Here is a 57,671-nt window from a genome sequence, read left to right as displayed (position 1 = left end):
CATTCCCTTCGCGCTTCACTCCCCTTGTGCACGGCGGCGCCGCCACGACGCGGCTCGATGCACGCGCATCGATCGATTCCGCATTTCCGTCAGCCAGTGACGTTCGCGCTCGCACGCCGGCGCACACCATGCACCATTTGCGCCCGCGCGACTGCACCGCAACGGGTCGCGGATGCTGCACGACGCGTCACGCGCACCACGCAAACGCGTCGCGCCGCCGCTCACAGGCACGCCCGGCGTGCATCCGCGCGACTGGCACATGCCTTGCGTTAGTTCGATGCCGGCGCCGTCACGGCGCACGCCAATCCAACACGTCAAGGGGAACTCGATGAAACGTCGCAGTCTGCTGAAGTTCGGTTCGATGGCCGGTGCACTCGCGCTGGCGGGCAAGAGCCCGTTCGCGCATGCGGCCGATGCGGGCACGGGTCCGATCAAAGTCGGCATCCTGCATTCGCTGTCGGGCACGATGGCCATCTCCGAAACGTCGCTGAAGGATACGGCGCTGATGACGATCGCCGACATCAACAAGAGCGGCGGTGTGATGGGGCGCAAGCTCGAGCCGGTGGTCGTCGACCCCGCGTCGAACTGGCCGCTGTTCGCGGAGAAGGCGCGCCAGCTGCTCACGCAGGACAAGGTCGCGTGCGTGTTCGGCTGCTGGACGTCGGTGTCGCGCAAGTCGGTGCTGCCGGTGTTCGAGGAACTGAACGGCCTGCTCTACTACCCGGTGCAATATGAAGGCGAGGAAATGTCGCGCAACGTGTTCTACACGGGCGCAGCTCCGAACCAGCAGGCGATCCCCGCCGTCGAGTACCTGATGAGCGCGGAAGGCGGCGGCGCGAAGCGCTTCTTCCTGCTCGGCACCGACTATGTGTATCCGCGCACGACCAACAAGATCCTGCGCGCGTTCCTCAAGTCGAAGGGCGTAAAGGAAGCCGACATTCAGGAGGTCTACACGCCGTTCGGCCACAGCGATTACCAGACGATCGTCGCGAACATCAAGAACTTCGCGCAGGGCGGCAAGACGACCGTCATCTCGACGATCAACGGCGACTCGAACGTGCCCTTCTACAAGGAGCTCGGCAACCAGGGGATCAAGGCGACGGACGTGCCGGTGGTCGCGTTCTCGGTCGGCGAGGAAGAACTGCGCGGGATCGACACGAAGCCGCTCGTCGGCCACCTCGCCGCGTGGAACTACTTCATGTCGGTGAAGAACCCGACGAACACGAAGTTCAAGGACCAGTTCGCCGCGTGGGTGAAGGCGAACAACCTGCCGGGCGGCGCGAAGCGCGTGACCAACGATCCGATGGAAGCGACCTATGTCGGCATCCACATGTGGAAGCAGGCGGTCGAGAAGGCGAAGAGCACCGATGTCGACAAGGTGCGCGTCGCGATGATCGGCCAGACGGTCGCCGCGCCGTCGGGCTTCACGCTCTCGATGGACGGCAATCACCACCTGCACAAACCGGTGATGATCGGCGAGATCCGCGGCGACGGGCAATTCAACGTCGTGTGGAAGACGAAGACGGCGGTGCGCGCGCAGCCGTGGAGCCCGTTCATCGCCGGCAACCAGGGCAAGCCGGACATCGTCAGCTCGATCCCGGCGTTCCTGCGCCGGCAGCGCGCGGCGCTGGCCTGACGCGACGAGGAGCGCCGCGCACCGGCGTGGCGCTCCGTTAAGCGCAGGCTTGCGGCACGCGTTCGGTCACGCACCGGCCCCCACTGCCGCATGCATTCGCTTTCCCACGCCCCACAGGATTTCCCGATGCCTACACGCTTTCGCCGCGCCGCCGTCGCGATCGTCGCCTGTGCCGCGCTGGCGGCTACGCTGCCGCGTGCCGCATTCGCGCTGACGGCGGCCGATACCGCCGCGCTCGCCGGCGACGACTTCGACGCCAAGGCGGCCGCGATCGACCATCTCGCCGCCGATGCCGACCCGCGCGCCGTCGCGTTGCTCAATGCGCTGTCGAGCGGCGACGCACTCGCGACCGGCGACGGACGCCTGCTGATCCAGACCGGCGACAGCGCGCACGATGCGCTCACGCAGGCCGCGACGCCGGCAGGTGACGCGCAGCCCGTGATGCTGAACAATCTGCTGCGCACGAAGATCGCCGGCGCGCTGTCGGGCCTCGCGCTCGCGTCGCCCGACGTCGCCGCGCGCCGCGATGCGATCGACGCGCTGCTGAAGTCGCCCGACCCGGCACTCAAGCCGATGATCGATCGCGCACGCGCGAAGGAAACCGATCCGGCATTGAAGCGCCGCCTCGACGCGCTATGGGCGATCGCCGCGCTGCACGATGCCGATCCGGCAAAGCGCCTCGAAGCCGTGCAGGTGGTGGCCGCGCGCCGCGACCTCGACATGATCGAACAGTTGCGCCCGCTCGTCGCAACGAATACCGACGGCAGCTTCGCCGAGCCCGATGCGCGCGTGCGCGAAGCCGCGCAACAGGGGCTCGACGCATTGCACGCGCTGCAGCGCCGCGGCGAGATCGCCGGCACCGTGTTCGCGGGCCTGTCGCTCGGCAGCGTGCTGCTGCTCGCGGCGCTCGGCCTCGCGATCACGTACGGGCTGATCGGCGTGATCAACATGGCGCACGGCGAATTCCTGATGATCGGTGCGTACGCAACCTATGTCGTGCAGACGCTGATCCAGCGCTACGTGCCGGCGGCGTTCGACTGGTATCCGCTGATCGCCGTGCCGGTGTCGTTCGCGGCGGCCGCATTGGTCGGCATCGTGCTCGAGCGGCTCGTGCTTCGGCACCTGTATGGCCGCCCGCTCGAAACGCTGCTTGCGACCTTCGGCGTGAGCCTGATCCTGATCCAGGCGACGCGCATGCTGTTCGGCGCGCAGAACGTGCAGGTCGTGAACCCGTCGTGGATGAGCGGCGGCGTGACCGTGATGCAGAACCTGATCCTGCCGTACAACCGGCTCGCGATCCTCGCGTTCGCGCTCGCGGTCGTGTGTGTCGCGTGGGGCGTGCTGACGAAGACGCGGCTAGGCCTGTTCGTGCGAGCGGTCACGCAGAACCGCCGGATGGCCGCCTGTGTCGGCGTGAAGACCGCGCGCGTCGACGCGTATGCGTTCGCGTTCGGCGCGGGCATCGCGGGCCTGGGCGGCTGCGCGCTGTCGCAGATCGGCAACGTGGGCCCGGACCTCGGGCAAAACTACATCATCGATTCATTCATGGCGGTCGTGCTCGGCGGCGTCGGCCAGATTGCCGGCACCGTGCTCGGCGGCTTCGGGCTCGGCCTCGTCAGCAAGGCGATCGAGCCGTTCTGGGGCGCCGTGCTCGCGAAGATCGCGGTGCTCGTGATGATCGTGCTGTTCATCCAGAAACGTCCGCAGGGCATGTTCGCCCCGAAGGGACGCAGCGCGGAGGCCTGACATGACTTCAATCACCGATTCGTTGCCGAACCCGGTCGCCGACGCGCCGAAGCCCGCGGCCGCCGCACGTGCGGCAGACGGTTTCGCGCTCGGCCTGCCGCCCCGCCCCGCGCTGCTGTCGCGCCGCGCGTGGCTCGCGCTCGTCGCGCTGTGCCTTGCGATCGGCATCGGCGTGCCGCTCGCCGCGCTGGTTGCGCCCGAAGCGAGCGCGTTCCATCTGTCCGCATATGCGATGACGCTCGCCGGCAAGCTGATGTGCTACGCCATCGCCGCGCTCGCGCTCGATCTCGTCTGGGGTTATTGCGGAATCCTGAGTCTCGGCCATGGCCTCTTCTTCGCGCTCGGCGGTTATGCGATCGGCATGTACCTGATGCGCGAGATCGGCCGCGACGGCAAGTACGGCAGCGACCTGCCCGACTTCATGGTATTTCTCGACTGGCATCAACTGCCCTGGTACTGGAGCGGCACGCAGCATCTCGCCTGGGCGCTCGCGCTGGTCGTGCTCGTGCCGGCCGTGCTCGCGTGGGTGTTCGGCTTCTTCACGTTCCGCTCGCGCGTGAAGGGCGTGTACCTGTCGATCATCACGCAGGCGCTGACGTTCGCCGCGATGCTGCTGTTCTTTCGCAACGAGACGGGCTTCGGCGGCAACAACGGCTTCACCGATTTCAAGCGCATCGCCGGATTTCCGATCACGTCGCCCGGCACGCGCACCGTGCTGTTGCTGCTGACCTTCGCGACGCTCGTGCTCGCGTTCATCGCCGCGCGCGCGATCGTCACCAGCAAGCTCGGGCGCGTGGTCACCGCGGTGCGCGACGGCGAGACGCGGCTGATGTTCCTCGGCTACAGCCCGCTCGCGTACAAGCTGTTCGTATGGACGCTGTCGGCCGTGCTGTGCGCGATCGCGGGCGCGTTGTACGTGCCGCAGGTCGGCATCATCAACCCTGGCGAGATGTCGCCCGGCAACTCGATCGAGATGGCGATCTGGGTCGCGGTGGGCGGGCGCGGCACGCTGATCGGGCCGATCGTCGGCGCGTTCGCGGTGAACGGCGCGAAGAGCCTCTTTACCGCGTACTTCGCCGAATACTGGCTGTTCTTTCTCGGCCTGATCTTCGTGCTCGTGCCGCTGCTGTTGCCGCGCGGCATCATGGGCCTCGTCGACACGCTGCTCGCAAAAGGAAAACGCGCATGAACGGCACGGCCCTCTACCAGTTCACGCCGCCGGCCGAGGACGAGCTGCTGACCGTCAGCGGCACCGCATCGATGAGCCGCGTGGTGCCACCCGGCATCGACACGTCGCACGGCACGATCCTCTACCTCGAGGACATCGAGGTGAGCTTCGACGGCTTTCGCGCGCTGAACAAGCTGTCGCTCGCGATCGACGCGGGCGAGCTGCGCTGCGTGATCGGCCCGAACGGCGCGGGCAAGACGACGATGATGGACGTAATCACCGGCAAGACGCGCCCCGATGCGGGCAAGGTGTTTCTCGGCCAGACCATCGATCTCGCGCGGATGAGCGAACCCGAGATCGCACGCGCGGGCATCGGCCGCAAGTTCCAGAAGCCGACCGTGTTCGAGCAGCACCCGGTTTGGGAAAACCTCGAACTGGCGATGCAGACCGACAAGGGCTGGCTCGCGTCGCTGCGCGCGCGGCTCGACCGCACCGCGCAGGCGAAGATCGAGGAGACGCTCGCGCTCATCGGCCTCGAGAGCGACGCTTATCGCGCGGCCGGCGAGCTGTCGCACGGGCAGAAACAGCGGCTCGAGATCGGCATGCTGCTGATGCAGCGCCCGGCGCTGCTGCTGCTCGACGAGCCGGCGGCCGGGATGACGGATCACGAAACGATGGAACTCGCGAAGCTGCTGAACACGCTGCGCGGCACCTGCTCGATGATGGTCGTCGAGCACGACATGGAGTTCGTCGCGGCGCTCGCCGGCGACACCGGCCGCGTGACGGTGATGGCCGAAGGCGCGGTGCTCGCGCAAGGCACGCTCGACCAGGTCAAGCGCGACGACGCGGTGATCGAGTCTTACCTCGGACGGTAATCCCATGCTGAAGATCGATGCACTGAACCAGTACTACGGCGGCAGCCACATCCTGCGCAACGTCACGCTGGCCGCCGACGAAGGAAAGCTCACCGTGCTGCTCGGCCGCAACGGCGTCGGCAAGAGCACGTTGCTGCGTTGCCTGATGGGTGTCGTCGCCGCGAAGAGCGGCAGCGTGTCGTGGCGCGGCACGGCGCTCGGCACGTTGCCGCCGTATGCGCGCGTCGCGGCCGGCCTCGCGTACGTGCCGCAGGGCCGCGACATCTTTCCGCGCCTCACCGTCGAGGAGAACCTGCTCGTCGGCGCGGCAAGCCGCAAGGCGCCGTCGAAAGTGCCCGACCGCATCTACGACCTGTTCCCGGTGCTGAAGGACATGCGTGCACGGCGTGGCGGCGACCTGTCGGGCGGCCAGCAGCAGCAGCTCGCGATCGGCCGCGCGCTGATGAGCGAGCCGCAGTTGCTGATCCTCGACGAGCCCACCGAGGGCATCCAGCCGTCGATCATCCAGGACATCGGCCGCACGCTGCGCCAGCTCGTCGACGAATCGAGGATGACCGTGCTGCTCGTCGAGCAGTATTACGACTTCGCGCGCTCGATCGCGGACCGTTACTGGGTGATGAGCCGCGGCGAGGTCATAGCGGGCGGCGACGCACACGACATGGAGACGAACGGCGTGCGCGAGCTGATCGCGGTGTAGCGGCGCATACGGCACGCGATGACGTCGCCGCACGGCGCCGTCGATCGACGCATGCCGGATGAACTCCGGCATCGCGGCTGCCCTCGCTGTCGCTACGTTCGGCACCCCGCACACCCCGAGCGTGCCGTGTTGCGGTAGCATCCATGATCACCGCGCCCCTCTGCTGCTTCCCGTCGATGTCTGCCCTCGATTCCCACGCTCCGCTGTCCCGCCCCGCCGTCGCCAAGTCGTGGCGCGGCCGTCTCGAACTCGGCTTCGAACGGCACGGCGCGCGCACGACGCTCGTCCACCGGCTGCACGACGGCCCGCTGCGCGTGCAGCGGCCGCTGTATCCGGAAGGCGACGCGATCTGCCACGCCGTCATCGTTCACCCGCCGGGCGGCGTCGCGGGCGGCGACCGCCTCGACATCGACATTACGCTCGGCGGCGGCACGCACGCGGTGCTGACGACGCCCGGCGCGACCAAGTGGTACAAGTCGAACGGCCTCGACGCGACGCAGCGCATCGGCATCACGGTCGGCGAGCACGCAAAGCTCGACTGGCTGCCGCAGAACAACCTGTTCTTCGACGCGGCGCACGCCTCGCTCGACTTCACGGTAAGGCTCGGCGACGGCGCGAGCGCGATTGGCTGGGATACGACGCAGCTCGGCCGTCAGGCGGCCGGCGAAACGTGGTCGGCGGGGCGCATTGCATCGGGTTCGGCATTGGTCGATGCCGACGGACGGCCGCTATGGACCGAGCGCGCGCTGCTCGACGCGCACGATCCGCTGCGCGACGCGCTGCAGGGCCTCGCCGGCTTTCCCGTGTACGGCACGCTGTGGGCGGCCGGTGCCGCGTGCGATGCCGCGCTCGCGGAGGCCCTCGCCGCGCGGATGCCGTTCGACGACACACTGCGCGCGGGCGCGACCTGCGTGACGCCGGGCGTCGTGCTGGTGCGCGCGGTATCGACGTCGATGGAAACGCTGCAGCGTCACTTCACCGACTGCTGGCTTTACCTGCGTCCGCTCGTGCACGGCGTCGACGCGCGGCCGCTGCGCCTCTGGCAGACCTGAGCGCGCGGCGCGCACGCACCGTTTCGGCGCGGCGGCGCCGCCCGCGTTGCCCATGATCCATGCATCGCGCACCACGATCGCGCATCGATGCCCGTTCCTCCGGCATGGCACGCACCTTGCTGCTTACATAACGGCTACACGACGCACAAGAAACGGCGCGGTGCTACGATGACCCGCGCCTCGGCCGAAAACCGCGCGCACCGATAAAAATTACGTTTTCCTGAACGACTGCCTTCATGAAACTGACTCCCCGAGAAAAGGACAAGCTGCTGATCTTCACGGCGGCGCTGTTGGCCGAACGCCGCCGCGCGCGCGGGCTGAAGCTCAACTATCCCGAAGCGGTCGCGTTCATCACCGCCGCGCTGATGGAAGCCGCGCGCGACGGCAAGACCGTCGCCGAGGTGATGCACTACGGCACGACGCTGCTCACGCGCGACGACGTGATGGAAGGTGTGCCGGAGATGATCCCCGACATCCAGGTCGAGGCGACCTTCCCGGACGGCACCAAGCTCGTCACCGTCCACCACCCGATTCCGTGACGAGGTAGCACGCATGATCCCCGGCGAAATCCTCACCGACGACGGCGAGCACGAACTGAACGCGGGCCGCGCGACGGCCTCGCTCGTCGTCGCGAACACCGGCGACCGCCCGGTGCAAGTCGGCTCGCATTACCACTTCTTCGAAGTCAACGACGCGCTGTCGTTCGACCGAGCGGTGGCGCGCGGCTTCCGGCTCAACATCGCGGCCGGCACGGCCGTGCGCTTCGAGCCGGGCCAGACGCGCACCGTCGAGCTCGTCGAGCTGGCCGGCGAGCGCGCCGTCTACGGTTTTCAGGGCAAGGTGATGGGGCCGCTGTAAGCGGCGCCCCGCTCTTCAGGAACAGCACATGACATTACGCTTGAGCCGCCGCGCATACGCGGAAATGTTCGGGCCGACGACGGGCGACCGCGTGCGGCTCGCCGATACCGAACTGCTGATCGAGATCGAACGCGACTTCACGACCTACGGCGAGGAAGTGAAATTCGGCGGCGGGAAGGTGATCCGCGACGGGATGGGCCAGTCGCAGCGGGTCGCCGCCGACGTGCCCGACACGATCATCACGAACGCCGTGATCCTCGATCACTGGGGCATCGTGAAGGCCGACATCGCGATCAAGCATGGCCGCATCGCCGCGATCGGCAAGGCCGGCAATCCCGACATCCAGCCGGGCGTGACGATCGCGATCGGTGCGGCGACCGAAGTGATCGCCGGCGAAGGGCTGATCGTGACGGCCGGCGGCATCGACACGCACATCCACTTCATCAGCCCGCAGCAGATCGACGAGGCGCTCGCGTCGGGCGTCACGACGATGCTCGGCGGCGGCACCGGGCCGGCCACCGGCACCAACGCGACGACCTGCACGCCGGGCCCGTGGCACATGGAGCGGATGCTGCAGGCCGCCGACGGCTGGCCGATCAATCTCGGCTTCCTCGGCAAGGGCAACGCGAGCCTGCCGCAGCCGCTCGTCGAGCAGATCGCGGCCGGCGCGATCGGCCTGAAGCTGCATGAAGACTGGGGCACGACGCCCGCCGCGATCGACAACTGCCTGTCGGTCGCCGACGACACCGACACGCAGGTGGCGATCCACACCGACACGCTGAACGAAGGCGGTTTCGTCGAATCGACGGTTGCCGCGTTCAAGGGCCGCACGATCCACACGTACCACACCGAAGGCGCGGGCGGCGGCCACGCACCCGACATCCTGAAGGTGTGCGGCGAGGCGAACGTGTTGCCGTCGTCGACCAACCCGACACGCCCGTACACGATCAACACGCTCGACGAACACCTCGACATGCTGATGGTGTGCCACCACCTCGATCCGTCGATCGCCGAGGATCTCGCGTTCGCCGAATCGCGGATCCGCCGCGAGACCATCGCGGCCGAGGACATCCTGCACGATCTCGGCGCGCTGTCGATGCTGTCGTCCGACTCGCAGGCGATGGGCCGCGTCGGCGAAGTGATCATCCGCACCTGGCAGACCGCGCACAAGATGAAGGTGCAGCGCGGCGCACTGCCGGAAGACGGCACGCGCAACGACAACTTCCGCGCGAAACGCTACGTCGCGAAGTACACGATCAACCCGGCGATCACGCATGGCATCGCACACGAAGTCGGTTCGATCGAACCGGGCAAGTGGGCCGACCTCGTGCTGTGGGAGCCCGCGTTCTTCGGGATCAAGCCGTCGATGATCCTGAAGGGCGGGATGATCGCCATCGCACAGATGGGCGATCCGAACGCCTCGATCCCGACGCCGCAGCCCGTCCACTACCGCGAGATGTTCGCCACGCGCGGCGGCGCGCTCGCCCGCACGTCGCTGACCTTCGTGTCGCAGATGGCGGCCGATGCGGGCATCGCCGAACGCTACGGCCTCGCGAAGCGCGTCGTGCCGGTGCGCAACTGCCGCAACGTGACGAAGGCCGACATGATCCACAACGCATGGCGTCCATCGATCAGCGTCGATCCCGAGACCTACGACGTGATCGCCGACGGCCAGTTGCTCACCTGCGAGCCGGCCACGGTGCTGCCGATGGCGCAGCGCTATTTCCTGTTCTGATTTCCGGTTTTTCGTTCCATGCGCACCCTCGACAAACGCATTGCCCCGAACGTGAAGCTCGCCGCGTCGCTCGTCGCGCGCGCGCCGGCGCTCACGCTCGCGTATGACGCCCGCTGCAAGAGCCGCCTCGCGGCGACGCTCGACACCGGCGAGGACGTCGCGGTCCTGCTGCCGCGCGGCACCGTGCTGCGCGACGGCGACGTGCTCGTCGCCGACGACGGCGCACTCGTGCGCGTCGCCGCGGCGCACGAGACCGTGCTGCTCGTGCGTGCCGCCGATGCGCTCACGCTGATGCGCGCCGCGTATCACCTCGGCAACCGTCACACGCCGGTCGAGATCGGCGACGGCTATCTGAAGCTCGAAGCCGATCCAGTGCTTGCGGACATGCTGCGCCGGCTCGGCACGCAAGTCGAAGAAACCAGCGCACCGTTCCAGCCGGAAGCCGGTGCATACGGCGGTGGTCACAAGCACGGGCACGACGCGACGTTCGCGGAGGATTACGCGCTCGCGCAGCAGGTATTCGGCGAACATCACGGCCACTCGCACTCGCACTCGCACGATCACGATCATCAGCATGGTCCGGGCTGCTCGCACGGCCACCACGGGCATGACCACCACTGAACTCGTCGCGCTGCTGCATCTCGCGTCGCCGGCGCTGCCGATCGGCGCGTTCAGCTATTCGCAGGGACTCGAAGCCGCGCTCGACGCGAACCTGGTCCGCGACGCCAACACCGCGCGCGACTGGATCGCGAGCGGACTGACCGACGTGCTCGCGCACGGCGAGCTGCCGTTCCTCGCGCACCAGCTCGCGCGCTGGCACGCGCACGACGCCGATGCGCTCGTGCGCGAGAACGCGTGGTTCGTCGCGAGCCGCGAATCGTCGGAACTGCGTCGCGAAACCGAACAGATGGGCTGGTCGCTCGCGCAACTTTGCGCGTCGCTCGAATGGGGCGATGCCGAGCGCCGCGCGACGCTCGCGTCGCTGTCGCCGATCGCGCTGCCGACGGCGTTCGCCTATGCGGCGGCCGCGCAAGACGCGGGCGCCGACGCGACGCTCGCCGCCTACGCATTCGGCTGGGTCGAGAACCAGACGTCCGCCGCGCTGAAAGCGGTGCCGCTCGGCCAGCTCGCCGGCCAGCGCATCATCGTCGCGCTGCGCGGCGCGATCGACGCCGCCGTGCGCCGCGCGCTCGCCACGCCGCCCGACGCCATCAACACGTTCGCGCCGCAGCTCGGCATCCTGTCGGCGCGGCACGAATCCCAGTATTCGCGGTTGTTCCGCTCCTGAACAAGATCCACGCCATGAATGCACCTGCTCTCTCCCCCACCCGCCGCACGAAGAAACTGCCGCCGCTGCGTGTCGGCATCGGCGGCCCGGTCGGCTCCGGCAAGACCACGCTGCTCGAAATGCTGTGCAAGGCGATGCGCGACAAGTACGACCTCGTCGCGATCACCAACGACATCTATACGAAGGAAGACCAGCGCCTGCTGACGGTCGCGGGCGCACTGCCCGAGGAACGCATCATGGGCGTCGAGACGGGCGGCTGCCCGCACACGGCGATCCGGGAGGATGCGTCGATCAACCTCGAGGCCGTCGACCGGATGCTGTCGCGCTTCCCCGACGCTGACATCGTGTTCATCGAATCGGGCGGCGACAATCTCGCGGCGACGTTCAGCCCCGAGCTGTCGGACCTGACGATCTACGTGATCGACGTCGCGGGCGGCGAGAAGATTCCGCGCAAGGGCGGCCCCGGCATCACGAAGTCCGACCTGCTCGTGATCAACAAGACGGACCTCGCGCCGCTCGTCGGCGCGAACCTCGACGTGATGGCGTCCGACACGAAGAAGATGCGCGGCGAGCGGCCTTACGTGATGACGAACCTGAAGGCGCTTGAAGGCGTCGCGGACGTGATCGCGTTCATCGAGAAGAAGGGATTGTTGACGGTTTGAATAACTGTCCGGGCAGGCACTGCAAGGCCATTGCGGGCGCAGAGGCGCGTGCGCTGCCGAAAGGTCCCTTGGCGACATTGTGCATTCGGTTGCCCCTGGGCTAGGATCGGTCCCTTACATTCACCTGTAAGGATTTCGAAATGCCGATTCCCGCGCATATGTGGCTCAAGGATGATGGCGGCGCAGAGATCAGAGGCTCGTCAACCGTCCAGGACCGTGAAGGCAGCATTGAAATCATCAGTTTCGGCCACGGTGTGAATCTGCCGGTCGATGGCGCCAACGGCAAGATCACCGGCAAGCGTACACATTCACCGGTTGCGTTCGAAAAGGAATTCGACGCGGCGACACCGTATCTCTACAAGGCCGTGGCGACAGGGCAGACGCTGAAATCGGCCGAAATCAAGTGGTATCGCATCAACGATGCAGGAAGGGAAGAAGCGTATTTCGTGATGCTGCTCGAAGGCGTCAAAGTCTGCGGCATCAACCCCGGCATGGCGAATACCCGACTGTCGCAGGTGTCCGCGCTCAATCATCTGGAAGCTGTCTCGATGATGTATGAGCGCATCACCTGGCATTATCTCGACGGCAATGTCAAATACACGGATTCATGGAATGACATCGGATAAGCGGAGGTGGTCAATGGCTTATACCGGTAGATTTCTGGTGAATAACGACTTTTTGTCGCCCCTTACAATCGATGGTCTGGGTACGTTCGATGCGTTTTCTGGCAACGGCATCTATCGGAATCGGGGGGGCTGTACGGCGGTACCCGACAACGGCCCGATTCCTGCCGGTAAATACTGGATCGTCGATCGTCCTACAGGCGGTGTCGGGTCTCGAGCTTGGACCTCGATCAAGGACGCATATAACGCCTTAAAGGGCAGACCGTCTTACCATTCCGAATGGTTTGCACTATATCGGAGCGACGGCTTAATCGACGATTTTACTTGGATCAACGGTCTCCAGCGCGGTCAGTTTCGGCTGCATCCGACGGGCGGCGATGGGATTTCGCTAGGCTGCATTACTCTGCCGAGCCGTACGGATTTTCTGAGAATCCGAACAGCACTTTTGACCACAGACAAAATTGCAGCTGGCAATTCAGGGCTTGATGCATACGGAACAATTGAGGTCGTCGCGTATGGCAACACTTGCCCGTAGATTTTTCAAAATGACGCTGTTTATCGGCTTGTTTCTTCTATCCGTGCGCTGTATTGGTCGAAATGGAGCGATGCCGGAAAGCGTAGCACTTAGATGGTTGAGCATCGCGCAAAACCTTGGTCTGCACGAAGCAGATGATGCCTATATCCTGGTGATGCTAACTCTTGATCTGCTTGTAGCAACGCTTGCATATATGACAATCACGAAGCTATGGAAGCATAATCGTAGCAAAAACGCCGCGTTGAGAAATAATGCCCGAGAATGACCACTCTCGTCCGTAGAATATTTAAGGTCGCACTGTTCGTCGGTCTGTTCTGCCTCTCCGTACCGTTCGTCCACACATATCCTGTACCGATGCCAGAAAGTCAGGCACTCGCCTGGCTACGCGTTGCAAATCGACTCGGTATTCGCGATCCCGATGATTTATATATTCCGCTCGTTCTGCTGACCAACATTATCGTGGCAACATTTGCGTATATGGCGATCATGAGGTTGGGGCGATACTATCGCGGCAAAAAACAAGTTAAGAAATAGAGCCGAGAATGCCCCCTCCTGTCCGCAGGCTATTAAAGGTCGCGCTGTTTTTTGGCCTGTTTGCCCCTGTCACTTCGGTATGTTCGCCCATATCCCTATGAATGGACAGAAAGCCAGATGCGCGCATGGCTGATACATCGCAGGCACTGGGCATTCGCGATCCCGAAGATTTGTATTTTGTGGTGTGGGCAACTATCGAAGTGATCGTGGCCATGCTCGCTCATATAGCGATCACGCGGCTGTGGCGGCACCACCGAAAAATGCATGTTGAAAAATAGCGACCAAGGATGACCGCACCAGAACCAACGCCGCGCCCTTACTCGTCTCGAGGTTCGTGGGACACAGCCGTCGACCTTCAACCCGTTGCAGCGCATTCGAGCGCAACGCGCTCGAATGCAAATCGCTACACGTCGTCGCCCTGAGCGTCCCGCCCGTCCTGCATCGCACGCCCGCCCCGCTCCACCGGCGGCAGCAGCGCCGCGAGCACATCCACCGAGCGCGCGGTCGCACCGCGATGGCGCGCCGCGAACGCCGCACCGGCCGCGCCCATCGCGATACGCCGCGCGTTGTCGGCGAACAGCGCGTCGAGCACGTGCGCGAGATCGAGCGGATCCGCGACCTGCGTCGCCGCGCCGGCCGCGACCGCGTCGGCGGTCGCCTGCGTGAAGTTGAACACGTGCGGGCCGATCAGCACCGGCACGCCAACCGCGCAGGCTTCGATCAGGTTCTGTCCGCCGAGCGGCAGCAAACTGCCGCCGATGAACGCGACGTCGCTCGCCGCGTAATACGCGCCGAGCTCGCCCATCGAGTCGCCGAGCAGCACCGTCACGTCGTCCGCCAGCGGTTCGGCGGCGGCCGCGCGCCCCGCCGCAAGCGCGGCCGCATCGGCCCCCCACACCGAACGGCGCACGCACTTGAAGCCGTTGCGCGCGACCAGCGCCTCGACTTCCGCGAAACGCTGCGGATGACGCGGCACGAGAATCAGCAGCGCGCCGGGCGTCTTCATCGCGGCGAACGCCTGCAGCACCAGCGCCTCTTCGTTCTCGCGCGTGCTTGCCGCGACCCACACGGGCCGCGCGCCGATCGCGTCACGCCACGCATGGCCGCGCGCGGCCAGCTCCGGCGGCGTCGTCATGTCGAACTTCAGGTTGCCGAGCACCGTCACGTTGCGCGCGCCAAGCGACGTCAGACGCTCTGCGTCGGCCGGGCTCTGCGCGAGCACGCGCGAGAATCCGCCGAACACGTCGCGCGTCGCCGCGCCGAATTTCGCGGCGCGCCGATGCGAACGCGCGGACATCCGCGCGTTGGTCAGCACGAGCGGCACGTCCGCGCGACGGCATTCGTCGATCAGCGTCGGCCACACTTCGGTTTCCATCACGAGCCCAAGCGTTGGCCGCCATGCGTGCAGGAAGCGCCGCACCGCGCCCGGCATGTCGTACGGCAGATAGCAGCGCAGCACGCGATCGCCGAAGATCTGCTCGCCGGTCGCGCGGCCGCTCGGCGTCATGTGGGTAAGCAGGATCCGCGCGTCGGGGCGCGCGCGCATCAACGCGTCGATCAGCGGCTGCGCGGCACGCGTCTCGCCCACCGATACCGCATGCACCCAGATCAGCGGCGCGCGATCGTCCGGCGAACGGCCCGCGACGTGACCAAAGCGCTCGCCGATGTGCTCGCGATAGCCGCGTTCCTTGCGCGAACGCACGAACAGCCGGATCACGGCGATCGGCGCGACCAGCCACCACAGCGCGCGATAGATCGCCCTCAGCATGAGCCGGCCCCCGGCTTGCGTGGAAACAGGCGCGCGCTCAAACCAGCGTCCTGCCGGTCAGGCGCTCGAGAATGCCGAGCGGCGCGCAGTCGCGGCGCACCATCGCGTCGACGGACAGGAAGAAGGTCTGCTCGAGCATGAACTGGCCGGACATCACAGCGTGCGAAGTCTGATCCGAGAAACATATCCACACGCTGCCCGGCGGAAACGGCATCGTTTGCTGTGGGCACGTCTTCTGGTAGTCGAGGTCGGCCTTCATCCCGTCGTGCAGGTTCAGCATCAGATGGTCGTACGCGCTGCGCGGCGACTTCGTCACGTGCAGCAGGTTCAGCAGCCATGCAGAGCCGGGGAACTGCGGCCGGATCTTCGGCAGGAAACGCTTCGCGACGTCCTCGAACGGTTCGCCCACGCGCCACACGCGCGGCTGCCCGGCCGGGTTCACGTTCGTGAACACGCGCAGGATCCGCTCGCCGTAGTTCGGCCGCGACGGGAACGCATCGACGTGCAGCCGGCTGTCGTCCTTGCGCCATGAAGTCTGGCGCGTTTCGACCTGCATCAGCCGCAGGCTCGTCGGCGCGACGCGCAGCTTGCCGCGGTATTCGGGAAAGAGGCCGTCGACGAGCGTGCCGGCCTGCTGCTGGAAACGCGCGACCAGTGCGCGCACGGCCGACTGCGTGACGCTGTCGCCGAGCACGCCGGCGAGCGCGCCGCCATTCGGCGCGAGGCTGATGTTCTTGCGTTTCGGATCGGCGAGCGCCGGATCGAGCAGCGCTTCCTCGCCGCCTTCGATCGCGAAGCGCAGGTTCGGGAAATACAGCACCTTGCCTTCCTCGACCGCGGCGAGCAGTTGCTCGCGCGGCGTCGACAGGTTGTGTCCGCTCCAGTCGGCGGACGGGACTTCGATGATCTGGGATTCGCTCATGATCGGTTCGCGTGCGTGACTGGCAGGGCAGGCGTGACGGGCGTCACAGCAGACCGAAGCCCGCGAGCGCCGCCTTCACCTGCGAGATCGACGGCGGTTGCCCCGCCGTGCCGAGATTGACGACGTTCGGCGACCAGTAGCCGCCGGTACGCCAGGCCGTCGCGAAATTGTACAGTTCGACCGTCGGACGCTTCAGCGCGGCCGCGATGTGAACCAGACCTGTATCAACCCCGACCGTCGCGGCCGCGCCGTCGATCAGACCGACGACGGCGGGCAGCGACAGTTTCGGCGGCACGATCGCCGCCGCGCCGAATTCCTTCGCGAGCCGCTCGCTGGTCGCGCGCTCCGCATCGTTGCCCCACGGCAGCACGAGCGACGCACCGCGCCGCACGAGCGCCTGGCCGAGCTCGATCCAGGCGGCGTCCGGCCACTGCTTGTCGGCGCGCGACGTCGCATGCACGAAGACGACGTACGGCACCGGCAGGTTCAGGCCGAGCGCCGCGACCGCGAGCGCCGCCGCGCGCGTATCGAGGCCGAAGTCGACCGGATCGGCCGGCGTCGGCGCCGGGTCGCCCAGCGCGGCCGCGACCAGCTGGCGCGAACGCTCGACCACGTGCGTGCGCGGCTCGATCGGCACGCGCTTGCGATAGAAGAAGCGCACCGGCCATTCGTAGCCCGCGCCGTCGGTGCGGTTGCCGAGGCCCGCGAGCGGGCCGCGCGCCCAGCTCGCGACCCAGGCCGTCTTGATGAGCCCCTGGCAGTCGATCACGAGGTCGTACTGCTCGGCCGCGAGGCGCTTGCGGAACGCGCGGATCTCGCGCCACGTCGCACCCGAGAACGGCTTCTTGCGCCAGCGGCGCAGCGAGAACGGCAGCACGTCGCGCACGCCGTCGACGAGCCGCACGAGGTCGACGAAGCTCTCCTCGACGAGCCAGTCGATCTGCGCGTCGGGATGGCGACGCCGGATATCGGCGATCACCGGCATGTTGTGCACGACGTCGCCCAGCGACGACACGCGCACGATCAGGATCTTTTGCACGCTGAGAAAACGCCGGCGGACGGCCGGCGACAGGCATAAAGACGCGATTTTATCGCGCCCGGGAGAGCACACAGGCAAAAAGCGGCCGCACGCCGTCGGCGTGCACCGCTTTTCGGGGATGGCGCGACGATCCTTCGATCATCGCCGCGCCGGCGGCGGCCCGCAGGCCGCCGGGTTCTCGAGCAAACGCCGGGCCGTCCCGAGTGTTCCCGCCTCCGTCGGGGGCCTGGCGCGAAGCGCCGGGTTCGCGGCGCTCAGAACGGCAGCTTGACGTCCGGCTTCGCGGCCGTCAGCACACGGCGGAAGTCGTCCTGGATGCGCTTGAGCCCTTCCTCGGTCTCGGATTCGAACCGCATCACGACGACCGGCGTCGTGTTCGACGAACGCGCGAGGCCGAAGCCGTCCGGGTATTCGACGCGCAGGCCGTCGATCGTCACGACCTGGTCCGCACCTTCGAATTTCGCTTCCTTCTGCAGCTTCTCGATCAGGCGGAAGTTCTCGCCTTCGTCGAGCCAGAGCTGCAGTTCGGGCGTGCTCATCGCGTCCGGCAGCGCGTTCAGCAGCGCGCTCGGATCGGCCGTCTTCGCGAGGATCTCGAGCAGGCGCGCGCCCGTGTAGAGACCGTCGTCGAAACCGTACCAGCGATCCTTGAAGAACACGTGGCCGCTCATCTCGCCCGCGAGCGGTGCGCCCGTCTCGCGCAGCTTCGCCTTCACGAGCGAATGGCCCGTCTTCCACATCAGCGGCTGGCCGCCCTTCGCCTTCACCCACTGCGCGAGATGGCGCGTGCACTTCACGTCGTAGATGATCTGCGCGCCCGGGTTGCGCGACAGCACTTCCTCCGCGAACAGCATCAGCTGGCGATCCGGGTAGATGATCTGGCCGTCCTTCGTGACGACGCCCAGGCGGTCGCCGTCGCCGTCGAATGCGAAGCCGAGCTCGGCGTCGGTGTCCTTGAGCGCCTGGATCACGTCCTGCAGGTTTTCCGGGTGCGCGGGATCGGGGTGGTGGTTCGGGAACGTGCCGTCGATGTCGGTGAAGCGCTCGACGAGTTCGCAGCCGAGCGCCTTGAACAGACGCGTCGCGAGCGGGCCCGCGACGCCGTTGCCGGCATCGACGACGAGCTTCAGCGGACGCGCGAGCTTCACGTCGCCGACGATGCGCTCGATGTACTGGTCGGCGACGTCGAATGCCTCGTACGAGCCGCTGCCCGTCTCGAAGCGCTCGTCGACGATGCGGCGGTACAGCGCCTGGATCTGCTCGCCGTAGATCGCCGCGCCGCGCAGCACCATCTTGAAGCCGTTGTAGTCGGGCGGGTTGTGGCTGCCGGTGACGACGATGCACGAATCGACGCGGCGCTCGCCGCCCTTCAGCGCAAGCGGCACGCTCGCCGCGAAATAGCCGACCGGCGTGGGCACCATGCCGACGTCGACGACGTCGACGCCCGCCGCACGCAGGCCCTCGGCGAGTGCGCCGACGAGCTCGGGACCCGACAGGCGGCCGTCGCGCGCGACGACGACCGCGTCGCCACCCTGAGCGCGCACTTCGCTGCCGAATGCCCGGCCGATCCCGCGCGCCGTGTCGGCGTCGAGCGTCTTGCCGACCACACCGCGAATGTCATATGCCTTGAAGATGGATTGGGAGATCATCGATTCTCTCTCGGTTGCGTGCATGGAAAATAATCTGGCCGCCTTCGCGCGTGCCCGGCATCATACATGCCGGCCCGGCGTTGCAAGGAACGGGACGGCTGGCGCGGCCCCGATCCCACTTATAATCGCGGGTTTTGATGACGCGGATTCCGTCCATTTTAATGCCTAGCCGTTCCGCCGCCGCCACCCTGCCGCCTGCGGGCGCCCTGCCGGCCGCCTCGCGCGCATGCGGCTGCCCCGCATGCTGAAGCGATTCGGCAACCCGGACGTCGCGAAAGCCGTCGCGAACCTCGTCTGGCTGGGGCTCGAACGGCTCACGCAGATCGGCGTCGCGATCGCGATCAGCGGTCTTCTGGCCCGTTATTTCGGGCCGGACGTGTTCGGCAAATGGCAGTATGCGAATACGCTTCTCCTCGTACTGGCACCGCTCACCTGGGTGTGCGGTGCCGAAATCCTGGTTCCGACCATCGTCCAGCGCCCGCCCGCGCAACTCGGCGCGGTGCTCGGCAGCGCATTCGCGCTGCGCATCGGCGTGTCCGCCGCCGCGCTCGTCGCGACCTGGGTCGCGATCGGCGCCGGCGCGTTCGATCCGCTCGTCGGCGCGATGCTCGCGGGCCTCGCGGTCACGATGGTGTTCCGCGAGCCGTTCGTCGGCGTGATCAACGCGTGGCTGCAGAGCATGACCTACAGCAAGCCGCAGCTCGTGACCAGCATGCTCACCGCGCTGGCCAAGGCGCTCGCCGTCTGGCTGCTGGTGCGCGCGGCCGCCGGCCCCGCCCGCTTCGCATGGCTGTGGGCGCTGGAAGCCGCCGCGATCGGTTTCGTGCTGCTGCTCTACTACCGCCATCGTAACGGCGGCACGCTCGGCTGGACGTTCGACAAACCGCTGTTCGGGCACTTTGCCACCGCCGGCACCGTGTTCTGGCTCGGCCTGATCTGCATGTATCTGTTCCTGAAGCTCGACCGCCTGATGCTCGAGCGCCACGTGTCGTTCGCCGACCTCGGCCGCTATTCGGCGGCCCAGCAGCTCAACGAGAACTGGATCACGCTCGCGCTGATGCTCGCGCAGACCATCGCGCCCGCGTTCGTGTACCGCGTGCAGGACGTCGCGCGGTTGCGGCGCAACATCGTGCGGCTGATCGCGATGACCGCCGGCCTGATGACGGCCGGCGCACTGGTGCTGGACGCGGCCGCGCCGCTCATCGTCGGCAAGGTGTTCGGCCGCGGCTACGAGGCGTCGGTCGACATCTTCCGCTGGGCCGTCTGGCTGTCCGTGCCGGCCGGCATCGAGGCGATAGGCAATCTTATCGTTCTCAAATATCAAGCAAAATTCGTGTTGCTGGCGAAATGGGTGCTCGCGCTCGCGATCGCCGCGCTCGTCAACGTGTTCGCCATCCCCCGGCTCGGCCTGTACGGCGCGCTCGTCGGGCTGGCGGCCGGCTACGTTGCCGCCGCCGCCGTCAATTTTTATTACATTCGTTTCAAGCTGCGCCCATGACGTCTCCCGATTGCCCGCCCCCGCTCGACGACGTGGCCGTGCTGATGCCGGCCTACAACGGCCACGACGACGTCGTCCGTACCCTCGCATCGTTTCGAGAGGACGCGCCGGTGCACGTGCTGATCGTCGACGACGGCAGCACGCCGCCGATCGTGGCGCCCGACCTGCCCGGCCTCGCGATCGAGGTGCTGCGCATGCCGCGCAACGGCGGCATCGAGCGCGCGCTCGAGGCCGGCATCGACGCGCTCGCGGCGCGCGGTTTCCGCTATGCGGCGCGCATCGACGCCGGCGACCTCGCCGCGCCGCAGCGCCTCGCGAAGCAGCGCGCGTATCTCGACGCCCACCCGCGCGTGGCCTGCGTCGGCATGTGGACCCAGGTCGTGTCGCGCGCCGGGGAGCCGCGCTTCATGCTGACGCCGCCCGCCGATCCACGCACACTGCGCCGCATGCGCTTCCTGCGCTCGCCGCTCGTGCATCCGTCGGTCATGTTGCGCATCGACGCGGTGCGCGAAGTCGGCAACTATCGGGCGAAGTACCGCGCGGCCGAGGATCTCGATCTTTTTTTACGGTTAATGCAACGCTACGATTGCGCGAACCTGCCCGAGCTCGGCCTCTACTACGAGCTCAACGAGGGCGGGATCAGCGCGACCAAGCGCCGCCGCCAGCTGATATCGACGCTATCGCTGCTGCTGCGGCACTTCAACGTTCTGAACCCGTACGACTGGGCCGGCCTCGCCAAGAACCTGCTGCATTTCGTCACGCCGTACCGCACGCTGCAGCGGATCAAGCGGACGCTGTTCGCGGCGCGCCGGTCCGCGTAGCGCGCATCCGGCATTTTCGACGCTTTATTTTTTCTTTTTTTTCATGTCCGCTACTTCCTCGCTGCGCATCGCGCTCGTCTGCAACACGGCCTGGGCGATCTACACGTACCGCCACGGGCTGATCCGCGCACTCGTCGCGCGCGGCGCCGAGGTCGTCGTGATCGCGCCGCACGACCGCACGGTGCCGCTGCTCGAGCAGATGGGCTGCCGCTACGTCGCGCTCGCCGTGGCGTCGAAGGGCACGAGCCCACGCGAGGATCTCGGCACGCTTGCCGCGCTGGTACGCCATTACCGCGCGCTCAAGCCCGATCTCGTGTTCCATTACACGATCAAGCCGAACATCTACGGGTCGATCGCGGCGTGGCTCGCGCGCGTGCCGTCGATCGCGGTGACCACGGGCCTCGGCTACGTGTTCATCCAGAAAAGCCGCGCGGCCAGTGTCGCGAAGCGCCTGTACCGGTTCGCGTTCCGCTTTCCGCGTGAAGTCTGGTTCCTGAACCGCGACGATCTCGCGACCTTCACCGACGAGCGGTTGCTCGCGCATCCCGACCGCGCGCGGCTGCTGCACGGCGAAGGCGTCGATCTCGAACAGTTCGCGCCGGTGCCGCTGCCCGCCGGGCGCGGCCCGGTGTTCATCCTGATCGGCCGGCTGCTGTGGGACAAGGGCGTGCGCGAATACGTCGAGGCCGCGCGCGTCGTGCGGGCCCGCTACCCGGACGCGCGCTTCCAGCTGCTCGGGCCGCTCGGCGTCGACAATCCGAGCGCGATCGGTCGCGCGGACGTCGACGCGTGGGTCGGCGAAGGCGTCGTCGAGTATCTCGGCGAGGCGCACGACGTGCGCCCGCACATCGCGGCGGCCGACTGCGTCGTGCTGCCGTCGTACCGCGAGGGCGTGCCGCGTACGCTAATGGAGGCGTCCGCGATGGGCCGCCCGATCGTCGCGACCGACGTGCCGGGCTGCCGCGACGTCGTGGCCGACGGCGAAACCGGCTTCCTGTGCCGCGTGCGCGACAGCGCGAGCCTCGCCGAGCAGCTGATCCGCATGATCGAACTCGGGAGCGCCGGGCGCGATGCGATGGGTGCGCGCGGCCGCGGCAAGGTGGCCGCTGAATTCGACGAGCAGCAGGTCGTCGAACGTTACAGGCGTACCATCCATACGTTCACCGGCATCACATTTTGAAGGAGCACATGAGCAATGAGCGCTAAAGGCACCATCCTCGTCACCGGCGGTGCGGGCTACATCGGCTCGCACACGACAGTCGAACTGCTCGAGAACGGCTATGACGTCGTGATCGTCGACAACCTGGTCAACAGTAAAGTCGAGTCCGTGCGCCGGATTGAACGCATCACCGGCAAGACTCCGGCATTCCATCAGGTCGACGTTTGCGACGAGGCCGCACTCGCCGAGGTGTTCGACGCGCACCCGATCACCGCTACGATCCACTTTGCGGCACTCAAGGCCGTTGGCGAATCGGTCGAGAAACCGCTCGAGTACTACCGGAACAACCTTGGCGGCCTGCTGACCGTATTGAAAGTAATGCGCGAGCGCAACCTGCGGCAGTTCGTGTTCAGCTCGTCGGCGACCGTGTACGGCGTGCCGGAGCGCTCGCCGATCGACGAATCGTTCCCGTTGTCCGCGACCAACCCGTACGGCCAGTCGAAGCTGATCGCCGAGCAGATCCTGCGCGATCTCGAGGTATCGGACCCGTCGTGGCGCATCGCGACGCTGCGCTACTTCAACCCGGTCGGCGCGCATTCGAGCGGGCTGATCGGCGAGGATCCGGCCGGCATCCCGAACAACCTGATGCCGTACGTCGCGCAGGTCGCGGTCGGCAAGCTCGAGAAGCTGCGCGTGTTCGGCTCCGACTACCCGACGCCGGACGGCACCGGCGTGCGCGACTACATCCACGTCGTCGATCTCGCGAAGGGGCACATCGCCGCGCTCGACGCGCTCGCGAAGCGCGATGCGAGCTTCGTCGTGAACCTCGGCACGGGCCAGGGCTACAGCGTGCTCGAGGTCGTGCGCGCGTTCGAGAAGGCTTCGGGCCGCCCGGTGCCGTACGAACTCGTCGCGCGCCGCCCGGGCGACATCGCCGAGTGCTACGCGAATCCGCAGGCTGCCGCCGACATCATCGGCTGGCGCGCGACGCTCGGAATCGACGAGATGTGCGCGGACCACTGGAAATGGCAGGAGGGGAACCCCCGCGGTTTTGTATAATCCGCTGTCCATTTTTCGAGCGATCCCATGCTCAGCTTCGCGTCCGGCTTCATCGTCTCCCTGCTCGTCACGTTGTTCATCGTGCGCTATGCGCATCTGCACGAGAAATTCTCGATCGACAGCGATCTGGCGGGCGTGCAGAAATTCCACGTGCGGCCGGTGCCGCGCGTCGGGGGCATCGGGATCCTCGCCGGCGTCGTCATTGCCGCGCTGCTCGTGTCGCGGCGCTATCCGACGGTCGCCGGCAGCATTCTCGGCATCGTCGCGTGCGGGATGCCGGCATTCCTGTCCGGGCTCGTCGAGGACCTGACCAAGCGCGTGTCGCCGCGCGCACGGCTGCTATGCACGATGGGCGCCGCCGCGCTGGCGTTCTGGCTGCTGGGCATCGCGGTCAAGCGGATCAGCGTGCCGCCGCTCGATTTCCTGCTCGGGTATGTGGCCATCTCGGCGTTCATCACGGTGCTCGCGGTCGCGGCGCTGGCCAATGCGATCAACATCATCGACGGCTTCAACGGCCTGGCGTCGATGGTCAGCTTCATGATGTTCGCGTCGCTTGCCTACGTCGCATTCCACGTCAACGACGCGGTCGTGATGTCCGCGTCGATCATCATGATGGGCGCCGTGCTCGGCTTCTTCCTGTGGAATTTTCCGGCCGGCCTGATCTTCCTCGGCGACGGCGGCGCGTATTTCATCGGGTTCATGCTCGCCGAGCTCGCGATCATGCTGGTGATGCGCAATCACGAAGTGTCGGCGTGGTATCCGGTGCTGCTCTTTATGTATCCGATCTTCGAGACCTGCTTCTCGATCTACCGGAAGAAGTTCATTCGCGGGATGTCGCCGGGGATTCCGGACGGCGTGCACCTGCACATGCTCGTGTACAAGCGGCTGATGCGATGGGCGGTCGGAACGAAGCACGCGCATGACCTCACGCGGCGGAATTCGCTCACTTCGCCGTATCTGTGGCTGCTGTGCCTCGTCGCGGTGATTCCGGCGACGCTGTTCTGGCGGCACACGGTGCATTTGTTCGTGTTCGTCGTGCTGTTCGCGCTGACCTATGTGTGGCTTTACATCAGCATCGTCAGGTTCAGGGCGCCGCGGTGGATGGTGGTGCGCAAGCAACGGCGCAGCCACTGAAGCGCCGCCACGCCGGCGCCGGACAATAAAAAAGCGCCCTCGGGCGCTTTTTTATTCCACTTGACCGGAACCGCCGTCATTCATTCGACACTGCACGCACCGCCGGCACGCTCTGCAGCATCGGCGCGACGGTCGTCTGATATTCCGGCACCCAACGCCTCAAATCGCGTCGCACCTCGTCGTCACTCAGCACGCGATGCTGCATCAGCCAAGGCAAGAGTTCGTCGAGAAGATGATCCGGCACTTCCCGCGCACGCGCGATCCGCAGCTTCGGATGAGGCGTGCGGGTGGTTGTCTCGTCATCCGCGAGCAGTTCCTCGTAGAGCTTCTCGCCGGGCCGCAGCCCCGTAAAGTCGATCCGGATCTGCCCTTCCGAGAAACCGTACAGGCGAATCAGGTCGCGCGCGAGGTCGACGATCTTGACGGGCTCGCCCATATCGAGAATGAAGATCTCGCCGCCGCGGCCCATGCTCGACGCCTGCAGCACAAGTTGCGATGCTTCCGGAATCGTCATGAAGAACCGCGTGATCTCGGGATGCGTGACCGTCACCGGGCCACCTTTCGCGATCTGCTGCTGGAACTTCGGGATCACGCTGCCCGCGCTGCCGAGCACGTTACCGAAACGCACGGTCTCGAACTGCGTGCGCTCGCTCGTCTGCTGCAACGCCTGGCACGCCATCTCGGCGAGCCGCTTGCTGGCACCCATCACGTTGGTCGGATTGACTGCCTTGTCTGTCGAGATCAGCACGAAATGGCGTACGTTGTGGCGGATCGCCGAGCGTGCGACGCGGTAGGTGCCCAGCACGTTGTTGCGCAGTGCCTGCCACGCGTTGTGCTCCTCCATCAGCGGCACGTGCTTGTACGCGGCCGCGTGGAAAACAATATGCGGTGCATAGCGCGACATCACCTGGTCGAGCAGCAGCGAATCCTTCGCGTCGCCGATGATCGGCACGACAGGCTGGTCCGGAAATCGCTCGCGCAACTCCTCGGCGAGCCGGTACATCGCGTACTCGGAGAGATCGAAAGCCACCAGTTGCGCCGGCTTGAACCGGAGAATCTGCCGACACAGCTCGGAACCGATCGAGCCTCCCGCGCCGGTCACCATCACGACGCGGCCGCGCAGTAGCGCCTCGACGTGTGGCGTGTCGATCGTCACCGCATCGCGGCCGAGCAGGTCCTCCAGGTCGATGTTCCGAACCTGCGACAGGAATCCCTGCCCTGGCATCAATGCAGTCAGCGACGGCAACACCATTGCCTTGACGCCGGCGCGCACGCACAGTGTCGCGACACGGCGCTGCGTTTCGACGGATGCCGATGGAATTGCGATGATCGCGTATTCGACCTTCATCGCATCGGTCCAGTGCTTCAGATCGTTGAACGAGCCGAGCACCTTGTAGCCGTAGATTTCGCGGCCTTGTTTGGTGACGTCGTCGTCGAGCAAGCCGACCAGACGCCATTCTCCCGAACGCGACAGTTCGCGCGCGAGACTCGCGCCCGCCGTGCCGGCACCTAGCACGAGCACCGGCTTGCCCTGCCCGACCAGTCCGCCATACAGGTAAAATTCCTTCGTCGCGCGGTACAGCGCGCGGGCGCCGCCCATCGCAAGGAACAGCATCAGTGGCGAAACGAGCAGCACCGAGCGCGGAATGATTGGCGCCGGCTGGAACATCACGGCTCCGATCATCACGATCACGCCGCCGCCGATCACCGCCTTGGAGATCCGAACCAGGTCCGGAAGGCTCGCAAATACCCACAGACCGCGGTAGAGGCCGAACACGTGGAACATCAACGCGTAGACCGGCAGCACCCAGACTAGCGCCATGAGCGCGCCGCCCATGAAATCAGGCGGAACACTCCCGTTGAACCGGACGAGATAAGCGAACAACCACGCGGCGCTGACCGCCGTCAGGTCGAACAGGAAAGCGCTCAGCGAAAGCCATGATGCTTTGGATCGCAACATCGGCAGGAAACCTCAAGAGTTATTTTTCAGCGGCCGACTGAAACCGGCGCCAGCGCCTGTCAGTGGCCAGTCCGATGCATGCCAGGACGCCGTACCAGGCGAAGAACGACAGCCACTGCTGCGGTTCCGGGCGGCCCTTTGCCCACAAGGCGACGATTATGCCTGCGAGCATGATGAGGTACCAATAAAGAGCGGTCCGGCGGTGACCTAGGCCCGCTCGAACCATCCTTTGATAATAATGCTCCCGGTGTGCTTCCCAGAACTTTTCGCCACGTAACAGACGTCTCAAAAGTGTTACAGACGCATCGGCGATAAAGGGCGCGAACACCAAAGCCGGGAACCAGATAGGCCAGACGCCCGTACGCCACCCCCAGTAGCCCAGCGCACCGGCTAGAAAGCCAAGCGGAATCGATCCGGCGTCGCCGAGGAACAGCTTGGCCGGGTGGAAGTTGAGCAGCAGGAAGCCGAGCGCCGCGCCGGCAACCGCGGCGCCCGCAACGGCGAGATCGGGCGACGGTGTCGCGCCGCCCAGCGCCGCGATCGCGTATGCCCCGAAGCCGAACAGCGCCATGCCGCCAGCGAGGCCATCCGCGCCATCCATGAAGTTGTACAGGTTCGTCAGCCAGACCATGATGAAGCCCACGCCGGCCAGCAGCCACACGGGTGCATCGGCCGGATAGACGGCGATCAGCGCCACGACCGCCGCGAGATGCGCGGAGAACCGCACGCGAGCCGGCAGCCCACGCCGATCGTCGACCTGGGACATCGCGGCGAGACCGGCTGCCGCGGCAGCGATCAGCCACAGCTGCGGCGCCAGCACCAGCAGCGCAATGACGCACACCGGGACGATGCCCCAGCCGCCGACGCGAGGCGTCGGCAAAGTATGAAGCGAACGGTCGTTCGGAATGTCGGTGGCGAGATGCCACGCGAGGCCGGTCACGAGCAGCAGACGCAGGATGGCCGTCGAAGCAAATGTGGTCGCCAAGGCCACCAAAACCGCAGTGATCCAGGAGGAAGTTGGAAGAAGCATGTGTTTATTTTTGGATACTGCGGGAACGATACCACGCGGCGGTCGCTTCGAGTCCCTGCTGGGCCGTATACGGAGGCTGCCAATTCAATGTCCGTCTCACGTGGGTGGTATCGAGCCGCAAATTAGATGTGAGGCGGTCGACCACAGCCGCTCGACCTGCCAGCTTGCCAAGTGCCTGCAACACCGCGACCGGCACCGGAAACAGCTTCGCTGGCCGGTCGAGTCCATGGCCTAGCGAGCGCAATAGCTCGACGATCGAAAGGGCGTCGTCGTCAGCGACGTGAAAGCATTCGCCGGCAGCGCGTGGATCGCTTGCGCACCGCAGCAGACTATCGGCCAGATTTTCGATATAAACGAGGCTGCGACGAGCGGTGACGCTTGCGAGCGGAAGTGGAATTCCCTTGTCGATCGCTTTCATCAGCCCCAGAAAATTCGCACCGACGCCTCTGCCGTAGACCAGTGGCGGTCGCACAACGACGACTTCGAGACCTTGCGCTTTCCCGAATTTGCGGACCTCCAGTTCGGACTCGAGTTTTGATATGCCATACGGATCTGTCGGCATAGGCTCGTCGTTCTCGCGCCATGGCCGTCCCGGTTCGCCCTCTCCAAGGGCCTTGATACTGCTTACCAACACCAAGCGGCGAGCGCCAGCTCGCAACGCTGCTCTTGCGATGTTCAGGGAACCGTCGACGTTTACCGCTCTGAAGGCAGCAAGCGGATCGGCCGCTCGATCGCGCATTACATGAACGCGAGCGGCCAAATGAATAACGACGTCGCAAGGGTCGAGTTGGCGGGAACCATTCGCGACACTGGCAAAGTTGTCGTCGTCAATCACACATTCGTGAACGTACGGTTCGCACACTCCGGGCCGACGTACGATTCCGATCACATGATTGCCTTGTGAGTGTGCGCGTGAGCTGACGGCGCGACCCACGAATCCGTTTGCACCGCTAATCGCAATTCGCATCTTGCATACCTTCCAACGAACGGCACGACCGGATGTCGCACCATTGCAGTTTCACGCCGACACCGAGCGGTATACGGCGCAAGTTTTCTCGACCGTTGCGGACCACGTAAATTCGGCCGCCCGGCACAACCCCTTGGCGACCAGCTCGCTACGCAGAGACTCGCCGTCCAACATGCGCTCGAGACCGTCCGCAATGGCGTCGACAGCATATGGATCGACTTCCCATGCCGCTCCGCCGGCAACCTCGGGCAACGAAGTGACGTTCGACGTCAGCACTGGCACACCGCTCGCCATCGCTTCCGCGACCGGTAGCCCGAATCCTTCGTAAAGCGATGGGTAAGCAAATATCGCCGCCGATGCAAACAACTGCACGAGATCGCTACGCGACACATAGCCGGGCGCGACCAATTGACCCGCCTTTGCCAGTGGCTCAATTTCGCGCATCAACGCAGAATTCATCCAACCGTCGGCACCAATCAACACAAGAGGGAACGCTTGACGGAACGCAACCGGCAGGCGCGAGAACGCCTCAACAAGACGGTGAAGGTTTTTCCGCGGCTGAAGCGTGCACACCGACAGGACGAAGCCCCGGTAGCGCAATCCAAAACGTGATAGCGCTGGCCCGCATTCATCCTCGCCCCGAGGCTTAAAACAGGACTCCACACCAAGATGGATCGCGGTCACCTTGTCGTCCGGCAGACCGTATATCTCGTGAATCGCCTGCTTCGTGTAGTGGCTCACTGCAATCACGGCCTGCGCCTGCTCCAGAGTCCGGGGGATTCCGTCGTCCAAGTATTTAATGGCGACTTTGGGATGAAATTCCGGATACCGGCAATGCGATAGATCGTGAATCGTCACTACGGTCGGTCCGCGATACCGGGACGCGATGAAATTCGTCTCGTGGTAGATGTAGCCACGCGCGGCGAAGTCATCACGCGGCCGCGCCGAAGCCAATCCTCTGAGCAATGTGCGCATTTCATAGGCGCCAGGGACATTCCGTCCCGCACGAATCGCTGATGCCAGCGGCCCGCGAGTGATCCGAGCCGCCTTTCTTAGCGCGGCGTGGTCGCACACCAATTCGTCGAGACGACCGCCCTCGTATACCTTCGCGCCGATCCATCCTGCCAGAGCTTCGACGTCCCGTTGCGTTCGCAGTCCTTCCAGCAAATGCTGGGTGTAGTAGCCGACACCGCTTCTCGGAGGCCGCAGCGAATTGAGATCAAAAACGAGCTTCATGCGGTCCACTAACGATTGGTAAGACTGTTTGGGTTCTGTCTGGGGCGGCACTTGGACTACCGGCCGCGCTCCTCGATCGCGAGATCCTCGTCGCACCGCAGCCCACAATGGATTCTGCCGCGAGGGAACCAGAGCATCTGCAATACGGATGCCATATCAAGGTACCCGAGCCACGGACGGGGGGCGATAGCTTACCATTCGACTGTCCTGAAACGCGCGCCCGACGATCGGCCTACGCGCCTCACCACCCTTACCTCCCGCGCCACGCCGGGCCCGAGTCATCGCGCGGTGACACCTGGGCTTACGCACCGTGCCGGTTCAGGCTTGAAACGGCGCGATTGTTCGTCAAATGGAGTCAATGATCGCGAGGGTGCACGTCCTGGTCAAACGCTGACGCCGAAGCCGACAAGGCGATTCGGTGTGGCTCACTGGGGGGGCCGGACCAGGCTCGCCGCTGTTGGCGGGCAACAAAATTTGTAACCTATTGTCCTGGATGGAGCGGGGAGCACAAGAATCTCGGCTAGAATCGCTCATTGCACCATAGATTTCTGCCGCTTAAGTTCACATGAGCATAGTTCCCATCATTATCTGCGGTGGCGCGGGCACCCGTCTTTGGCCGGTCTCGCGTGAAGCGTTTCCAAAACCTCTGCTCAAGCTGGCGGACGGTCAATCACTCCTGCAAAAGACCTACCTTCGCGCGTGCGGCATCCCTGGGGTCGAGGAAATCGTCTTCGTCACGAATCGCGATACATACTTCCTGACCAAGGACGAATGCGCTGAAGTTCGCCACGAAGCCGTCAAGATGGGGTTCGTACTCGAACCGGTGTCGCGCAACACGGCGGCGGCGATCGAGGCAGCAGCGTTGGTCGTGCGTGAGCGCCATGGTCCGGAGGCGATCATGCTCGTGATGCCGGCGGACCATCTGATCAACGATCTCGCAGCCTTCAATGCGGCGGTCCAACAGGCATCGGACGCAGCAGGCACCGGCAAGGTCGTGGCGTTCGGCGTCAAGCCGACCCGCGCTGAAACAGGCTTCGGCTATATCCAATACGAACGCGGCGCACATGAAGACACCAGCGCGCGCGACATCGTCAGCTTCGTCGAAAAACCAAACGCCGAAGTGGCCGCAAGGCTGGCAAGCGACGGTCAGCACGCGTGGAACGCGGGCATTTTCTGTTTCGCTGCCCAGACGATGCTCGACGAAATGGAAACGCTGGCGCCCGACGTTGCCGAGCCGGTCCGGGAGGCCATTCCCGACGGAAGCTGGGCGTCGACCGACGAGGATTACGTCGTGGAACTCACGCGCACCGCGTTCGAGACAGCAAAGGACATCTCTATCGACTACGCCGTGATGGAGCGCACGAACAAGGCAGCGGTCGTGCCGTGCGACATCGGGTGGAGCGACATTGGATCCTGGCTTGCTATCAGCGACCTGAGCCAACCAGACGATCGAGGAAACCGGATCGACGGTGCCGCCCTTCTGCACGACACGTCGAACTGCTATTTCCGCTCCGAAGACCGCTTGATCGGCGCCGTGGGCGTCGAGGATCTAGTGGTCGTGGACACGCCGGACGCACTGCTGATCGCCCGGCGCGACCGCGCACAAGACGTCAAACAGATTGTTTCCCAACTGAAGCAGTCCAACCACGACGCCTATCGGATTCATCGGACGGTTCATCGACCGTGGGGCACGTATACAGTGCTCGAAGAGGGCGACCGCTTCAAGATGAAGCGCATCGTCGTCAAACCCGGCGCGTCGCTGTCGTTGCAGATGCATCACCATCGCAGCGAGCACTGGATCGTTGTGCGCGGATGTGCAGACGTCGTCAATGGTGAACGCGTTATTTCGCTGCAACCTAACGAGTCGACATACATTCCGGCCGGGCACAAGCATCGTCTGATTAACCCGGGGGTCGTCGATCTCGTACTCATCGAAGTGCAGTGCGGCGAATATCTCGGAGAAGACGATATCGTCCGCTTCGAGGACGTCTACGGACGGGCGCCTGCAACCTGACACCAAATGGTGCAATGCTCAAGGGGGCGATATGAAGTCGCCCCCTGTCGTTTGCGCTCCTGTGGTGACCTGACGCGATATGCACGTTTTACATTTCTACAAAACCTACCGCCCCGACTCGATGGGAGGGGTAGAAGAACTAATCGGCCAGGTATGCTCGGGCGCCAGTAAGCAGGGAATCACCAGTGAAGTCCTGACCGTTAGCACGGACACGACTTCTGTGGACTTTGGCGACCATGTTCACCATCGAGCCAAGGTGAACATCCAGATTGCCTCGTCTCCTTTCTCGATTGCGGCATTCCAGCGCTTTGCCGAACTGGCTCGACGAGCCGATGTCATCCATTACCACTTTCCGTGGCCTTTCATGGATGTCGTGCATTTCGCCACGCGGTGCCGGAAACCATCGGTCGTCACATACCACGCTGACATCACACGGCAGAAGGTTCTGCTCCAGGCTTACAAACCCCTGCAGGGACGCTTTCTGCGTGACGTCGATCGGATTGTTGCGACGTCGCCCAACTACCTTGAGACAAGCCCCGTATTGCGTCAATTCAAGGACAAGGTTGACGTTATTCCTATTGGCCTCGATGAAACTCTCTACCCTGCGATCGATCCCGAACGAGTCGCCTACTGGCGCAACCGCGTAGGATTGAAATTTTTCCTGTTTGTCGGCAATTTGCGCTACTACAAGGGTCTGCACATCCTGCTGGACGCGCTCGTCAATACGTCGATGAAGGTGGTGATTGTCGGAGCCGGGCCTGTCGAAGCTGAACTCAAGGCCCAAGCCGCGCGGCTTGGGCTAGGCGACCGCGCAGTATTTGTTGGCGCCGTATCTGACGAAGACAAGGTTGCCCTTCTGAGCATGTGCCACGGACTCACGTTTCCGTCGCACCTCCGAGCAGAGGCATTCGGCATCTCGCTCGTCGAAGGCGCAATGTTCGGCAAGGCATTGATTTCCACCGAGATTGGCACCGGCACCTCGTACGTGAATATCGCTGGCAGGACAGGACTCGTTGTTCCTCCAAGCGATCCCGCAGCCCTGCGCGCTGCAATGACCACGCTCTGGAACGATTCCGACTTAGCTGCAACACTTGGTAAACATGCACGCGAGCGATTCGAGCAAAATCTGACTGCCGGACAGATGATCGATCGCTACGTCGATCTTTACCATCGATTGTCCCGGTAACGGCGCGACAGGCGACGACGGAAATTCCGCTGCGGCCGAGTCGCCTTGTGATGATCATTTCTCTTGCAAGCACGCAAACGATGTCGCAGCGCATTGATAAAACGACGCTCCTGAGCCGGCTGGAACAAGCCGGCATAAATCGAACCTTTACGATTGCGTTTACTCCCCGCTGTGGCAGCACGGTCTTGTCTAATGCGTTGACCAGTGCTCACCTTGGGCGGCCGACCGAGTATTTCCAGTACCCCTACTCCGAACAGTCGCCATTTGGCATCACGCCCGGGGAACGATTCGAAGAAGATTTTGAAACGCTGATACTCGATCGAAGTATCAATGGTATTTTCGGTTCAAAAATCATGCACGATCATCGTGCGCATCTCGATGACTGGTTGGCAACCAGCGTTCCCGGCTACGCGACGTTGGACGATATTTTGCCCAATCACAGATGGATTTATATCCGGCGAGAAAATTCGATCAAGCAAGCCGTATCCCTCTACATTGCGGATGAAACGGGTGTATGGCACATGCCGACATGCAGTGACTCGGATACATCTACACCGAAAGTTCGATACGACTTCTTCGCGATTCTGACGAAGCTGATGATGCTTTTGTCGCATGAAGCCAACTGGGAAGCCTATTTCGATAAGACAGGCATTCGGCCGCTGCGTATGACGTACGAATCGCTGATAGCTTCGCCGTCCCAGTTCTTCACGGAATTGGCCGATCATCTCGGCGTTCCTGCCGACGCGATAGCCAGCGCCCATTTGAGCCGCAATGGGGGGCTGAGCAAGATATCCGACCGGATGAGTGACGTGTATCGAGACATACGTGAACGATTTACGGAAGATTTTCTCGATATCGGACGTCGCGATAACCGAGCGAAGCTCGGCGCCGGCCTAGATCGCTGGGTCGATTTCTTCGGCAACCAGCGTTGGCGCACCGATGACTCTTAAAAGCGAAATATCTGCTGGTGCGTGGTTATTCCGCGGTAGACACGATACCTGTCTATGCTCACCCTCTCGCACCATTGACCATCGACCGCGTCCGGTCCATGGGTGGCTCGGCAAGAAAGAGTTGCCGCCATGAATCGACACTCCTGAACTCCACGAAACGATACGTCATCGCGGAAAGAAATACCGTCGCCCCAATAAAGCACGCGATACGTACCGCACCTGCTCCGCCGACATCGATCTGCAACGCGCGCAATATCGGCAGATGCCAAAGATAGACGCTGTAGCATCCCATGCCGAGGACCTGCAGTAGGCGGGAACGCAGAAGTCTTGCAAACAGTGACCCATGGCTCAGTGCGGTAACCACGAACAACGCCAACGCGATGTCGAGTACGTTGTTCAGGAGGGCCGTCCATTCGGCGGGAATCCGCTTGTCGAAGCATCCGGCAAAACCCCAGGACGCCACGGCAAGCAATGCAGTCGCAGCGAGGGGCAGAATGCGGCAACCACTCAGCCATCGTCCGTCCACATAAGAACGCGCGAGCCACATGCCAATAACAAACTCATCGAGTCGACCGATGAGAAGCGCATCGATGACCCAATCTGGTCCGAAAAACACCGGGTAGTAAATTCTCCGGAGCAACCTGACGCACAACGAGAGAAAAATTGTAAGGCCGAGCAGTCGCGTCAACCCGACCCGCTCCGCAATCGCGACCAGGAGTGGAAATATCAGACTGAACATGACTTCCGCTCCGACGGACCAGAGCGCCCAGTTCGAAGATGGCGAAAATGTATCCGGGAAAAACGGAAACGTAAAAGTCAGACACCGTACGATCTCGTGGATCGCATGTTCGTTTGCATTGGCGAATTGTCCGCTCAGAGCAAACGTCGCCACCACGACAAAAAAATAAAGCGGCATCAGGCGAAGAAAACGATGCCTGTAGAAGTGAACGATCTCTTCGCGCCGGGTGAAGCGCCGTTTGCCTGCCGCATACGGCAAATAAAGCACGAAACCGGAAAGGATGAAGAACAGGTTGACACCCATCCATCCATTCCACAGTATCGCTTCGGTGGGCATACCAAATAGGCTTGGCGGCGCCGGAACAAGAACAAAGCTCAAGTGATGCCAGACCACTGCAAGAATGGCAATTCCGCGTAGTCCGTTGAGCTCGGCCACGCGAGAGATTTCAACTCGGTGCTCAGAAACAGCGGCCATGGTTTTCGTCGATCGCCCTTTGTCGCTACGTCACGCATATTGCATGTATCTGCAATATGCGTGACCCAAATTCGCCGCCTCGATCTTATTACAACAACTTCAACATAAGTGATTCGAAGCTGGGCAGCACACGCAAATTGCCATATCCGCTGATGTGATCGCCGTCGAAGAACAGCGGTTTCTTGCCGTCATACGCCGAGCACGTTCTATCCGAACACAGCGTCGGCAACGGATCCCACGTATATACATTCGGCACCTTCGCTTCCATCTGTGCATACGATTGAAGAATCGGCGCTCGCATCTCGTCGATTTCGCTGCGGTCGATCAACGGACCGCGCTCGCAAATTGGATTGTGTCGATTGAACCAATCCGAGCAACGATATGGAACCATGCGGAAGATCGGCTTTGGCGCTTCCAGCACAACTTTTCCACCATGCCTCTCTATCTCTTGCAGTATCGGAATGGCCTCTTCGACTGACCGATTTCGACCTTTCACTGCCTCGTCACCAAACAACTGATTCCGTGCAGTTTCGTCGCCAAAGTACGCCCACTGATCGATCATTCGGGGCAAACGCAACGAAGGCAAGAAAACTACGTCACCGGGCTGCAGCTTCGTCAACATGTCCTTCAATGCCGAATCGCCGTATTGATGGCAAACCGGGTTTCCATCCTCGCGCCACGGCTGCAAACTAAGAAACGGGCAACCGGCGTTGTTGTAAGCGTAAACCGTGACACCCGTCTGCACGACGAACTGCTTGAACATGCCCGAATAGGCCATCGCGTGAGAATCGCCAATCACGAAGATCCGATGCGCACTCTTCGCAGGAAGATCACAGTTCTTCCGCGCATAAACCCAGAGCTGTCCGCCCTGCACGTCCTGAGGCGCAACGTCGGTATGACAACCGGGGAAAGCAGGATTCGTATCTGTCCCGTACGGATACCAATCGTCTCCGTGTCTCGTCACCGTGCTCAAGGAAAATTTGGGCTGAGCTTCAGCCATCATAGACGACAGGCCCGCGCCGCCGATCATCAAGCAAAGTCCGCATCCGACGATGACGAGCCGTGGAATTCGCGTTGCCGACAATCCGTGGCGGAACGGTTCCTCAATGAAACGGTACGAGGCCATCGCAAGTGCAAACGTCAGCACGATGGCGCAAACGATCGTGAGCACGGACTCAAGCCCGGCCGTCCAGCGCAGGACCACGTAAATTGGCCAGTGCCACAAATAGAGCGAATAGGAAATCCGTCCGACGAAGCGAGCCGGACCACTCTCAAGGACCGTCGAGATGAAGCCTGCATGCTCGCGACGATACAAGAATCCCAGCAAGCCGACCGTGCCGACCACTGGAATGATCGCACCCGGGAATGGATAGTGATCCGACTTCGAAATCACGAGCCCAACCATCACGATCGCCAATGACACCCATGCCCCAATCTTGGTGCCCACGGTAGCAGGCGCTCGACTCGATTCGTCCGTGAAGAACCCAGAGAGTATGAAACATTGGTACAGCAAAACGCCGGCGGCCAATTCCCAAAATCGACCGAAAATAAAGTAAAACGCCTGCGTTTGGTTTGCCTGCCCGAGCCAGTGCCCCCATACCAGCGATGCACCTAATCCCGCAGCAATCAGAATGACAGACAGATGTCGCCAGTTTTTTCGGGCAAGCCAGGCCCAGAATAAAAATGGAAAGGCGAGATAGAATTGCTCTTCAACGCCAAGCGACCAGGTATGCGTGTACGGATTGAATTCAGCGGTCGGAGAAAAGTAGTCGTTGCCGACCGAGCCCAAAATGAAATTGCTCAGGCCGAAGAACGCGTAGAGCCCGGTCTTTTGACTCTTATCACTTAGGTACGACGACGGGATGAACAGTGCTGAAACCAGCCCCGTCACAAGCAACACGACAATCAATGCGGGCAAGATTCGTCGCATCCGCCGTGCGTAGAACAGCAGCAAAAATCGCCCAATCGAGACCGAACCGAGATTCGCGACCGAGGAACTGACCACGAATCCGGAGATCACGAAAAAGATATCGACTCCCGAAAACCCACCAGGAAGCCAATGTGCGTTCAGATGGAACAGCATGACGGACAACACCGCCAACGCACGCAGGCCGTCGATATATGGAAAATAGGCTGTCTTCGCACTCGCCATTGCTAGTTATCTTGAAAATTAGACGCCCTTCATCACCGCCTGGGCGTCATCCCAGGCAGGCCGCCTTGAATTATTGGATCTTGCTTACAAGATTGACGAAATTCCTTGCTACCCTGCCCGGAGAAAACTCTTCCGCGTACCGGGTCGCGTGTGTGACAAACGTCTGATAACTCTCATCACCGGAACCACGCCAAGCAGCCGACACCACTTTCTCCACAGCCTGAGCAAGTTCCGCGGAGAGACTGTCGATGCAGCCCGTGTTGACGAGTCGACCGAAGCCGTTCGTTACCGACGGAACGTTGGAATTGTCGTAGGCGATGACGTAGCATCCGTTGGAGATCGCCTCGACAATCGGTACACCGAATCCTTCATGATAGGTCGGCAGGACGAACAAATCCGCATCCTGCAGAATTTCATGCTTCTGCTCTTCTGAAGCATTGCCATGAATTTTGATCTCGACGCGTCGACCATATTGACGCGCCAACGTGGCAATGATCGTCTCGATCTGTGCCAGTAGCTCGGGGTCGGAAAACAGCAGATTACCAACCATATCCAGCTTTACCGCACATGTCGGATTCGATGCCAACACGTTGCTGAGCGCCATCAGCAACTCATGTGGCCCCTTCGACTTCACAAACCTGCCGATGAATGCGATGCGCACGATGTTGTCCACAACGCTCGGTTTTCTCGATGGAGGATGCGACATCGAGTGAATGGCGAGAGGCAACACGGTGGCAGGCGTATCGATACCAGCCTTGCGAAGCACCTCGAGATTCGTGTCGCTAACGCAGATAACGTGATCAGCCCACGCAATATTCGACATTTGCGAAAAGGACTGATCGATCAGTGCACGACTTTCCGGTTTGACGAACTCTCGCGGCGTGACGTTATGAAACACGACCAGACGTCGCGCGCGCGCCGGAACGATCGACAACAGATCGAATAGCGGATAGTAGATGCCGAAGTGAAAGATGACGACATCGCTCGCGAGAAAGTGTGGATCGAACGCAATATCCCTGACCTCGGATACGACCGTCGACGGAATGTCGTCATACTCGCATGCGTATGCGTACAAGCGAACGTCATCGACACCGCTCTTGCGCAGCGCACGTACCTCGTCACGGATGCTGTTGGAAATCGCGTCGTTCTTTACGCAAATTCCGTTCACGTATGAGACTTTCATTGCGCAACCGAATTGAGATGGTTGTTGATCGCAAGCGAATAAAGCGCGCCGCTCTCGGATGCCATCCGCTTCGCCGTGAACCGCTCCGCGAACAGGCGTCTTCCGGCATTCCCCATGCGCTCACGCAATTCGGACGAGTCGACAAGTTGCCGAATTGCTTGCGCCAGCGACTTCGCGTCGCCAGGCGTCACCAGCAACCCAGTTACTTCGTGCGAAACCACTTCCGGCATCCCGCCCGCTGCGCAACCAATGACAGGCTTTCCTTCGCGCATGGCCTCCAGGAACACGAGGCCAAACGATTCGAACCGGCTCGGGGCGACAAAGACATCACATTCCGCATAAGCTGCGCGCACCACATCATCCGGCACACGGCCTTCGAACGACAAACGGTCACCCCACTTGCGCCCAGCCGCCGAGTCGATAAAAACGTCCTTGATAGGACGTCCGGTCGGCCCCGGCAACGTATCATCACCAATCACACGCACCTTCACGTTTGGCATTTCCGCGAACACGTCCGGGAGCGCCTCCAACAATACGTCGATTCCTTTGCGCGGCTCAAGTCGGCCAACAAACAGCAACGTGACATCATCGGAGTTCGACGTGCGCTTCCCGTTCGACGCGGCCACATTTGCCGCGAGGCCGTGCGGCACGACGATCGTTTTCTGTTGATCGAATTTGAATCCGTAAGCAGCCTCGATCTCGGTCACGATCGCTCTACTATTGGCGCGCACCGCATCCGCGCGCGTCATCATCTCCTGTTCCAGCTCTAGCATAGGCTTGCCGAACGACTTCATCCACGCGGCATCTGCAGCATACTCAGGATGCGTCTCAATCCAGAAATGTAGTGTCGTGTGCAGACTCGTCACGACTGGCCAACGACCATCGAACAGGAATGCGCATCCTTCGCAGTCCCAGATCGGCGCTTCAACCACACCGATCTTGCGATGCGATGCAATGCGCTCGACTTCCTCCAGCGCTGTTGCCGACCAGTTCCAGATGTGGGCTGGAATATTCCGCTCGACGGCCTCGCTGGAACGCGCCATCTCTTTCGTCACGATACGGTGAATCCATGCACCATTTTCGAAATCGACGCGATTGAAATCCGGGCTCTGTGTAATCACGTGGACAATTCGGCCCTGCGAGCCAAGCCCTTCCGCGAGATCCTTGTTAAAGGTAGCGATTCCGCCCGTTTGTGCCGGCGGATAATCGCGCGCGATAAGCACAATTGCGTCTTGACTGGGATCGCCAAATATCTCGAATTTCTTGAACTCTCCGGCGACGCGCGCCTTCTTTTCTGCGGTGATCAATTCCGCGTGCCCGTGCAGCCCATGTTCAACGCCCGTGTTCCACGCCCGGGCATTCTCTTCCTTGAATTTATCGAGTTCCGACTTGTCGAGACGGCCGCCGTCTATATGAAAGCGAATATCGTTTTCGTGCCCTTGCGAAAACTTCCGGTTATCGTCGAAAATCTCGTCCAGCGGCAAATATTTGCGCGCGTGCTTCAACGAGAAATAGATCTTGTTCTTGATTACCGGATATCGGTAACGCGTGATCTTGTGATCATCGCGAACATGGCTCGGTGCAAATTTGTGATGCACGTATGCGTTCGGCAACTGACGAATGACATATCCGGCATCGACCAGTCGGCAGCACAGCTCCGTTTCGTCGAGGTAGTACTCGATCTCCTCGTCGAAGCCGCCCACTTCCATCAGGGCTGACCGACGAAACGATGCGTTTGTCCCTTGAAGGTACGGAAACTCATAAGATCCAGGGAAACACAGATGCTCGGCACTCTTCTTGGCGGCCCAGTTCGAATTCCCCAGGCGATTGGCAGTACTATACTCATACTGGAACGTGTAACCCGTTTGATCGAACACGAGCCCCCCCGCACCGCCAATCTCCGGAGAGTCATATGCAGCCGCGAGCTGCGTTAGCCATTCCGGCTCCGGGATTGCATCGTCATCGATGAAGGCAACAACGTCACCTTCCGCCATGCAGATGCCGACGTTTCGCGACACCGATAGATTCGCGACCGGGCACGTACCAGCGCGGATGAACGATGACCAGGACGAAATCACTTCCGCCGACCCGTCAGTCGACGGCCCGTTAACTACGATGACTTCGAAGTCACCAGCGTACCGGATCCAGCGAAAACTCTCCAACGTCTTCTGGAGCAATGCGGCACGATTGAGCGTATTTATGACAATCGAAAAGCTCAACATGGGTTACCTCGATCTTTCGGTACTGTGTTTGATGGTGATACTCGATGGAGCCGCGTCGGTCGCCCATTCGACGGCTCCCAATGCTTGCCGTTTCGCCACGACCACCGAGGGCCTGACAGAACGAAGGCGGGCGACGACTGCGCTCGATCGCATGCGTTGCGTCAGGCCGACGTCGCGCGTTTCGCCACGATCTCGAATTCGTAGCAGTTTCCGTTGCGTCGGCCGGTCTCGATCACCGAAATATCGACAAACCCGGCCTCCTTCAGAGTGGCCGACAGGGATTCAGGGGTGAACATGTTGAAGTGGAAGTCACCGTCGTAGTCCTGGCCACCGAACGTGACTTCGCGCAGATACGCGTACGGGTAGTCACCGTCGATGTAGTTCTTCATCATCGCTTGTGCATCGGGGACGACCGCATGGAATTCGCCGCCCGGTTTCAGAAGGCTGAACCAGTAGGGCAGCAGCTCGCGAGCCATCTGCTCCTGGGGAAAATGCTCAAGCAAGTGCGCGGAGAAGATTTCAGTCAACTCGCCGTTCTTGAACGGCAGCTCATCGACCTCCGAGACGATATCGACACCGGGCAATGCTCGGCGGTCGACGTTCAGATAGCCGTCCAGCGCAATGTGTCCGCAACCGAGGTTAAGTCTCAATTGGCCGTTGCTGGCTGCCGCAGCCACCTTTTCCTTCGCGATGATTTCCGTTTTCGCCTTCAGCGTGTCTTCGTTCTCGCCCGGCGACGAAGCGCCATAGCGCATTTCGAACATCAATTCCCGGCGAACGAATTCGACACGACCAAGCAGATACCGGACAGAGTCGTCCAAGCCGCCCAAGCGCTCCTCCAGGCGACGTGTAAGTGCCTCGACTTCCGACAGACGGCCGTCCGCATGTTCGCGCTGCTTCACCCATGCCGCGTGGTCTGACGCCTCGCGCTGTTCGAGCACGGCCTTCAATTGCTTGACGTCCCCGTGAAGCCGTCGCAATGCGACGGGCACCGATCGCACGAGATTGTCTTGGTCGTTATCAATCAATCGCTGACGATCGTTCAGTTCCGACAACGTGCGCAAGAGCATCGGCAACTGATCTCTTTCATACACATCCTGACGACGCATGACGTCCGCTCGGAACTCAGGGAGCCGAATCGCGGCCACAACGATGCGTACGAGTCGGCCCACTACCGGCCAATTCGCGACGACTCGCACCACCTTTCTAATTTCAGCCTTCATATTCAATCAACTCTCAAAATGCGCTCAATGATTCTCTGCCGCGATCTAAGCGCGGTGCTCACGGAGTTTCCATCCTCGACTTCCCTTTGACGGTGCGAAAAGTCTGCAGCATCGAGGACGCCATGGAACTGCGTGCGTTTACTCAAATCAACTTCCGGATCTTGCGCGCGGGTACCCCACCGTACAGCCATCCCGCCTCGACTTCGTCACACGTCACGATCGCGCCCGCCGCAATCACCGCGTGGTCGCCGATCGTACAGGGGCCCATGACGACCGCATTGGATGCAATCCAGACCCCTCGCCCAATCACGATATCGCGCCCCTCCCGCGGATAGTCGTGCCGCGCGGACATCTGCTCAGTCAACGGATGCGTGCCGGTAATCAGACTGACGTTATGACCGAAGAACGTCTGGTCGCCAATGACGATGTGCCCCGACGACACGTTCATCAGCGTGTTCACCAACTGCACGCCCTCTCCGAGCGAGATGCGATCCCATCCCCCCCCGAACACGACCGGTGTCATGACGAGCCGCTGAGCGATTCCAGGCGTCATTCGCTCGGCGAGTCGCTCGACAACAGAATCGGACTCCCATGGAACGGATTGCGGCGTTTGGGTCGCCCGCTCCGTCGCCACGCACCGAGCAACCCGGGTCGTGAACTCCGACGATTCGGCAAGACGCGAAACCACGCGATCAGTCACGGCTTCAATCAGTCGCTCCCGGATTCTTGCTCTAAGGCGCTGAAACATGTGCATTTCCGATTGAGAAACGCAATCGCTCAGTCAAGCGAATGCATCGAAACATCGTAGTCCACGTGCACAACACCCCACAGATCCCGCTTCACGACTTCATCGGGGAAGCGCACTGCGAACCGTGCGCCACCCACGCAGTAATCGATCACGTTCGTGACGAGACTCTGCCCACGATTCTCGGGATGCTCCGTAGTCACGCCAACCCCTGCGATCAATCCGTATTCACCGGGACACAAGGGGTTCGCGAAGGTGAACTCCAGCATATGCTGAATATGCGGCGCGGCCTCCGACGGGAACACGTCTCGGACGGCAGAACTGAAATGCAGGATTTGTCGTCCCGATGAATCGGTGATGCCGAGCGCAAGCGAACTGCGTTCGGGAGGAGGCGATACGACATGAAAGAAAACGCGAACGCGAATCTTCTTCTCGATATCGACCGTATCGCACTCATTGCCCTCAGGATCGATCACGCTGATATCGTCGATCCGGATCTCGCCGGTCCCGGTACGCAACGGTTCGACACGCGAGGAAAATGCGCGAGTCCGAGCCTTGTCAGGGCGCACACGTGTATGCGTCGTCACTGCTTCGCCGGCCGCGACTTGCGTTTGCGTCGTAACTTCATCTTCGTCGTCGACCTCGGTAACGTCGATGCCGGCTCGCACCATCCTGCTGAACACTTCGCTCTGGTAGGCAGCACCGACCTGCTTCGAACTGCCAAGCAGTCGAACGCGCCCTTTCTCGAGCCAGAGGCCCCGATTGCACAGTGCGCGCACCGAGTCCGCAGCGTGCGTCACGTAAATGAACGTCGTTCCTTCATCAAGCATCGTGCGAATCTTGTGCAGGCACTTGTTCTGAAAGTACGCATCCCCGACACTCAGCGCCTCGTCAACGATCAGAATGTCCGGCTGCACGTAGACCGCGCAGGCAAACCCGAGCCGCACCGCCATACCGCTGCTGTATGTCTTGACGGGATGATCGACAGCATCGCCAAGTTCGCTGAACCTGATTATTTCCGGCTGAGCCGCAATGGCCTGCTCCTGTAGCATGCCATGCAGCATGCAGAACTGAACGATGTTTTCTCGACCGGACAGCTCCGGATTGAACCCGGCCCCCAATTCGAGCAACGCCGATACGCGCCCGGAGACGTTCACCAGACCGGAACTCGGATTGAGTACGCCTGCCAGGATTTTCAGAAGCGTACTTTTGCCACTGCCGTTTTCCCCCACCACGCCGAATCGATCGCCTTTCTCGAGTGAGAAGGAAACGTCGTCCAGCGCACGGGTTTCGCGAAAATATTGCTTCTTCCCCGCCGACATCAACTCGAGCAGGCGATGTCGCGGCGAGGAATACGAACGGTAGATCTTGCTGATATTGCTCAGCTCGATAACGTTGGAGGGATCTTGTGTCGTCATGAACTAACTCTGATCCTTAAAGGACGTCTGCGAAGCCGGGCTTCAGCTTGCGAAAAATGTATGCACCGATCGCAACGGTAGCCGCTGCCACGACAATCAGGATGCCAATGTATTCCCAATTGAATGGAATTCCTGGGAACACGGCCTGCCGAGACGCCTCCACCATGTAGTAGAAAGGGTTGAGCGTCATGACGATATTACGCATCCAGATCATGCGCGACGCCTCTACCATCGTCGCCGGATAGAGAATCGGCGTGAGCCAGAAAATGATATTCGTACACAGCGGCACGATCGGCACCATGTCGGGGACATAGACCGAAATGGCGGAGATGCCATAGGCAAAGCCGATCGAAATCGCAAGCGAAAGCGCCCAGATAACGGGAAACATCCAAATCATGGTTCCCGGCACGACGCCCTTGATGATCAACAGGCCGATCACGAAAACGAAAATGATGCCCTGGCTGATGAGCGCCGACGTGAGCGGAATCAACGGCAAGACCCAGACCGGAAATGCGATCTTGCTGATGAGATAGCTGTATTCCCGCAAGATGCCGGTGCTGCGCCCTGTCACTTCGGTAAAGACGGTCCACAGCGAGAATGGTACGAAATAGAAAAGCGCAAACGGAATGTCACCGTACTGCGCCCCCATTCGCCCCCGCATCAGGATCGAGAACACGACCACGTTGATGAGGGAGTAGAGAAGCGGTACGCCGACGTTCCACGCCGTACCTGCGTACGAGCTGGCGTAGCGGTTCTTCAGGTCTCGCTTCGCAAGCATCCACGCCAACCTCAGTGAACTCCCGACGGAGTGATGTGCTTTGTCCTGCATCGGTTTTCGTTACCCAATTAATTTGCGTCCCTTGGACGGCGGACTCGAATGACACGCGCCTGATCGATGTGCTGCGCGACGAACTCAGGCGCCATTCAGTTCTCTTGCACTGCGCCGACGGGGCGGCAGTCGACGGTAGTGACACACGCGCCGTGCGCTACTTCCGCTCGGCAAACCCATCATTTTATCAGCCGTCTCGCCTGACAGATGACCGCTCTCCGACGAGCCCACGGACAATGCCGCCCAACCGCGACGACATCTCGTCCCATGACCGAGCCTGAATCCACGCCGCCTGAGCGTCGGCCTTGCTGCTCAACAGCGAGGCATCGCCGAGCAACGTGGCCAGATCAGCAGAAATCGCGCGCGCATCGGTACCGGAAAACCGATGCACGAGTTCTCCGAGATCGTCGAAGATCGGAATCGGTGTACAGGCAACGGGTCGATTGGCTGCGACTCCGTACCGCACGGCACCGCTCGCCGATTCGGCCGTGTCCTGATACGCAAACACGACAAGATCGGCCGCATCCAGATATGCAAAGCTCTCGCGATCAGGCAGGAAGTCGGTAATCATCTGCACGCGGTCTTCGAGGTTGAACGTCTTGATCAGATTTCTGCATCGATCGGCGGTCAACTCCGAATCGCGAACCGGATACAGCGCGTTGACCATCAACAGGCGCGCCTGCGGCAGCTCTTTCGATATCATCGAAAACGCTTCGATGACTTCCTCCAACCCTTTGTGCGGAAGTAGGAAGCCATACGTAGCAATGACCGGAGCCTCGACTGGAATGTTCAGCGCCGTTCGAGACGCGAGTCGGTCGGACGACTCGCGCGCATGAACGCCATGGGGAAATAGCGTTGCATTGTCGACGAGGCCCAATATCCGGAGCCGATTCAGGTCGTCGACACTATGCACAAGCAGGCGGTCGGCGCCACGCAGCGCGTCGGCGATCTCCGACAACGAGGCTCGATAGTCCGGCGTATCGACATCCTTGGTCGAGTGGAACGTAATCACGATCGGGATGTCGTGTGCGTTCGCATACTCGACGATTCGCGCCGTTGAAGGCATGCTGAAGAAGCCAAAGTTGTGCTGCAGCATGATCGCGTCAGGCCGGCATCGATCGAGCTCAGCGAGCAACTCATCGATACGGCCGCGCTGATCCGTCCAGCACCGCGTGACTTCTGGACCATCATCGATGACAACGGCAGGATCGCGTGATGCGAAAATCCTGACATCGAACCATGCCGGATCGAGACTACCGACCAGGAATGAAGAATAGGTCGCGATGCCGCATTTCGTGTTCCACGACGAAATCCATGCGAGCCGAGTCCGTCGAGCGGATGCGGGCTCCAAACGCCGGACCGACGCTTCCAGCCCGATCAGTCGCTCTGCGCACCGGTCCCACGTAAAGCGCGATTCGAGCAACGCACGACCGCGCTCTGCTTTTTCGGCGCGCGCTTCCGCCGTCGCTTCGCGAACCGCCTTCAGTTGCGTGACGAGGCTGTCGACATCAGGTTCGGCCCAGACGGAGTCGAACAACCCGAGGTGCGTTTTGGCGCGTTCGAACGTAAAGTCGACCAGCCACGCAGTCTCGTTCGTGCAGAAGTCGGCCTGCCCACCGAACGCCGTCGTGATCACGGGCAGCCCGAACCACATTGCCTCGCCCATCGGCAAGCCGAAGCCCTCTCCCCGGGACGGCGCCACGAATGCGTGGCACCGGTGGTAAAGGTCCACGATCGCGCCTGCGTCCAGATCTTCCTCGATGAGCACAATCTCCGGACACTCGGGATAGCGCCGGCGCAACGCATGGATTTGGGCAGAAACCGTGTTGTGCGGATTGGGAAACGTTTTGATGACCAGTGAGACATCGTCGCGCGCGGTGAATGCCTTGGCGAATGCATCGAGCAGTACGTCGACACCCTTGCGCGGAAAGCATGACGATATGTGCAGAAAACGAAAACCCTTTCCGAGCGAGCCGCGATATTCGATCCGCTCGGCACGGGCGACATGATCGACGCCGTTGCCAACCGGAGCAATCATCCCTGCATAGCCGTTGTCTCGCATGACCTTCGCCACGAACGTCGAGATTGCCGCCACTCCGTCGAGATGCGCGTTGAATGCACCGATCCAGGCAGCGGGCAGCTCCGATTCCTCCCATGCAAAATGAAGGAAATTGTACAGGCCGTCCATGTCATGAACGCGCGGCGGATAGAGATCGCGGACAACAACGTCCGCACCGCTACGCTTTCCGCCGCGCGCCACGAGCTCGGGGAGTCCGCGAATCGAGCTGATTTTTCGATCGTCAGGCACATAGTCGCCCGGCCCCTCGGTCGCAAACAAGCTCACCTCACCGCGATTTGCACGGTCAAGTGCAAAAGCCAATTCGCGATTGGTCAGAGCGAGGCTGTATGACGTCTCGAATGGTCCCTCGACCTGATAGTGCGGCGGACACTCCCCATCGATACGAGTGCGCGTGTCGATCGGCTGGGGAATCTCTATACCTTGCTGACGCAGGAACTGCTGTAACTGTTCCAGCAGCGCTGGGCGTTCGAATTGTCGGACTCGTTTGCGCTGTTCGACAACTATCGCGCGACGCAACGCGCGATCTTCCGATACGGCGCGCAACAGCGCCGCTACGGCTTGCGGGTGCTTGTCGTGAATGAGCAGTCCGGCACCGCCTAGCGTCGACTCGATATTGCTGCTCGCATACGCGATCACCGGCACATCGAAAGTCATCGCCTCGATCAGCGGAACGCCGAAACCCTCATGATCGCTGAGACACAGGAATACACTTGCCGCCCGGTACCAGCCGTAGAGATCCTCGTCAGGAACTTTCCCCGCAAAGCGAACGATTTCGCTCAGTTCAAGCTCATTGATCAATTGCTGCAGTTCGAGATAGTACGGCTCCTCTTCTCCGTACCCGCCGACAAACACGAACTGGAACGGCCGGGGCATCATTGCTCTCAGCTGAGCCGCCGCTTCCACGAGATCGCGATGCGCCTTGTTCGGCGAGATTCGGCCGACAAACAAGACCGTCATCACCTGTGACTGCTCCTGAACGAGCACATCGTTCCATTGCGCCGAGCGGATCTTTGCCGCATCGATCAGGAGCGGAATCGTCGTAACCCTTTCGTAGCCGCGCTCGCTCAGCTCACGCGCGTTGAGATCAGACACCGCGATTGCAGCCGCGAAGTGCTCACGAAATGCACCGAGTTGGGCACGGCCCTTGGCCGAGTAGTGTCTGAGCGGGGAGCGTTCGTCGAAAAACGATTCGGGCGTAATGTTGTGATAGATCAGGATGGTTGTGCACGGCAGATTCGTGACCCACTCGTCCTGATCATGCCCCATCGAATGATGCAACAGCATCACGTCTTCTTCGGACCCGATGTATTCCCTGAAATAGCGGATCTTGCCCGTCAATTCCGGCGCAACGTGTTCGGCAAATATCTCGGATTCAAAACCCAGCTCATGCAGCAGCGCCTGGATCATGAACATACTGTTGGTCACGGCATCCGCAACCGCGCTTCCGGAGTGAAACTGATGGATCGCACCCGTTCTCCGTGACTGCGCAGGGAGCGACTTACCCTCGATGTTGGCCATGGTTCGTGATACGGTGTCTGATGAACCCACTGCGCGTGTTACTCCGTTGTGCATGATGTAAGAACTGCTATCCGGTTCCGTCGCTGTCAACGCGCAGCCGTCCTGCCGTTACGGCCTGGCATGGTAGCAGTACAGATCTCGACAAGGCGTCCTGCAAGCTTCCCGGAGTCGACGCCTTTCACATCCGCGTCGAGAAAACCATCGATCGTGGCTTGATCACATTGCGACGTGCGCGCCGCAACCAGCTCCGCGTAGTTCCGGCGAGACAGGCTTCCCTCCTTCCAGCGCGTAACCGAAATGGATTGTGCCCCGGCAAAGCGAGGAGCCGCGAGCGGCGCAAGCCGCGCCCAAATTCGCGGATGGCGATCGCGCACCCAAAACACCATCGCGCGCGCCACTGCGCTTCGGCGAGCAGTTTCGCGAAGAAGCGAAATGCTGCGTCGCTTCAATACCGGCCACGATGGATCACGCGCGAACCGGATGGCTGATTTCGCGACCTGCCCGACAGCGCGGACCGGAGCGGTAATGCGCCAGGACGAACTGGACAAAATTGCAGTCAGTTGACGCTCTGCCGCATCCGCCTGCGCCTGAGCGGCAGTGGCCTGATAGCTGTTCCGACGCGCATGCATCGTCGCCTCGCGCGCTTGCGCCCGCGCTTCGACGAGTTGGGCCTCGAGCGCCTCTACGCGGGCCTGCAGCGTGGCGAGAGCATCGGCGGACTGAACCGGCTCACCAGGAGCAAAATTTTGTGACGTTGAGTCCATCGCTACAGCACCATCCATTGAATCGATTCGTCAGGCATTGTCTCCGATCGACAATGCCGCCGCCTCCGCCCCCCGGGGACGATCGCACGCAACTGCGGCGCACTTACCGGCGGATCGGCGAGGCAACATGCAGGGGCCAACGAGTTTATCGCAGCGGTTGCCCGGCCCAACCGCAATGAGATCATCGCCATTCAGGAATCCAGACACAATCGCAGCGCTTCATCCCATGCCGGCATCCGTACGCCGAACGTACTGGCCAGTTTTGCCCCGGACAGGCGCGAGTTTTTGGGGCGCCGCGCTGGCGCCGGGTATTCGCTCGCGGCGATCGGCAGCACACGTGGCGCGTTGTCGCCTAGCGTCACTCGGAAAATCTCCTGCGCGAAACCATGCCACGATGTTTCCCCGCCCGCCGCGAGATGGTAGACACCCGAGTGCAGCGCCCGCCTGTTGCCGACGTTCGGTGCCAGATACTGCGCCAAAATATGCGCGGTCGCAGCAGCGATCGAATTCGACCAGGTGGGAGCCCCGAGTTGATCGGCCACGATCCGTAGCTCGGATCGCTCGGCGGCGAGCTTGAGCATCGTGAGCAGGAAGTTCTTCCCGCGACGCCCATAAACCCAGCTCGTACGTAGTATCAAGTGATCACAACCTGTCGCTGCAATGGCTCGCTCGCCCTCAAGCTTCGTCAGGCCATACACATTTTGCGGATTGGTCTCGTCCGTTTCGACATAGGCGCCCTCCTTCATGCCATCGAACACATAATCTGTCGAGTAATGAACGAGCAGTGCATTCAGCCGCAATGCCTCCTCGGCAAACACGCGCGGCACATCGGTATTCAGGCGCCGTGCGGTATCGATGTCCGATTCCGCCTTGTCAACGGCGGTATAAGCCGCAGGATTCACAACGATCGCCGGCTTCAAATCACGCACCACTGCCCGCACTTGATCCAGATCGGACAAATCGAGCATCGTTCGGTCACACGCTACTACGCGTCCGAGCCCCTGCAGCGTACGCAACAGTTCGAATCCCACTTGGCCGTTGACGCCCGTCACGAGAATCGTCGGGGCAAGACCGGGGCGATCCTCACGCATAGACTTCGGCCTCGCTCAAGGATTTGCCCGCCGCATCTTTCGCCGCCAGCACCGGTTGGCCCTCGAACGGCCATTCGATCCCGATTTCGCGATCGTTCCACGCGATGCAGCGCTCATGTTCCGGGAACCAGTAGTCAGTCGTCTTGTACAGGAACTGCGCTGCCTCCGAAAGCACGACGAAACCGTGTGCAAATCCTGGGGGCACCCATAGCTGCCGGTGATTATCCTGCGACAGCGTTACCCCGACCCACTTTCCGAAGTTCGGGGAAGCGCGTCGAATGTCGACAGCGACATCGAACACCTCGCCTTCCACCACGCGCACGAGCTTGCCCTGTGCGTGCTCGATCTGGTAATGGAGCCCGCGCAGCACGCCCTTCGACGAACGAGAGTGATTGTCCTGCACGAACACAATGCCCGGCTCCACCTGCGCAGCAAACTCGCGCGCGTTGAAACTCTCGTAGAAATACCCGCGCGCATCGCCGAACACCTTCGGTTCGATGACCTTGACTTCTGGCAGTGCCGTTGCCGTTACTTGGATTGCCATGCGACCTGGTGCGTGAGAAGGTTTCGGAGGTACTGCCCATACGCGTTCTTCGACAACGGTTGCGCCAGTTTCAGCACCTGTTCCGCGTCGATCCACTGCCGCCGATACGCGATTTCTTCGGGACAAGCGACGACGAGCCCTTGCCGCTTCTGCAATGTCGCGATGAAACTTGCCGCCTCGATCAACGAATCGTGAGTGCCCGTGTCGAGCCATGCATAACCGCGGCCCATGATCTCGACGTTCAACGCGCCGTCCTCGAGATAGCGGGAATTGACGTCGGTGATTTCGAGCTCGCCGCGCGGCGACGGCTTGATATCGGCCGCGATGTCGCACACGCGGTTGTCGTAGAAATACAGCCCCGTGACCGCATAGTTCGAACGCGGCTTCGCAGGCTTCTCCTCGATCGACAGCGCGCGGAACGACGCGTCGAATTCAACGACGCCATAACGTTCGGGATCCTGCACGTGATACGCGAACACGGTCGCACCGTCCTCCAGTGCATATGCGCGCTCGAGTTGCTTTGCAAGATCGTGCCCGTAAAAAATGTTGTCGCCGAGGATGAGCGCCGACGGATCGTTGCCGACGAATTCGCGACCGATGATGAACGCCTGCGCAAGACCGTCGGGCGACGGTTGCACCGCATACTGGATGTTCATCCCCCACTGGCCGCCGTCGCCGAGCATCGACTCGAAGCGCGGGGTGTCCTGCGGCGTCGAAATGATCAGGACGTCGCGAATGCCCGCGACCATCAGCGTCGAGAGCGGGTAGTAGATCATCGGCTTGTCGTACACCGGCAGGAGCTGCTTCGATACGACGTGCGTGATCGGATAGAGCCGTGTGCCGGAGCCGCCAGCGAGAATGATGCCCTTACGTGCCATCGATCGACTCCTCAAGCGCGTTCCGCGTAGTTGGTTTCGACCCACTTGAGGTATTCGCCCGAGGCCACCTCATCGACCCACACCTGGTTGTCGAGATACCAGCGCACCGTTTTCGCGAGGCCGGTTTCGAACGTTTCGGCCGGCTTCCAGCCGAGTTCGCGCTCGAGCTTGCGTGCATCGATTGCATAACGGCGATCGTGGCCCGGACGGTCCGTCACATACGCGATTTGATCGCGATACGAACCGGCTGCCTTCGGGCGCGCCTGGTCCAGCAAATCGCACAACGTATGCACGACTTCGAGGTTCTTCTTCTCGTTCCACCCGCCGATGTTGTACGTCTCGCCGGGCACGCCGCGCGCGAGTACTTCACGAATCGCGCTGCAGTGATCGCCGACGTACAACCAGTCGCGCACGTTCTGTCCATCGCCATAGATGGGCAGCGGCTTGCCGGCGAGCGCGTTGGCGATCATCAGCGGAATGAGTTTCTCGGGGAACTGGTACGGGCCGTAGTTGTTCGAGCAGTTCGTGGTCAGCGTGGGCAGGCCGTACGTATGGTGGTAGGCGCGCACCAGATGATCGGAGCCGGCCTTGGTTGCCGAATACGGACTGTTGGGGGCATACGGCGTGTTTTCCGAGAACTGCGGATCGGTCGCCGACAGTGAGCCGAATACCTCATCGGTCGATACGTGCAGAAAGCGAAACGCCGATTTGTCCGCTTCACTCAGGCCGCTCCAGTATGTCCGCGCGGCCTCGAGCAGCGTGAAGGTTCCGACGACATTGGTCTGAACAAAGTCCGCCGGCCCGTGAATCGAGCGATCGACGTGACTTTCCGCCGCGAAGTGCACGAGTGCGCGAGGCTTGTATTGCGCGAACATTGCATCCAGCGCAGCGCGGTCGCAAATGTCGGCGCGTACGAACACGTGTTTCGGGTTCCCGTCCAGCGACTGCAGCGTGCGACGGTTGCCGGCGTAGGTCAACTTGTCGACGTTGAGCACGGCCTCGTCGGATTGACGCAGCCAGTCGAGTACAAAATTGGCGCCGATAAAACCCGCGCCACCCGTCACCAGGATCATGAGGCTCCCTCTAGTCATACGCGGCAGGCCTCAAGCACGAGCCGCCATCATTTCGAACAGCGACGGCATCAACGTACGCGTCGCTCAAGGCGGGAATTCTAACTTCTCACCGTGACCGTCAAAGTCATGAAATGCTAATTTTGTCGAGGAAGCGGCAATTATAGGAAGCAAGCCCCCCCAAAAGCCATGTTGCTAACAACTTGAAACAGTGCGCCGCGGTCGGCAGGACGAATGAAATCGCGTTTTAAATCAATACGTTAAACTGGCACAATGTCGCGGATGAGCGCGCGCTTTGCGCCGTCGCGCCTTCCTCCACCCGGTATCAAAACTTGTAACAACTGCCATGCCGCCTCCCCCCATCGCCATCGGCGACATCCAAGGCTGTCATTCAGCTTTCGAATCGCTGCTCGAAAAGCTTTCAGCCCCCGCCGACACCCCGCTCTGGATCGCCGGCGACATCGTCAACCGCGGGCCCGCCTCCCTAGCCGCACTGCGCGCGCTGGTCGACCTCGGCCCACGCGCCACCGTCGTGCTCGGCAATCACGATCTCCACCTGCTCGCGGTATCGGCCGGCATCCGCACGGAACGCCCGGGAGACACGATTGGCGAGATCCTCGACGCGCCCGACGCCGACGCCCTGCTCGACTGGGTGCGCCACCGCCCGTTCGCGCACTTCGAACACGGGATGCTGCTCGTCCACGCCGGCGTGTTGCCGCAATGGGACGCCACGCTCGCGCTGGAACTCGCGGACGAACTCCAGCGCGCGCTGCGCGCCCCGGACTGGCGCGACACGCTACAAGGGCTCTACGGCAACGAGCCGAACCAATGGAGTCCGAACCTCAAAAAACGCGACCGGATGCGCGTCGCATTCAACGCCTTCACGCGCCTGCGGTTCTGCACGCCCGACGGCGCGATGGAATTCAAGACGAACGGCGGCCCCGAAAGTGCGCCGCCGGGCTATCTGCCGTGGTTCGACGTACCGGGCCGCCGCACCGGGAACGTCACGATGGTGTTCGGCCACTGGGCCGCGCTCGGCCTGATGCTGCGCGACAACGTCGTCGCGCTCGATTCGGGGTGCGTATGGGGAAATCAGCTGTCGGCCGTGCGACTGACGGCCGACCCGGCACAGCGAACGGTCACGCAGGTGCGGTGCGAAGCGTGCCGCACACCGGGCGGCGAGTAGCACGCGCGCGACAGGCGCGGGCGCAATGAAGGATCAGCCCTCGCGTCCCGGCACCGGCTCGTCGGCCGCCGCATCGCCGGCCGCGCCGCCGCCGACTTCCGTTGCCGGATACGCATGTTTCTCCAGCGCCGCCAGCGCCTCGGGCGACGGCTTGCCGACCTTCGCCTGCAGCGTCTCGAGCGCGGTCGCGATCGCATCGCGCGCCGCCGCGGAAGTCGTGCGGCGGTCGCCGCCCGGCGCGATCGGCTCACAGACGTAAAGGTGCGCGACGAGCGGGCCGCCGCGCAGCACCATGTCGAGCGACATCCCGAGCGACAACTCGCCCGTGTAAGCCGGCGCGACCGACTGGCGCCCCTGCGCATCCTCGTACATCAGGCAGATCGGCTGCACCGCGCAGCCGGCCGACACCGCGGCCTGGAACAGGTTCGCGTGGAACGGCAGCAGCCCCTGCCCGTCCGACGTCGTGCCCTCCGGAAACACGCACATCACGCCGCCGTTGCGCAACCGCTCGGCCATCTCGTGCATGACCCGCATCGCCTCGGTGCGCTTCTCGCGCTGCAGGAACACGGTGTCGAGCTTCTCCGCCAGCCAGCCGACCACCGGCCATTGCCGCACCTCGGCCTTCGACACGAACGGCGTCGGCCGCCACGCGTTGACCGCGTAGATGTCGAGCCACGACACGTGGTTGCCGACAACGAGCGCTCCCGCGTCGAGGCGTGCGCCGTCGTTGTGCACGACGAGACGCATCCCGCAGATGCGCAGCATCTTGAGCGACCAGCGGCGCGTCAGCTCCGCGCGATGCGCGGGCGTGACATGCGAAAAGCGCAGCGCGACGATCGCCATGCCGCGCAACAGGTGAAAGACGAGACGCAGCTTGCGAAGAGCGGTCATGGCGAGGATCCGGCGTGGTTCAGTGGCGCTCGAAAGCGACCTGGCCCGCCACGAGCGTCGCGCGCACGCAGGCAGGCAGTTCGTAGCCGAGGAACGGCGAGTTGTGGCCCTGGCTCTTCAGCGCGCGCGGCTCGACGCGCCAGTGCGCGCGCGGGTCGAACACGCACAGATCGGCCGCGCCGCCTTCGGCGAGACGGCCTGCCGGCAACTGCAGCACGTCGGCCGGCGCCGCCGTGATGCGGCGCAGCGCCTGCGCGAGCGGCGTGTTGGTTTCATCGGCCCATTTCACCGTCAGCGACAGCAGCAGCTCGAGCCCGGTCGCGCCCGGCGTCGCTTCGGCGAACGGCAGCAGCTTCTCGTCGTCGTCGACCGGCGTGTGATCGGAACAGATCGCGTCGATCGTGCCGTCGGCGAGCGCCGCGCGGATCGCTTCGCGATCGCGCTCGCCGCGCAGCGGCGGGTCGAGCCGGAACTGCGAATCGAAGTAGCCGATGTCGACGTCGATCAGGTGCAGGTGGTTCACGCCGACGTCGCACGTCACGGGCAGCCCCTCGGCCTTCGCCGCGCGCACGAGCGCGAGGCCGGCCGCCGACGACAGCCGGGCGAGGTGCACGCGCGCGCCCGTCACGCGCATCAGTTCGAAGATCGTGTGCAGCGCGATCGTCTCGGCCGCGACCGGCACGCCGGACAGGCCGAGCCGCGACGCGAGCGCGCCGCTCGCGGCGACGCCGCCGCGGCCGATGAATGCGTCGAGCGGACGCAGCCACGTCGTGTAGCCGTAGGTGCTTGCGTACTGCAGCGCACGCAGCAGCACCTGCGTGTCGCGCACCGGCACGTTGGCGTGCGTGAAGCCGACGCAGCCCGATTCGGTCAGCGCGACCATCTCGGTGATCACTTCGCCCTTGAGGCCGACGGTGAGCGCGCCGAGCGGATGAACGTTGGCCTGGCGCAGGTTGCGGGCGCGGAACTTGAGCATCTCGACGAGGCCCGGCTCGTCGAGCACGGGATCGGTGTCCGGCGGGCACACGAGGGTCGTGACGCCGCCCGCGACGGCCGCGGCCATCTCGGACGCGAGCGTCGCCTTGTGCTCGTAGCCGGGCTCGCGCAGCCGCGCGCACAGGTCGACGAGGCCGGGTGCGACGATCAGGCCCGACGCATCGATCGTCCTGTCCGCGTTGAAACCGGCCGGCACGGCGCCGAGCGCGGCGATCTTGCCGTCCGCGACGAATACGTCGGCCTGCCGTTCGGTGCCGGCGACCGGATCGATCAGCGTGCCGCCTTGGATATGAATCTTCATGCGCTGTCTGTGAATGCGTTGATTGCGTGAATAAGGATGCGCGAGAGCGGGCTCAGTCGCTGTTGCCGGCGACGATGCCCATCACCGCCATCCGCACGGCGATGCCGAACGTGACCTGGTTGAGGATCACCGACTGCGGGCCGTCGGCGACCTGCGAGTCGATCTCGACGCCGCGGTTCATCGGGCCCGGGTGCATCACGATCGCGTCGGGCGCGGCAAGCGCGAGGCGCTCGGGCGTCAGCCCCCAGGTCTTGAAGTACTCCTGCGCGGACGGCAGCAGCGCGCCGCTCATCCGCTCGTTCTGCAGGCGCAGCATGATGATCACGTCGACGCCCTTGAGCCCTTCGTCGAGGTTGTGGAACACCTTTACGCCCATCTGCTCGAGGCCGCCGGGCAGCAGCGTGCGCGGGCCGATCGCGCGCACTTCGGGCACGCCGAGCGTGGTGAGCGCGTGGATGTCCGAGCGCGCGACGCGCGAATGCAGGATGTCCCCGACGATCGCCACGCGCAGCTTCGTGAAGTCGCGCTTGTAGTGACGAATCGTGTACATGTCGAGCAGGCCCTGCGTCGGGTGCGCATGCCGGCCGTCGCCGGCATTGATCACGTGCACGTGCGGCGCGCAGTGCTCGGCGATCAGGTACGGCGCGCCGCTCGATGCGTGGCGCACGACGAACAGGTCGGCATGCATCGCCGACAGGTTGTTGATCGTGTCGAGCAGCGACTCGCCCTTGCTCGTCGACGACGCGTTGATGTTCAGGTTCAGCACGTCGGCCGACAGGCGCGTGGCGGCGATCTCGAAGGTCGTGCGCGTGCGCGTCGAGTTCTCGAAGAACAGGTTGAACACCGACTTGCCGCGCAACAGCGGCACCTTCTTCACCTCGCGATCCGTCACGCTGACGAACTGCTCGGCCGTATCGAGGATATGGTTGACGATCGAGCGCGGCAGGCCCTCGATCGACAGCAGGTGTTTCAGCTCGCCGTTTTTCGTGAGCTGCGGGTTGCCCTTCAGGAAACCGTAGCGGAACCGTTCGGGGCTCGCGGCCGCAGCGGGATTGCCGGTGCGGCCAGTGGTGTCGGTGGTCATGGTGTGCGTGATTCCAACTATGCAAACGGGCCGCGGCGCGAACCGGCGGCCCGGGATACGATTTCGCGGCTCGGTCAGGCGCCGTGCGCCTCGATGCGCAGCGTGAGCTGCGCGGCTTCGTCGCGGGCGAGCACGAGCGTCGCATCGGCCGGCACGTCGAGCGTGCCGCCCGCGAAGCGCGCCGCGACCGGCAGCTCGCGGCCCCCGCGATCGGCGAGCACCGCAAGCTCGACGGCCGCCGGACGGCCGTAGTCGAACAGTTCGTTGAGCGCGGCGCGCACGGTGCGGCCGGTGTACAGCACATCGTCAACGAGCACGATGCGCGCGCCGTCGACCTCGAACGGCAGCGACGTCGGGCTCGCCTGGCTGTGCAGTCCCTTCTTCGCGTAGTCGTCGCGATGCAGCGCGACGTTCACGACGCCGAACGCCGGCGCGCCGAGATCGCGCGCAAGGCGCTCGGCGAGCCAGGCGCCGCCGCTGTG

Annotated in this window: 52 protein-coding genes (1 of these 52 only partly in view); 26 read left to right on the top strand and 26 right to left on the bottom strand. The window is 62.8% G+C overall.

Features of this window, described 5'->3' with window-relative positions; all coding sequences use genetic code 11:
* The first annotated feature begins 328 nt into the window (after positions 1-328).
* The 17 genes from urtA to WS51_RS33165 all read left to right on the top strand — a co-directional run bounded on the left by urtA (position 329) and on the right by WS51_RS33165 (position 13,687).
* Positions 329-1,636 (top strand): urea ABC transporter substrate-binding protein, encoded by a 1,308-nt coding sequence (urtA, locus tag WS51_RS14835; protein WP_059448240.1) that lies wholly within the window; start codon positions 329-331, stop codon positions 1,634-1,636.
* 126 nt (positions 1,637-1,762) lie between these two features.
* Positions 1,763-3,382, top strand: a complete 1,620-nt coding sequence (gene urtB / locus WS51_RS14830) for an urea ABC transporter permease subunit UrtB (protein WP_069229389.1) — start codon at positions 1,763-1,765, stop codon at positions 3,380-3,382.
* Position 3,383: 1 nt separating this feature from the next.
* The gene (gene urtC / locus WS51_RS14825) at positions 3,384-4,571 is read left to right on the top strand and encodes an urea ABC transporter permease subunit UrtC (protein WP_059772294.1); all 1,188 of its coding nucleotides are present in this window, start codon (positions 3,384-3,386) and stop codon (positions 4,569-4,571) included.
* Positions 4,568-5,425, top strand: a complete 858-nt coding sequence (gene urtD, locus WS51_RS14820; protein WP_063548392.1) for an urea ABC transporter ATP-binding protein UrtD — start codon at positions 4,568-4,570, stop codon at positions 5,423-5,425. The genes urtC and urtD overlap by 4 nt, the downstream gene beginning before the upstream one ends.
* A 4-nt stretch (positions 5,426-5,429) precedes the next feature.
* Positions 5,430-6,122 carry an urea ABC transporter ATP-binding subunit UrtE gene (gene urtE / locus WS51_RS14815; protein WP_059800325.1) on the top strand — a complete coding sequence of 231 codons (693 nt, stop codon included), beginning with the start codon at positions 5,430-5,432 and terminating at the stop codon, positions 6,120-6,122.
* 176 nt (positions 6,123-6,298) lie between these two features.
* Complete coding sequence (locus WS51_RS14810; protein ID WP_069229987.1) at positions 6,299-7,174, top strand: urease accessory protein UreD; 876 nt, start codon at positions 6,299-6,301, stop codon at positions 7,172-7,174.
* Between the two features lie 236 nt (positions 7,175-7,410).
* A complete protein-coding gene (gene ureA, locus WS51_RS14805; protein ID WP_006048588.1) occupies positions 7,411-7,713 on the top strand; it encodes an urease subunit gamma in 303 nt (100 codons plus the stop codon).
* Positions 7,714-7,726: 13 nt separating this feature from the next.
* Complete coding sequence (locus WS51_RS14800; RefSeq protein ID WP_069229388.1) at positions 7,727-8,032, top strand: urease subunit beta; 306 nt, start codon at positions 7,727-7,729, stop codon at positions 8,030-8,032.
* 28 nt (positions 8,033-8,060) lie between these two features.
* The gene (gene ureC / locus WS51_RS14795) at positions 8,061-9,767 is read left to right on the top strand and encodes an urease subunit alpha (RefSeq protein ID WP_059448106.1); all 1,707 of its coding nucleotides are present in this window, start codon (positions 8,061-8,063) and stop codon (positions 9,765-9,767) included.
* An 18-nt stretch (positions 9,768-9,785) separates the two neighbouring features.
* Positions 9,786-10,388 carry an urease accessory protein UreE gene (ureE, locus tag WS51_RS14790; RefSeq protein ID WP_069229387.1) on the top strand — a complete coding sequence of 201 codons (603 nt, stop codon included), beginning with the start codon at positions 9,786-9,788 and terminating at the stop codon, positions 10,386-10,388.
* Positions 10,375-11,055 carry an urease accessory protein UreF gene (locus tag WS51_RS14785; RefSeq protein ID WP_069229386.1) on the top strand — a complete coding sequence of 227 codons (681 nt, stop codon included), beginning with the start codon at positions 10,375-10,377 and terminating at the stop codon, positions 11,053-11,055. Before ureE ends, WS51_RS14785 begins: the two co-directional genes overlap by 14 nt.
* A 14-nt stretch (positions 11,056-11,069) precedes the next feature.
* Positions 11,070-11,717 (top strand): urease accessory protein UreG, encoded by a 648-nt coding sequence (gene ureG / locus WS51_RS14780; protein WP_059543602.1) that lies wholly within the window; start codon positions 11,070-11,072, stop codon positions 11,715-11,717.
* A gap of 140 nt (positions 11,718-11,857) precedes the next feature.
* Positions 11,858-12,343: an Hcp family type VI secretion system effector gene (locus WS51_RS14775; protein WP_069229385.1), complete on the top strand. Its 486-nt coding sequence runs from the start codon at positions 11,858-11,860 to the stop codon at positions 12,341-12,343.
* A gap of 13 nt (positions 12,344-12,356) precedes the next feature.
* Positions 12,357-12,875, top strand: coding sequence for a DUF2778 domain-containing protein (locus tag WS51_RS31030; RefSeq protein ID WP_081333573.1), 519 nt, complete (start codon positions 12,357-12,359; stop codon positions 12,873-12,875).
* A 10-nt stretch (positions 12,876-12,885) separates the two neighbouring features.
* The gene (locus WS51_RS31025) at positions 12,886-13,140 is read left to right on the top strand and encodes a hypothetical protein (RefSeq protein ID WP_230938233.1); all 255 of its coding nucleotides are present in this window, start codon (positions 12,886-12,888) and stop codon (positions 13,138-13,140) included.
* A complete protein-coding gene (locus WS51_RS31020; protein WP_081065473.1) occupies positions 13,137-13,409 on the top strand; it encodes a hypothetical protein in 273 nt (90 codons plus the stop codon). Before WS51_RS31025 ends, WS51_RS31020 begins: the two co-directional genes overlap by 4 nt.
* Positions 13,410-13,534: 125 nt before the next feature.
* Positions 13,535-13,687 (top strand): hypothetical protein, encoded by a 153-nt coding sequence (locus tag WS51_RS33165; RefSeq protein WP_414144173.1) that lies wholly within the window; start codon positions 13,535-13,537, stop codon positions 13,685-13,687.
* A 125-nt stretch (positions 13,688-13,812) separates the two neighbouring features.
* Here WS51_RS33165 and waaA read toward each other — a convergent pair whose 3' ends face one another.
* The 4 genes from waaA to WS51_RS14755 form a co-directional block, all read right to left on the bottom strand.
* Positions 13,813-15,177: a lipid IV(A) 3-deoxy-D-manno-octulosonic acid transferase gene (waaA, locus tag WS51_RS14770; RefSeq protein ID WP_059772305.1), complete on the bottom strand. Its 1,365-nt coding sequence runs from the start codon at positions 15,175-15,177 to the stop codon at positions 13,813-13,815.
* Between the two features lie 37 nt (positions 15,178-15,214).
* Positions 15,215-16,099, bottom strand: a complete 885-nt coding sequence (locus WS51_RS14765) for a Kdo hydroxylase family protein (RefSeq protein ID WP_069229384.1) — start codon at positions 16,097-16,099, stop codon at positions 15,215-15,217.
* 43 nt (positions 16,100-16,142) lie between these two features.
* A complete protein-coding gene (gene waaC / locus WS51_RS14760; protein WP_059448100.1) occupies positions 16,143-17,138 on the bottom strand; it encodes a lipopolysaccharide heptosyltransferase I in 996 nt (331 codons plus the stop codon).
* Positions 17,139-17,392: 254 nt separating this feature from the next.
* On the bottom strand, positions 17,393-18,787 hold the full coding sequence (locus tag WS51_RS14755) for a phosphomannomutase/phosphoglucomutase (RefSeq protein WP_060136526.1): 1,395 nt from the start codon (positions 18,785-18,787) through the stop codon (positions 17,393-17,395).
* A gap of 241 nt (positions 18,788-19,028) precedes the next feature.
* Here WS51_RS14755 and WS51_RS14750 point away from each other — a divergent pair, with 241 nt between their 5' ends.
* Genes WS51_RS14750 through WS51_RS14730 form a run of 5 tightly spaced genes read left to right on the top strand, consistent with a single transcriptional unit; the run spans position 19,029 to position 24,458 of the window.
* Positions 19,029-20,285, top strand: coding sequence for a lipopolysaccharide biosynthesis protein (locus tag WS51_RS14750; RefSeq protein WP_059466975.1), 1,257 nt, complete (start codon positions 19,029-19,031; stop codon positions 20,283-20,285).
* Positions 20,282-21,106, top strand: coding sequence for a glycosyltransferase (locus WS51_RS14745; RefSeq protein ID WP_059448097.1), 825 nt, complete (start codon positions 20,282-20,284; stop codon positions 21,104-21,106). The genes WS51_RS14750 and WS51_RS14745 overlap by 4 nt, the downstream gene beginning before the upstream one ends.
* 43 nt (positions 21,107-21,149) lie before the next feature.
* On the top strand, positions 21,150-22,286 hold the full coding sequence (locus tag WS51_RS14740) for a glycosyltransferase family 4 protein (RefSeq protein WP_069229383.1): 1,137 nt from the start codon (positions 21,150-21,152) through the stop codon (positions 22,284-22,286).
* 15 nt (positions 22,287-22,301) lie between these two features.
* Entirely contained in the window at positions 22,302-23,324 is a 1,023-nt protein-coding gene (gene galE / locus WS51_RS14735) for a UDP-glucose 4-epimerase GalE (RefSeq protein WP_069229382.1), read from the top strand.
* 27 nt (positions 23,325-23,351) lie between these two features.
* A complete protein-coding gene (locus WS51_RS14730; protein ID WP_059807469.1) occupies positions 23,352-24,458 on the top strand; it encodes an MraY family glycosyltransferase in 1,107 nt (368 codons plus the stop codon).
* 76 nt (positions 24,459-24,534) lie between these two features.
* Here WS51_RS14730 and WS51_RS14725 read toward each other — a convergent pair whose 3' ends face one another.
* Genes WS51_RS14725 through WS51_RS14710 form a run of 4 tightly spaced genes read right to left on the bottom strand, consistent with a single transcriptional unit; the run spans position 24,535 to position 29,651 of the window.
* Complete coding sequence (locus WS51_RS14725) at positions 24,535-26,418, bottom strand: polysaccharide biosynthesis protein (protein WP_059807471.1); 1,884 nt, start codon at positions 26,416-26,418, stop codon at positions 24,535-24,537.
* A gap of 19 nt (positions 26,419-26,437) precedes the next feature.
* Positions 26,438-27,448, bottom strand: a complete 1,011-nt coding sequence (locus tag WS51_RS14720) for an MraY family glycosyltransferase (protein WP_069229381.1) — start codon at positions 27,446-27,448, stop codon at positions 26,438-26,440.
* A 4-nt stretch (positions 27,449-27,452) separates the two neighbouring features.
* Positions 27,453-28,415 carry an NAD-dependent epimerase/dehydratase family protein gene (locus tag WS51_RS31010; RefSeq protein WP_081333572.1) on the bottom strand — a complete coding sequence of 321 codons (963 nt, stop codon included), beginning with the start codon at positions 28,413-28,415 and terminating at the stop codon, positions 27,453-27,455.
* Positions 28,416-28,466: 51 nt separating this feature from the next.
* On the bottom strand, positions 28,467-29,651 hold the full coding sequence (locus WS51_RS14710) for a glycosyltransferase family 4 protein (protein ID WP_069229380.1): 1,185 nt from the start codon (positions 29,649-29,651) through the stop codon (positions 28,467-28,469).
* A gap of 565 nt (positions 29,652-30,216) precedes the next feature.
* Here WS51_RS14710 and WS51_RS14705 point away from each other — a divergent pair.
* The 3 genes from WS51_RS14705 (at position 30,217) to WS51_RS14695 (ending at position 33,801) form a co-directional block, all read left to right on the top strand.
* Entirely contained in the window at positions 30,217-31,665 is a 1,449-nt protein-coding gene (locus WS51_RS14705; protein WP_059807484.1) for a mannose-1-phosphate guanylyltransferase/mannose-6-phosphate isomerase, read from the top strand.
* A 79-nt stretch (positions 31,666-31,744) separates the two neighbouring features.
* Positions 31,745-32,851, top strand: a complete 1,107-nt coding sequence (locus WS51_RS14700) for a glycosyltransferase family 4 protein (protein WP_069229379.1) — start codon at positions 31,745-31,747, stop codon at positions 32,849-32,851.
* 50 nt (positions 32,852-32,901) lie between these two features.
* Complete coding sequence (locus WS51_RS14695; protein WP_069229378.1) at positions 32,902-33,801, top strand: Stf0 family sulfotransferase; 900 nt, start codon at positions 32,902-32,904, stop codon at positions 33,799-33,801.
* A 58-nt stretch (positions 33,802-33,859) separates the two neighbouring features.
* On the opposite strand, the gene WS51_RS14690 is transcribed toward WS51_RS14695, so the two are convergent.
* From WS51_RS14690 to rfbB, 14 genes are all read right to left on the bottom strand, one after another.
* The gene (locus tag WS51_RS14690; protein ID WP_081333571.1) at positions 33,860-35,014 is read right to left on the bottom strand and encodes an acyltransferase family protein; all 1,155 of its coding nucleotides are present in this window, start codon (positions 35,012-35,014) and stop codon (positions 33,860-33,862) included.
* An 88-nt stretch (positions 35,015-35,102) separates the two neighbouring features.
* Complete coding sequence (locus tag WS51_RS14685) at positions 35,103-37,166, bottom strand: acyltransferase family protein (protein WP_069229377.1); 2,064 nt, start codon at positions 37,164-37,166, stop codon at positions 35,103-35,105.
* A 70-nt stretch (positions 37,167-37,236) separates the two neighbouring features.
* Positions 37,237-38,349, bottom strand: coding sequence for a glycosyltransferase family 4 protein (locus WS51_RS14680; protein WP_059807497.1), 1,113 nt, complete (start codon positions 38,347-38,349; stop codon positions 37,237-37,239).
* The gene (locus tag WS51_RS14675; protein WP_069229376.1) at positions 38,346-40,571 is read right to left on the bottom strand and encodes a glycosyltransferase; all 2,226 of its coding nucleotides are present in this window, start codon (positions 40,569-40,571) and stop codon (positions 38,346-38,348) included. Before WS51_RS14675 ends, WS51_RS14680 begins: the two co-directional genes overlap by 4 nt.
* Positions 40,572-40,732: 161 nt before the next feature.
* A complete protein-coding gene (locus WS51_RS14670; protein ID WP_081333570.1) occupies positions 40,733-41,680 on the bottom strand; it encodes a class I SAM-dependent methyltransferase in 948 nt (315 codons plus the stop codon).
* Positions 41,681-41,936: 256 nt separating this feature from the next.
* On the bottom strand, positions 41,937-42,542 hold the full coding sequence (locus WS51_RS14665) for an acyltransferase (RefSeq protein WP_167357981.1): 606 nt from the start codon (positions 42,540-42,542) through the stop codon (positions 41,937-41,939).
* 29 nt (positions 42,543-42,571) lie between these two features.
* Entirely contained in the window at positions 42,572-43,957 is a 1,386-nt protein-coding gene (locus WS51_RS14660) for an ABC transporter ATP-binding protein (protein ID WP_069229375.1), read from the bottom strand.
* Between the two features lie 16 nt (positions 43,958-43,973).
* Positions 43,974-44,786, bottom strand: coding sequence for an ABC transporter permease (locus WS51_RS14655; protein ID WP_059807514.1), 813 nt, complete (start codon positions 44,784-44,786; stop codon positions 43,974-43,976).
* 187 nt (positions 44,787-44,973) lie between these two features.
* The gene (locus WS51_RS14650) at positions 44,974-48,384 is read right to left on the bottom strand and encodes a glycosyltransferase family 4 protein (RefSeq protein ID WP_069229374.1); all 3,411 of its coding nucleotides are present in this window, start codon (positions 48,382-48,384) and stop codon (positions 44,974-44,976) included.
* Between the two features lie 86 nt (positions 48,385-48,470).
* Positions 48,471-49,166: a hypothetical protein gene (locus tag WS51_RS32115; RefSeq protein ID WP_155639236.1), complete on the bottom strand. Its 696-nt coding sequence runs from the start codon at positions 49,164-49,166 to the stop codon at positions 48,471-48,473.
* Between the two features lie 173 nt (positions 49,167-49,339).
* Positions 49,340-50,239 (bottom strand): dTDP-4-dehydrorhamnose reductase, encoded by a 900-nt coding sequence (gene rfbD, locus WS51_RS14640; RefSeq protein WP_069229373.1) that lies wholly within the window; start codon positions 50,237-50,239, stop codon positions 49,340-49,342.
* Positions 50,232-50,783: a dTDP-4-dehydrorhamnose 3,5-epimerase gene (rfbC, locus tag WS51_RS14635; RefSeq protein ID WP_069229372.1), complete on the bottom strand. Its 552-nt coding sequence runs from the start codon at positions 50,781-50,783 to the stop codon at positions 50,232-50,234. The genes rfbD and rfbC overlap by 8 nt, the downstream gene beginning before the upstream one ends.
* Complete coding sequence (rfbA, locus tag WS51_RS14630; RefSeq protein WP_069229371.1) at positions 50,768-51,661, bottom strand: glucose-1-phosphate thymidylyltransferase RfbA; 894 nt, start codon at positions 51,659-51,661, stop codon at positions 50,768-50,770. The genes rfbC and rfbA overlap by 16 nt, the downstream gene beginning before the upstream one ends.
* A gap of 11 nt (positions 51,662-51,672) precedes the next feature.
* Positions 51,673-52,734 (bottom strand): dTDP-glucose 4,6-dehydratase, encoded by a 1,062-nt coding sequence (gene rfbB, locus WS51_RS14625; RefSeq protein WP_069229370.1) that lies wholly within the window; start codon positions 52,732-52,734, stop codon positions 51,673-51,675.
* Positions 52,735-53,077: 343 nt separating this feature from the next.
* Between rfbB and WS51_RS14620 the strand changes: the two genes are divergently transcribed.
* The gene (locus WS51_RS14620) at positions 53,078-53,917 is read left to right on the top strand and encodes a symmetrical bis(5'-nucleosyl)-tetraphosphatase (protein WP_069229369.1); all 840 of its coding nucleotides are present in this window, start codon (positions 53,078-53,080) and stop codon (positions 53,915-53,917) included.
* A gap of 33 nt (positions 53,918-53,950) precedes the next feature.
* Here the strand turns inward: WS51_RS14620 and WS51_RS14615 are convergent, their stop codons facing one another.
* From WS51_RS14615 to pyrR, 4 genes are all read right to left on the bottom strand, one after another.
* Entirely contained in the window at positions 53,951-54,808 is an 858-nt protein-coding gene (locus WS51_RS14615) for a lysophospholipid acyltransferase family protein (protein ID WP_059448079.1), read from the bottom strand.
* Between the two features lie 19 nt (positions 54,809-54,827).
* Positions 54,828-56,105, bottom strand: coding sequence for a dihydroorotase (locus WS51_RS14610; protein WP_059466955.1), 1,278 nt, complete (start codon positions 56,103-56,105; stop codon positions 54,828-54,830).
* Between the two features lie 52 nt (positions 56,106-56,157).
* Positions 56,158-57,189: an aspartate carbamoyltransferase catalytic subunit gene (locus tag WS51_RS14605; RefSeq protein WP_044846292.1), complete on the bottom strand. Its 1,032-nt coding sequence runs from the start codon at positions 57,187-57,189 to the stop codon at positions 56,158-56,160.
* A gap of 74 nt (positions 57,190-57,263) precedes the next feature.
* Positions 57,264-57,671, bottom strand: the 3' portion of a protein-coding gene (pyrR, locus tag WS51_RS14600; protein ID WP_059448077.1) for a bifunctional pyr operon transcriptional regulator/uracil phosphoribosyltransferase PyrR. It continues 108 nt past the right edge of the window; only the last 408 of its 516 coding nucleotides appear in the window; the start codon falls outside the window, past its right edge; the stop codon is at positions 57,264-57,266.

Source organism: Burkholderia territorii, assembly GCF_001718335.1.
Taxonomy (GTDB): domain Bacteria; phylum Pseudomonadota; class Gammaproteobacteria; order Burkholderiales; family Burkholderiaceae; genus Burkholderia; species Burkholderia territorii.
The sequence above is the reverse complement of the archived record's forward strand: the minus strand, read 5'-3'. Positions and strand labels throughout refer to the sequence as shown.

Excerpts from the sequence above, each read along its gene's own strand:
- urtA (WP_059448240.1), top strand. The coding sequence starts at position 329 with ATGAAACGTCGCAGTCTGCTGAAGTTCGGTTCGATGGCCGGTGCACTC.
- urtB (WP_069229389.1), top strand. The coding sequence starts at position 1,763 with ATGCCTACACGCTTTCGCCGCGCCGCCGTCGCGATCGTCGCCTGTGCC.
- urtC (WP_059772294.1), top strand. The coding sequence starts at position 3,384 with ATGACTTCAATCACCGATTCGTTGCCGAACCCGGTCGCCGACGCGCCG.
- urtD (WP_063548392.1), top strand. The coding sequence starts at position 4,568 with ATGAACGGCACGGCCCTCTACCAGTTCACGCCGCCGGCCGAGGACGAG.
- urtE (WP_059800325.1), top strand. The coding sequence starts at position 5,430 with ATGCTGAAGATCGATGCACTGAACCAGTACTACGGCGGCAGCCACATC.
- WS51_RS14810 (WP_069229987.1), top strand. The coding sequence starts at position 6,299 with ATGTCTGCCCTCGATTCCCACGCTCCGCTGTCCCGCCCCGCCGTCGCC.
- ureA (WP_006048588.1), top strand. The coding sequence starts at position 7,411 with ATGAAACTGACTCCCCGAGAAAAGGACAAGCTGCTGATCTTCACGGCG.
- WS51_RS14800 (WP_069229388.1), top strand. The coding sequence starts at position 7,727 with ATGATCCCCGGCGAAATCCTCACCGACGACGGCGAGCACGAACTGAAC.
- ureC (WP_059448106.1), top strand. The coding sequence starts at position 8,061 with ATGACATTACGCTTGAGCCGCCGCGCATACGCGGAAATGTTCGGGCCG.
- ureE (WP_069229387.1), top strand. The coding sequence starts at position 9,786 with ATGCGCACCCTCGACAAACGCATTGCCCCGAACGTGAAGCTCGCCGCG.
- WS51_RS14785 (WP_069229386.1), top strand. The coding sequence starts at position 10,375 with ATGACCACCACTGAACTCGTCGCGCTGCTGCATCTCGCGTCGCCGGCG.
- ureG (WP_059543602.1), top strand. The coding sequence starts at position 11,070 with ATGAATGCACCTGCTCTCTCCCCCACCCGCCGCACGAAGAAACTGCCG.
- WS51_RS14775 (WP_069229385.1), top strand. The coding sequence starts at position 11,858 with ATGCCGATTCCCGCGCATATGTGGCTCAAGGATGATGGCGGCGCAGAG.
- WS51_RS31030 (WP_081333573.1), top strand. The coding sequence starts at position 12,357 with ATGGCTTATACCGGTAGATTTCTGGTGAATAACGACTTTTTGTCGCCC.
- WS51_RS31025 (WP_230938233.1), top strand. The coding sequence starts at position 12,886 with ATGACGCTGTTTATCGGCTTGTTTCTTCTATCCGTGCGCTGTATTGGT.
- WS51_RS31020 (WP_081065473.1), top strand. The coding sequence starts at position 13,137 with ATGACCACTCTCGTCCGTAGAATATTTAAGGTCGCACTGTTCGTCGGT.
- WS51_RS33165 (WP_414144173.1), top strand. The coding sequence starts at position 13,535 with ATGGCTGATACATCGCAGGCACTGGGCATTCGCGATCCCGAAGATTTG.
- waaA (WP_059772305.1), bottom strand. The coding sequence starts at position 15,177 with ATGCTGAGGGCGATCTATCGCGCGCTGTGGTGGCTGGTCGCGCCGATC.
- WS51_RS14765 (WP_069229384.1), bottom strand. The coding sequence starts at position 16,099 with ATGAGCGAATCCCAGATCATCGAAGTCCCGTCCGCCGACTGGAGCGGA.
- WS51_RS14755 (WP_060136526.1), bottom strand. The coding sequence starts at position 18,787 with ATGATCTCCCAATCCATCTTCAAGGCATATGACATTCGCGGTGTGGTC.
- WS51_RS14750 (WP_059466975.1), top strand. The coding sequence starts at position 19,029 with ATGCTGAAGCGATTCGGCAACCCGGACGTCGCGAAAGCCGTCGCGAAC.
- WS51_RS14745 (WP_059448097.1), top strand. The coding sequence starts at position 20,282 with ATGACGTCTCCCGATTGCCCGCCCCCGCTCGACGACGTGGCCGTGCTG.
- WS51_RS14740 (WP_069229383.1), top strand. The coding sequence starts at position 21,150 with ATGTCCGCTACTTCCTCGCTGCGCATCGCGCTCGTCTGCAACACGGCC.
- galE (WP_069229382.1), top strand. The coding sequence starts at position 22,302 with ATGAGCGCTAAAGGCACCATCCTCGTCACCGGCGGTGCGGGCTACATC.
- WS51_RS14730 (WP_059807469.1), top strand. The coding sequence starts at position 23,352 with ATGCTCAGCTTCGCGTCCGGCTTCATCGTCTCCCTGCTCGTCACGTTG.
- WS51_RS14725 (WP_059807471.1), bottom strand. The coding sequence starts at position 26,418 with ATGTTGCGATCCAAAGCATCATGGCTTTCGCTGAGCGCTTTCCTGTTC.
- WS51_RS14720 (WP_069229381.1), bottom strand. The coding sequence starts at position 27,448 with ATGCTTCTTCCAACTTCCTCCTGGATCACTGCGGTTTTGGTGGCCTTG.
- WS51_RS31010 (WP_081333572.1), bottom strand. The coding sequence starts at position 28,415 with ATGCGAATTGCGATTAGCGGTGCAAACGGATTCGTGGGTCGCGCCGTC.
- WS51_RS14710 (WP_069229380.1), bottom strand. The coding sequence starts at position 29,651 with ATGAAGCTCGTTTTTGATCTCAATTCGCTGCGGCCTCCGAGAAGCGGT.
- WS51_RS14705 (WP_059807484.1), top strand. The coding sequence starts at position 30,217 with ATGAGCATAGTTCCCATCATTATCTGCGGTGGCGCGGGCACCCGTCTT.
- WS51_RS14700 (WP_069229379.1), top strand. The coding sequence starts at position 31,745 with ATGCACGTTTTACATTTCTACAAAACCTACCGCCCCGACTCGATGGGA.
- WS51_RS14695 (WP_069229378.1), top strand. The coding sequence starts at position 32,902 with ATGATCATTTCTCTTGCAAGCACGCAAACGATGTCGCAGCGCATTGAT.
- WS51_RS14690 (WP_081333571.1), bottom strand. The coding sequence starts at position 35,014 with ATGGCCGCTGTTTCTGAGCACCGAGTTGAAATCTCTCGCGTGGCCGAG.
- WS51_RS14685 (WP_069229377.1), bottom strand. The coding sequence starts at position 37,166 with ATGGCGAGTGCGAAGACAGCCTATTTTCCATATATCGACGGCCTGCGT.
- WS51_RS14680 (WP_059807497.1), bottom strand. The coding sequence starts at position 38,349 with ATGAAAGTCTCATACGTGAACGGAATTTGCGTAAAGAACGACGCGATT.
- WS51_RS14675 (WP_069229376.1), bottom strand. The coding sequence starts at position 40,571 with ATGTTGAGCTTTTCGATTGTCATAAATACGCTCAATCGTGCCGCATTG.
- WS51_RS14670 (WP_081333570.1), bottom strand. The coding sequence starts at position 41,680 with ATGCGTCGTCAGGATGTGTATGAAAGAGATCAGTTGCCGATGCTCTTG.
- WS51_RS14665 (WP_167357981.1), bottom strand. The coding sequence starts at position 42,542 with ATGTTTCAGCGCCTTAGAGCAAGAATCCGGGAGCGACTGATTGAAGCC.
- WS51_RS14660 (WP_069229375.1), bottom strand. The coding sequence starts at position 43,957 with ATGACGACACAAGATCCCTCCAACGTTATCGAGCTGAGCAATATCAGC.
- WS51_RS14655 (WP_059807514.1), bottom strand. The coding sequence starts at position 44,786 with ATGCAGGACAAAGCACATCACTCCGTCGGGAGTTCACTGAGGTTGGCG.
- WS51_RS14650 (WP_069229374.1), bottom strand. The coding sequence starts at position 48,384 with ATGGCCAACATCGAGGGTAAGTCGCTCCCTGCGCAGTCACGGAGAACG.
- WS51_RS32115 (WP_155639236.1), bottom strand. The coding sequence starts at position 49,166 with ATGGATGGTGCTGTAGCGATGGACTCAACGTCACAAAATTTTGCTCCT.
- rfbD (WP_069229373.1), bottom strand. The coding sequence starts at position 50,239 with ATGCGTGAGGATCGCCCCGGTCTTGCCCCGACGATTCTCGTGACGGGC.
- rfbC (WP_069229372.1), bottom strand. The coding sequence starts at position 50,783 with ATGGCAATCCAAGTAACGGCAACGGCACTGCCAGAAGTCAAGGTCATC.
- rfbA (WP_069229371.1), bottom strand. The coding sequence starts at position 51,661 with ATGGCACGTAAGGGCATCATTCTCGCTGGCGGCTCCGGCACACGGCTC.
- rfbB (WP_069229370.1), bottom strand. The coding sequence starts at position 52,734 with ATGATCCTGGTGACGGGTGGCGCGGGTTTTATCGGCGCCAATTTTGTA.
- WS51_RS14620 (WP_069229369.1), top strand. The coding sequence starts at position 53,078 with ATGCCGCCTCCCCCCATCGCCATCGGCGACATCCAAGGCTGTCATTCA.
- WS51_RS14615 (WP_059448079.1), bottom strand. The coding sequence starts at position 54,808 with ATGACCGCTCTTCGCAAGCTGCGTCTCGTCTTTCACCTGTTGCGCGGC.
- WS51_RS14610 (WP_059466955.1), bottom strand. The coding sequence starts at position 56,105 with ATGAAGATTCATATCCAAGGCGGCACGCTGATCGATCCGGTCGCCGGC.
- WS51_RS14605 (WP_044846292.1), bottom strand. The coding sequence starts at position 57,189 with ATGACCACCGACACCACTGGCCGCACCGGCAATCCCGCTGCGGCCGCG.